Source organism: Conyzicola lurida, from assembly GCF_014204935.1.
GTDB classification, from domain to species: Bacteria; Actinomycetota; Actinomycetes; order Actinomycetales; family Microbacteriaceae; genus Conyzicola; species Conyzicola lurida.
On record NZ_JACHMJ010000001.1, the window covers coordinates 1,772,434 to 1,829,413 of the forward strand.

The 56,980-nt window shown below is 69.1% G+C and carries 53 protein-coding genes and 1 tRNA gene (1 of these 54 cut by a window edge); 9 read left to right on the plus strand and 45 right to left on the minus strand.

Annotated features, from left to right (window positions below; all coding sequences use genetic code 11):
- The 12 genes from HD599_RS08540 to dusB all read right to left on the minus strand — a co-directional run.
- Positions 1–114, minus strand: the 5' end (the start) of a protein-coding gene (locus HD599_RS08540) for a sensor histidine kinase (protein WP_184235990.1). Its footprint begins 1,155 nt before the window's first position; only the first 114 of its 1,269 coding nucleotides appear in the window; the start codon lies at positions 112–114; its stop codon lies beyond the left edge, outside the window.
- Between the two features lie 134 nt (positions 115–248).
- A tRNA-Asn gene (locus HD599_RS08545) sits at positions 249–321 on the minus strand.
- A gap of 113 nt (positions 322–434) precedes the next feature.
- Positions 435–1,406, minus strand: a complete 972-nt coding sequence (locus HD599_RS08550) for a lactonase family protein (protein ID WP_184235993.1) — start codon at positions 1,404–1,406, stop codon at positions 435–437.
- Positions 1,406–2,410 carry a D-isomer specific 2-hydroxyacid dehydrogenase family protein gene (locus HD599_RS08555; RefSeq protein ID WP_184235996.1) on the minus strand — a complete coding sequence of 335 codons (1,005 nt, stop codon included), beginning with the start codon at positions 2,408–2,410 and terminating at the stop codon, positions 1,406–1,408. Before HD599_RS08555 ends, HD599_RS08550 begins: the two co-directional genes overlap by 1 nt.
- On the minus strand, positions 2,407–3,252 hold the full coding sequence (locus tag HD599_RS08560; RefSeq protein WP_221420464.1) for an ATP-binding cassette domain-containing protein: 846 nt from the start codon (positions 3,250–3,252) through the stop codon (positions 2,407–2,409). Before HD599_RS08560 ends, HD599_RS08555 begins: the two co-directional genes overlap by 4 nt.
- 4 nt (positions 3,253–3,256) lie before the next feature.
- The gene (locus tag HD599_RS08565; protein ID WP_184235999.1) at positions 3,257–4,918 is read right to left on the minus strand and encodes a dipeptide ABC transporter ATP-binding protein; all 1,662 of its coding nucleotides are present in this window, start codon (positions 4,916–4,918) and stop codon (positions 3,257–3,259) included.
- A complete protein-coding gene (locus HD599_RS08570; protein WP_184236002.1) occupies positions 4,915–5,949 on the minus strand; it encodes an ABC transporter permease in 1,035 nt (344 codons plus the stop codon). Before HD599_RS08570 ends, HD599_RS08565 begins: the two co-directional genes overlap by 4 nt.
- Positions 5,950–5,951: 2 nt before the next feature.
- Complete coding sequence (locus HD599_RS08575; protein WP_184236005.1) at positions 5,952–7,049, minus strand: ABC transporter permease; 1,098 nt, start codon at positions 7,047–7,049, stop codon at positions 5,952–5,954.
- A 127-nt stretch (positions 7,050–7,176) separates the two neighbouring features.
- Positions 7,177–8,805 (minus strand): ABC transporter substrate-binding protein, encoded by a 1,629-nt coding sequence (locus HD599_RS08580; protein WP_184236008.1) that lies wholly within the window; start codon positions 8,803–8,805, stop codon positions 7,177–7,179.
- Between the two features lie 196 nt (positions 8,806–9,001).
- Positions 9,002–10,846 carry a DNA primase gene (gene dnaG / locus HD599_RS08585; protein ID WP_184236011.1) on the minus strand — a complete coding sequence of 615 codons (1,845 nt, stop codon included), beginning with the start codon at positions 10,844–10,846 and terminating at the stop codon, positions 9,002–9,004.
- A gap of 291 nt (positions 10,847–11,137) precedes the next feature.
- Positions 11,138–12,394, minus strand: a complete 1,257-nt coding sequence (locus tag HD599_RS08590) for a deoxyguanosinetriphosphate triphosphohydrolase (protein ID WP_184236014.1) — start codon at positions 12,392–12,394, stop codon at positions 11,138–11,140.
- Complete coding sequence (gene dusB, locus HD599_RS08595; RefSeq protein ID WP_184236018.1) at positions 12,384–13,541, minus strand: tRNA dihydrouridine synthase DusB; 1,158 nt, start codon at positions 13,539–13,541, stop codon at positions 12,384–12,386. The genes HD599_RS08590 and dusB overlap by 11 nt, the downstream gene beginning before the upstream one ends.
- A 46-nt stretch (positions 13,542–13,587) precedes the next feature.
- Between dusB and HD599_RS08600 the strand changes: the two genes are divergently transcribed.
- Complete coding sequence (locus HD599_RS08600; protein ID WP_184236021.1) at positions 13,588–14,049, plus strand: aminoacyl-tRNA deacylase; 462 nt, start codon at positions 13,588–13,590, stop codon at positions 14,047–14,049.
- Between the two features lie 139 nt (positions 14,050–14,188).
- Here the strand turns inward: HD599_RS08600 and HD599_RS08605 are convergent, their stop codons facing one another.
- From HD599_RS08605 to recO, 12 genes are all read right to left on the minus strand, one after another.
- A complete protein-coding gene (locus HD599_RS08605) occupies positions 14,189–15,661 on the minus strand; it encodes a UDP-glucose dehydrogenase family protein (protein WP_184236024.1) in 1,473 nt (490 codons plus the stop codon).
- 54 nt (positions 15,662–15,715) lie between these two features.
- Positions 15,716–16,783: a right-handed parallel beta-helix repeat-containing protein gene (locus HD599_RS08610; RefSeq protein WP_184236027.1), complete on the minus strand. Its 1,068-nt coding sequence runs from the start codon at positions 16,781–16,783 to the stop codon at positions 15,716–15,718.
- On the minus strand, positions 16,780–18,651 hold the full coding sequence (locus HD599_RS08615) for a right-handed parallel beta-helix repeat-containing protein (protein ID WP_184236030.1): 1,872 nt from the start codon (positions 18,649–18,651) through the stop codon (positions 16,780–16,782). The genes HD599_RS08610 and HD599_RS08615 overlap by 4 nt, the downstream gene beginning before the upstream one ends.
- Positions 18,648–19,958: a glycosyltransferase gene (locus HD599_RS08620; RefSeq protein ID WP_184236033.1), complete on the minus strand. Its 1,311-nt coding sequence runs from the start codon at positions 19,956–19,958 to the stop codon at positions 18,648–18,650. The genes HD599_RS08615 and HD599_RS08620 overlap by 4 nt, the downstream gene beginning before the upstream one ends.
- A 429-nt stretch (positions 19,959–20,387) precedes the next feature.
- On the minus strand, positions 20,388–20,516 hold the full coding sequence (locus tag HD599_RS18190; RefSeq protein ID WP_281381830.1) for a hypothetical protein: 129 nt from the start codon (positions 20,514–20,516) through the stop codon (positions 20,388–20,390).
- Positions 20,513–21,178 (minus strand): DsbA family protein, encoded by a 666-nt coding sequence (locus HD599_RS08625; protein ID WP_184236036.1) that lies wholly within the window; start codon positions 21,176–21,178, stop codon positions 20,513–20,515. The genes HD599_RS18190 and HD599_RS08625 overlap by 4 nt, the downstream gene beginning before the upstream one ends.
- Positions 21,175–22,209 carry a glycyl-tRNA synthetase gene (locus HD599_RS08630; protein ID WP_184236039.1) on the minus strand — a complete coding sequence of 345 codons (1,035 nt, stop codon included), beginning with the start codon at positions 22,207–22,209 and terminating at the stop codon, positions 21,175–21,177. The genes HD599_RS08625 and HD599_RS08630 overlap by 4 nt, the downstream gene beginning before the upstream one ends.
- A gap of 283 nt (positions 22,210–22,492) precedes the next feature.
- A complete protein-coding gene (locus HD599_RS08635) occupies positions 22,493–23,878 on the minus strand; it encodes a glycine--tRNA ligase (RefSeq protein ID WP_184236042.1) in 1,386 nt (461 codons plus the stop codon).
- Positions 23,879–24,401: 523 nt separating this feature from the next.
- Positions 24,402–25,460, minus strand: a complete 1,059-nt coding sequence (locus HD599_RS08640) for a Gfo/Idh/MocA family protein (RefSeq protein WP_184236045.1) — start codon at positions 25,458–25,460, stop codon at positions 24,402–24,404.
- A 45-nt stretch (positions 25,461–25,505) separates the two neighbouring features.
- Positions 25,506–26,042 carry a GNAT family N-acetyltransferase gene (locus HD599_RS08645; RefSeq protein WP_184236047.1) on the minus strand — a complete coding sequence of 179 codons (537 nt, stop codon included), beginning with the start codon at positions 26,040–26,042 and terminating at the stop codon, positions 25,506–25,508.
- An 80-nt stretch (positions 26,043–26,122) separates the two neighbouring features.
- Complete coding sequence (locus HD599_RS08650) at positions 26,123–26,932, minus strand: isoprenyl transferase (RefSeq protein ID WP_246376132.1); 810 nt, start codon at positions 26,930–26,932, stop codon at positions 26,123–26,125.
- Complete coding sequence (gene recO, locus HD599_RS08655) at positions 26,929–27,660, minus strand: DNA repair protein RecO (RefSeq protein WP_184236050.1); 732 nt, start codon at positions 27,658–27,660, stop codon at positions 26,929–26,931. The genes HD599_RS08650 and recO overlap by 4 nt, the downstream gene beginning before the upstream one ends.
- A gap of 71 nt (positions 27,661–27,731) precedes the next feature.
- On the opposite strand from recO, the gene HD599_RS17995 reads away from it, so the two are divergent.
- Both HD599_RS17995 and HD599_RS08665 read left to right on the plus strand, forming a co-directional pair.
- On the plus strand, positions 27,732–28,457 hold the full coding sequence (locus HD599_RS17995) for an SDR family oxidoreductase (protein WP_184236053.1): 726 nt from the start codon (positions 27,732–27,734) through the stop codon (positions 28,455–28,457).
- Between the two features lie 77 nt (positions 28,458–28,534).
- Complete coding sequence (locus HD599_RS08665) at positions 28,535–29,227, plus strand: TRIC cation channel family protein (RefSeq protein WP_184236056.1); 693 nt, start codon at positions 28,535–28,537, stop codon at positions 29,225–29,227.
- A 259-nt stretch (positions 29,228–29,486) separates the two neighbouring features.
- Here HD599_RS08665 and leuA read toward each other — a convergent pair whose 3' ends face one another.
- Positions 29,487–31,253, minus strand: a complete 1,767-nt coding sequence (leuA, locus tag HD599_RS08670; protein ID WP_184236059.1) for a 2-isopropylmalate synthase — start codon at positions 31,251–31,253, stop codon at positions 29,487–29,489.
- Between the two features lie 337 nt (positions 31,254–31,590).
- Between leuA and HD599_RS08675 the strand changes: the two genes are divergently transcribed.
- Positions 31,591–32,553, plus strand: a complete 963-nt coding sequence (locus tag HD599_RS08675) for an ATP-binding cassette domain-containing protein (RefSeq protein ID WP_184236062.1) — start codon at positions 31,591–31,593, stop codon at positions 32,551–32,553.
- Positions 32,553–33,323 (plus strand): ABC transporter permease, encoded by a 771-nt coding sequence (locus tag HD599_RS08680; RefSeq protein ID WP_184236065.1) that lies wholly within the window; start codon positions 32,553–32,555, stop codon positions 33,321–33,323. Before HD599_RS08675 ends, HD599_RS08680 begins: the two co-directional genes overlap by 1 nt.
- Here HD599_RS08680 and HD599_RS08685 read toward each other — a convergent pair.
- From HD599_RS08685 to hrcA, 13 genes are all read right to left on the minus strand, one after another.
- The gene (locus tag HD599_RS08685; RefSeq protein WP_184236068.1) at positions 33,320–36,211 is read right to left on the minus strand and encodes an AAA family ATPase; all 2,892 of its coding nucleotides are present in this window, start codon (positions 36,209–36,211) and stop codon (positions 33,320–33,322) included. The two genes, HD599_RS08680 and HD599_RS08685, sit on opposite strands and share 4 nt — an antisense overlap.
- A gap of 226 nt (positions 36,212–36,437) precedes the next feature.
- A complete protein-coding gene (locus tag HD599_RS08690; RefSeq protein ID WP_184236071.1) occupies positions 36,438–37,841 on the minus strand; it encodes an ABC transporter permease in 1,404 nt (467 codons plus the stop codon).
- Positions 37,838–38,596 carry an ABC transporter ATP-binding protein gene (locus HD599_RS08695; RefSeq protein WP_184236075.1) on the minus strand — a complete coding sequence of 253 codons (759 nt, stop codon included), beginning with the start codon at positions 38,594–38,596 and terminating at the stop codon, positions 37,838–37,840. The genes HD599_RS08690 and HD599_RS08695 overlap by 4 nt, the downstream gene beginning before the upstream one ends.
- A 209-nt stretch (positions 38,597–38,805) precedes the next feature.
- A complete protein-coding gene (locus HD599_RS08700; RefSeq protein ID WP_343061981.1) occupies positions 38,806–39,477 on the minus strand; it encodes a response regulator in 672 nt (223 codons plus the stop codon).
- A complete protein-coding gene (locus HD599_RS08705) occupies positions 39,474–40,664 on the minus strand; it encodes a sensor histidine kinase (RefSeq protein ID WP_184236078.1) in 1,191 nt (396 codons plus the stop codon). Before HD599_RS08705 ends, HD599_RS08700 begins: the two co-directional genes overlap by 4 nt.
- A 103-nt stretch (positions 40,665–40,767) precedes the next feature.
- Entirely contained in the window at positions 40,768–41,694 is a 927-nt protein-coding gene (era, locus tag HD599_RS08710) for a GTPase Era (RefSeq protein ID WP_184236081.1), read from the minus strand.
- Between the two features lies 1 nt (position 41,695).
- Complete coding sequence (locus HD599_RS08715) at positions 41,696–42,991, minus strand: hemolysin family protein (protein ID WP_184240472.1); 1,296 nt, start codon at positions 42,989–42,991, stop codon at positions 41,696–41,698.
- Positions 42,992–42,999: 8 nt separating this feature from the next.
- Entirely contained in the window at positions 43,000–43,461 is a 462-nt protein-coding gene (ybeY, locus tag HD599_RS08720; protein ID WP_184236084.1) for an rRNA maturation RNase YbeY, read from the minus strand.
- A 3-nt stretch (positions 43,462–43,464) separates the two neighbouring features.
- Positions 43,465–44,430, minus strand: coding sequence for a PhoH family protein (locus HD599_RS08725; protein WP_246376569.1), 966 nt, complete (start codon positions 44,428–44,430; stop codon positions 43,465–43,467).
- Between the two features lie 97 nt (positions 44,431–44,527).
- Entirely contained in the window at positions 44,528–44,881 is a 354-nt protein-coding gene (locus HD599_RS08730) for a histidine triad nucleotide-binding protein (protein WP_184236090.1), read from the minus strand.
- A 24-nt stretch (positions 44,882–44,905) separates the two neighbouring features.
- Positions 44,906–45,634, minus strand: coding sequence for a 16S rRNA (uracil(1498)-N(3))-methyltransferase (locus tag HD599_RS08735; RefSeq protein ID WP_184236093.1), 729 nt, complete (start codon positions 45,632–45,634; stop codon positions 44,906–44,908).
- A gap of 5 nt (positions 45,635–45,639) precedes the next feature.
- Positions 45,640–46,758 carry a molecular chaperone DnaJ gene (dnaJ, locus tag HD599_RS08740; RefSeq protein ID WP_184236096.1) on the minus strand — a complete coding sequence of 373 codons (1,119 nt, stop codon included), beginning with the start codon at positions 46,756–46,758 and terminating at the stop codon, positions 45,640–45,642.
- A gap of 49 nt (positions 46,759–46,807) precedes the next feature.
- Complete coding sequence (gene hrcA / locus HD599_RS08745) at positions 46,808–47,839, minus strand: heat-inducible transcriptional repressor HrcA (protein ID WP_184236099.1); 1,032 nt, start codon at positions 47,837–47,839, stop codon at positions 46,808–46,810.
- Positions 47,840–48,004: 165 nt separating this feature from the next.
- On the opposite strand from hrcA, the gene HD599_RS08750 reads away from it, so the two are divergent.
- Positions 48,005–48,394 carry a magnetosome magnetite crystal formation protein family gene (locus tag HD599_RS08750; protein WP_184236102.1) on the plus strand — a complete coding sequence of 130 codons (390 nt, stop codon included), beginning with the start codon at positions 48,005–48,007 and terminating at the stop codon, positions 48,392–48,394.
- Between the two features lie 72 nt (positions 48,395–48,466).
- The gene (locus HD599_RS08755) at positions 48,467–48,850 is read left to right on the plus strand and encodes a DUF4870 domain-containing protein (RefSeq protein WP_184236105.1); all 384 of its coding nucleotides are present in this window, start codon (positions 48,467–48,469) and stop codon (positions 48,848–48,850) included.
- 15 nt (positions 48,851–48,865) lie between these two features.
- Here HD599_RS08755 and hemW read toward each other — a convergent pair whose 3' ends face one another.
- From hemW to HD599_RS08790, 7 genes are read right to left on the minus strand one after another with little or no spacing between them, the layout of a single operon-like run.
- On the minus strand, positions 48,866–50,089 hold the full coding sequence (hemW, locus tag HD599_RS08760) for a radical SAM family heme chaperone HemW (protein ID WP_184236108.1): 1,224 nt from the start codon (positions 50,087–50,089) through the stop codon (positions 48,866–48,868).
- 12 nt (positions 50,090–50,101) lie between these two features.
- The gene (locus tag HD599_RS08765; protein ID WP_184236113.1) at positions 50,102–50,593 is read right to left on the minus strand and encodes a nitroreductase family deazaflavin-dependent oxidoreductase; all 492 of its coding nucleotides are present in this window, start codon (positions 50,591–50,593) and stop codon (positions 50,102–50,104) included.
- Positions 50,594–50,621: 28 nt separating this feature from the next.
- Complete coding sequence (locus HD599_RS18330) at positions 50,622–51,275, minus strand: DUF1990 family protein (protein ID WP_184236116.1); 654 nt, start codon at positions 51,273–51,275, stop codon at positions 50,622–50,624.
- Between the two features lie 8 nt (positions 51,276–51,283).
- Entirely contained in the window at positions 51,284–53,131 is a 1,848-nt protein-coding gene (gene lepA / locus HD599_RS08775) for a translation elongation factor 4 (protein WP_184236119.1), read from the minus strand.
- A gap of 60 nt (positions 53,132–53,191) precedes the next feature.
- The gene (locus HD599_RS08780; protein WP_184236122.1) at positions 53,192–53,482 is read right to left on the minus strand and encodes a DUF4190 domain-containing protein; all 291 of its coding nucleotides are present in this window, start codon (positions 53,480–53,482) and stop codon (positions 53,192–53,194) included.
- A 59-nt stretch (positions 53,483–53,541) separates the two neighbouring features.
- Complete coding sequence (locus HD599_RS08785; protein WP_184236125.1) at positions 53,542–54,471, minus strand: TIGR01777 family oxidoreductase; 930 nt, start codon at positions 54,469–54,471, stop codon at positions 53,542–53,544.
- Positions 54,468–55,625, minus strand: coding sequence for a pyridoxal phosphate-dependent aminotransferase (locus HD599_RS08790; protein WP_184236128.1), 1,158 nt, complete (start codon positions 55,623–55,625; stop codon positions 54,468–54,470). The genes HD599_RS08785 and HD599_RS08790 overlap by 4 nt, the downstream gene beginning before the upstream one ends.
- A 25-nt stretch (positions 55,626–55,650) precedes the next feature.
- On the opposite strand from HD599_RS08790, the gene HD599_RS08795 reads away from it, so the two are divergent.
- Both HD599_RS08795 and rpsT read left to right on the plus strand, forming a co-directional pair.
- Positions 55,651–56,388 (plus strand): alpha/beta fold hydrolase, encoded by a 738-nt coding sequence (locus HD599_RS08795; RefSeq protein WP_184236131.1) that lies wholly within the window; start codon positions 55,651–55,653, stop codon positions 56,386–56,388.
- Positions 56,389–56,562: 174 nt separating this feature from the next.
- Complete coding sequence (rpsT, locus tag HD599_RS08800) at positions 56,563–56,823, plus strand: 30S ribosomal protein S20 (protein WP_184236134.1); 261 nt, start codon at positions 56,563–56,565, stop codon at positions 56,821–56,823.
- Positions 56,824–56,980 lie beyond the last annotated feature (157 nt).

A 56,980-nucleotide genomic window follows, 5' to 3' on the forward strand; every position in this document is an offset into this window, starting at 1 on the left:
CGGCGACCGTCCGCTGAACCGCCCCGACGCGATCTCGGGGTCCCACGGGCCGTGCCAGCGGGCGTCGGCGTTCGCCCGCCACTGTCGGGGGCGGAAACGACCGGGGGTGGGCATAGTGCGAGCTTATTCGCGGCGTCGGCCCGCGGCATCCACTAGGCGGATGCCGGCCGTCTACTCCCCCGGGAGTAGCCCTCGCGGCTTAAATGAAGAAAAGCCATGGAGGGTGGAGCCCCACATGGCTTTTCTAGCTCCCCGACTTGGACTCGAACCAAGAACCTACGCATTAACAGTGCGTTGCTCTGCCAATTGAGCTATCGAGGATTGGCTGAAACAGCTTGGCTACTTTACCAAAGGTTTCGGGCTGTCAAAACCGCGCTGCGCCCCCTGCGCGCCGGTCGACGCCCAAAATCCGCGAGATTCCGCCGATCCACGGTTCAGACCGCCAGCAAAAATATTGGCGACGGCACCTCGATGGGGGGCTCGATCAGCGTCGGAATGCCGTCGTCGCCGAGGCGGAAACTGGCGACCGTGTTCGACCGTTCGTGGGCCACGTGCATCACATCGCCGTCGACCACGTGGTGGCGCGGCCAGTCGCCCTCGGCGCTCACCGAGGTGACGGCGCTGAGCGCGCGTCCGCCGTGCGAGACCCCGAGCACGGCGATGCGGTTGCTACCGCGCAGACCGGCCCAGACGAAGTCGCCCGCGGCGCTCAGGGTGAGGGCGGCGGCGTGGTCGCCGGGGCGCGCGCCGGGAAGCGGCGTCCGGCCGACGAAGGTGAGCTCGTCGTCGAAGACCAGCACCTCGAGGCTGAGTTCGCCGAGCACGTAGAGGTAGCCGCCGGGGCCGCGGAGGAAGTCGCGCGGGCCGGTGCCGGCCGGCAGCTCGATCTCGCCCGTGCGCGTCAGCACGCCGTCGACGAGCGCGTGCAGGTAGAGGCGGTCGGCGCCGAGGTCGGCCGACACGATGGAGCTGTCGTCGAGGGCGACGGTGGCGTGCGCGTGCGAGCCGTCCTGCGCCGGGTGCGGGCCGCTGCCCTGGCCCTCGAGCACCGCGTCGAGGCCGAGCGGGTCGGTCGAGAGCACGCCGAGGTGCCCGTCGACGTAGCAGGAGGTGATCACGGTGTCGCCGTACCGGGCGACGTGGCAGGGCGCGGCTCCGCCGGCCGGGGACTCCCCCGTGGCGTCGAGCGCGAAACCGTCGCCGCGGGTGAACTCGCGGACGGTGCCCGCTGCCTCCTCGACGGCGTACACGCGGTCGCCGTGCGACGCGAGGTAGGCAGGCGAGTCACTGACCGCGGCGAGACCGAGGTACTCGAGCGATCCGTCGTCGAGACGGCCGAGGGCGGCGATGCCGGTGGCGGTGCCGCCCATGTCCGCCGAGTACGCCCCGACGAAGTAGGCGACCATCAGTAGCCGGCCGCGGTGTCGACGACGCCGACGAACCGGCCGTCGCCGAGCAGTGCCGTCACGTTGACTTCGATGCGCCCGGCGAGCAGCGGCGCCGTCATGGCCTTGGTGTCGGCGGAGTGCGAGGTGATGATGCAGCGCGGCTCGGTCCAGAGCGGGTGGCCGTCGGGCAGCGGTTCGGGGTCGGTGACGTCGAGTGCCGCGCCGTCGATTTCTCCGGCCGCGAGTGCCTCCACCAGGGCGTCGGTGTCGATGAGGGCGCCGCGCGCGATATTCACGAGCACGGCGCTGGGCTTCATCGCGGCGAACTCCGCGGCCCCGAGCAGGTGCTTGGTCTCGGTGGTGCTCGCGGCGGCGAGGATGACGACGTCGGCGTGGGGCAGTACCTCGAGCAGTTCGCTCGCGGCCACGGTGCGGTCGGCGCCGGCGAGCGGGGTCGCGGTGCGGCGCACGACGGTGACGGTCGTGTCGAACACCGAGAGCAGGCGCATGATCTCGACGGCGATGCCGCCCGCGCCGACGATCACGACGTTCATGCCGAACAGCGACTGCCCGATCTCCGTCGTCGCCCAGCTCGTGGCGCGCGCCTTCTCGGGCAGGCCGCGCAGCAGCGCCAGCGTCAGCGCGAGTGCGTGCTCGGCGACGGGCTCCGAGTAGGCGCCCTTGGCGCTCGTCCAGAGCGGCAGCGGCCGGTCGGCGTAGCCGGCGAGCAGGCCGGAGAACGCGTCGACACCCGCCCACGGCAGCTGCACCCACTCGATGCCCGGGTGCGAGTCGAGGATGTCGGTGAGTTCGTCGGGCCGGGAGGCGACGAGCCAGACCACACCACGGGTCTCGTCGGAGAGCGGGCCGACGGTGCCGCCGGCGGCGATCACGGCGTCGGCGAACTCCTTCTTGTCGTGCGGCAGGATCGCGACGGGGCCGGCCGTGGGCCGACGGTCGGCCGCCACGGGGACGGCGTCGGAGCCGGCAGGATCACGGTGTTGGCCGGGGGCGCGGGTCATACGGAGATCCTCTTCGTGGGTGCTGTGGGGCGACGGCGCGACCGCGCCAGCCCTTCGACGTAGGGGTGGGCGGGGGCGGCGAGCACCTGGTCGACCTGTCCCTGGCCGACGACGGCGCCGCGGTGCATCACGATGACCTGGTCGGAGATACGGCGTACCTCGTCGAGGTCGCTCGACACCAGCAGCGCCGAGAAGTGCCGCCGCGCCTGCAGCTCGCGGATCACGTCGAGGATGGCCGAACGCACGGTCGGGTCGATGCCCGAGGTCGGGTCGTCGGCGACGAACAGCGCGGGCTCCAGGATGAGCGCCTGCGCCATGGCGACGCGCTGGCGCTGGCCCCGGCTGAGTTCGTGCGGGTAGCGGTTGAGAATGCCGAGCGGAAGGCGCACCGAGTCGATGAGGGTGGCCACGGCCTCGTTCGCCTCGCGCTGATTGAAGCGGCGGTCGCGCTCGAAGATCGGTGCCGCGACGTTCTCGGCGACCGTCAGGCGCCCGGACAGCTGCTCTCCGCCATCCTGCCGCAGATAACCCACGCGGAGCGTCACCAGGTCGCGTTTGCGGTCGGAGATGCCCTTCATCGTGTAACCGAGCACGCGCAGCTTTCCGCCGTGGATCACCGGGTCGTGCGCGTTCCCGGTGTCGGCCGCGCCGGCGACCGCGGCCGCCAACGTGCTCTTGCCCGAGCCGGATTCGCCGACGACCGCGACGATCTCGCCCTGTTCGAGCGAGAACGTCACGCCGTTGACCGCGAGGTCCTGCGCGTCCGGCCGTCGCGACGGGTACCTGATCGACAGGTCGCTCGCGAAGATCACGGGCGGGATCGGAACGGCACTCGTCGTCATGGTCTTACTCGGCCCTCAGCGTTCGCAGCGACTCGCGACGTACGGCCTGCTCGGCCGGGTCGGGCACGGGCAGCGAGGCGAGGAGCCTCTGGGTATACGGATGCCGCGGCTGGCCGAGCACCTGCGAACCGGGACCCTCTTCCACGAGCTCTCCGTGGTACAGCACGGCGATGCGGTCGGCGAGCATGTCGACGACGGCCAGGTCGTGGCTGATGAACAACGCCGCGAACCCGAACTCCTTCTGGATCTCGGCGAACAGCTCGAGCACGCGGGCCTGCACCGACACGTCGAGCGCGCTGGTGGGCTCGTCGGCGATGAGCAGGCTCGGCTCGAGCGCGAGCGCCCGCGCGAGGCTGGCGCGCTGGCGCTGGCCGCCACTCAGTTCGTGCGGGTAGCGGTCGCCGAAGTGTTTCGGCAGCTGCACCGCCTCGAGCAGTTCGTCCACCCGCGTGCGGGCGGCGGCGGCGTCTCCGGCGCGCTTGTGCACGATGAGCGGCTCGGCGACGGCCTGCGCGATGGTGAGCAGCGGGTTGAAGCTCGACGCGGGGTCCTGGAAGACGAATCCGATCTGGCTGCGCACGGGACGGAACGTGCGCTCCTTGATGCCGAGCATCTCGTGGCCGAGCACCTCGAGCGAGCCGCCGGTGATCTTGGTGAGGCCGCCGATGGCGCGGCCGATCGTGGTCTTGCCCGATCCGCTCTCGCCGACGAGGCCGAGCACCTCGCCGGGCGAGATGCTGAAGCTCACGCTGTCGACCGCGCGGAAGCCCGAGCTGCCGAGGCGCCCCGGATACTCGATGACGAGGTCGGTGGCGGTGACGACCGGTGCCCCGAGCGCTTCGGTGCGGGCGTCGGCGCGGGCCTGCGCCCTGGCCGCACCCGATCCGAGGCGCGGCACCGAGCCGAGCAGCTTCTGCGTGTACGGGTTCTTCGGGTTGGAGAACAGCTCGGCGGCCGTCGCCTCCTCGACGATGTCGCCCTGGTACATCACGACGACGCGGTCGGCGAGGTCGGCGACGACGCCCATGTTGTGGGTGATCAGCAGGATGGCGGTGCCGAACTCGTCGCGCACGCGGCGCAGCAGGTCGAGGATCTCGGCCTGCACCGTCACGTCGAGCGCCGTCGTGGGCTCGTCGGCGACGATGAGGCCGGGCTCGAGCACGAGCGCCATCGCGATGACGACGCGCTGCTTCTGCCCGCCCGAGAACTGGTGCGGGTAGTAGTCGACGCGGGTCTCGGGGTCGGGGATTCCGACCTTGCCGAGAATTTCGATCGCTTTCGCCCGCGCCTGCTTCTTGGTGAACTTGCCGTGGGCGCGCAGACCCTCGGCGATCTGCCAGCCGACCGTGTAGACGGGGTTGAGTGCCGTCGAGGGCTCCTGGAAGACCATGGCGACGTCGGTGCCCCGGATGTCGCGCAGCTGCGATTTGCTCAGTGACACGACGTCGTTCGCGCCGAGGAGCACCGCTCCCCGGGCGACGGCCGTCTCGGGCAGGAGGCCGAGGATCGTTTTGGCGGTCACGGTCTTGCCGCTGCCGCTCTCGCCGACGATCGCCACGACCTCGCCGGCCGCGACGGTCAGGCTCACGTCGTTGACCGCGACGACGTCGCCGGCGTCGGTCGCGAAGGTGATCTTCAGTTTGTCGATGTCGAGAACGTTGGTCACGGTCGTACCTCCGGTGTCTTCAGGCCGATGACGTCGTCGAGGCTGTTGCCCGTCGAGACCGCGCTCGCTTCTGCTGTGGCGCTCGGCGCGCCCTTGTCGGCGCGACGGCGGGTGCGCAGTCGCGGGTCGGCGAGGTCGTTGAGGCTCTCTCCGACGAGGGTGATGCCGAGCACGACGAGCACGATGGCGGCGCCGGGGAAGACCGAGGTCCACCAGATTCCACTGGTGACGTCGGAGATCGACGCCTTGAGGTCGTAGCCCCACTCGGCCGCCGACGACGGCTCGATGCCGAAGCCGAGGAAGCCGAGGCCCGCGAGGGTGAGGATCGCCTCCGACGCGTTGAGCGTGAAGATGAGCGGCAGGGTGCGGGTGGCATTGCGGAAGACGTGCCGGAACATGATTCGGGCGGTGCTGGTTCCGATGACCTTCGCCGATTCGACGTAGGCCTCCGCCTTGATCCGCACGGTCTCGGCGCGGATGACGCGCAGGTACTGCGGGATGTAGACGACGGTGATCGAGATCGCCGCCGCGAACACGCCGCTCCAGAGACCGGACTGGCCGCCGCTGATAGCGATGGCCGCGACGATCGCCAGGAGCAGCGTCGGGAAGGCGTAGACGGCGTCGGCGATCACGATGATCACGCGGTCGAGCCAGCCCCCGAGATAGCCCGAGATGAGACCGAGGATGACGCCGATGAAGATCGACAGCAGCACGGCGACGACGATGACGGCGAGAGCGGTCTGCGCGCCCCAGATCACGCGGGAGAGCACGTCGTAGCCGCCGACGGTGGTACCGAGCAGGTGCTTGCCGCCGGGCTCCTGCTGGGCGCCGAAGAGGCCGTCCTCATCGCGCAGCTGCGCGAAACCGTACGGGGCCAGGAACGGCGCGAAGAGCGCGACGAGCAGGAACACACCGGTGATGACGAGGCCGGCGATGAGCATCCCGCGCTGCAGGCCGACGCTCTGGCGCAGCTGGTGTACGACGGGGAGGCGCTTCCAGAGGGAAACGCGGGGGGCGGTGGTATCAGTCATGGTTAGAACCTCACCCTCGGGTCGATGATCGCGGCGACGATGTCGACGATGAAGTTGCTCAGCGCGACCACCACCGCCAGGAGCGCGACGATGCCCTGAACGGCGATGAAGTCGCGGGCGGTCAGGTATTCGGCGAGCTTGAAGCCGAGACCCTTCCACTCGAAGGTGGACTCGGTCAGCACCGCGCCACCGAGGAGCAGGGCGATCTGCAGGCCGATCACCGTGATGATCGGGATGAGGGCGGGCTTGTAGGCGTGGCGGCGCACCAATCGGTACTCCCCCACTCCGCGCGAGCGGGCGGCGTCCACGTAGTCCATCGAGAGGGTGCCGATCACGTTGGTGCGCACGAGGCGCAGGAAGATGCCGGCGGTGAGCAGACCGAGCGCGACGCCCGGGAGCACGGCGTGCTGCAGCACGTCGGCGACGGCCGCGGGGCTGCCGAGCTGGATCGCGTCGACGAGGTAGATGCCCGTCTTGTTGTCGAGGCTGGACATCTCGAGCTCGGTGCGGGTCGACGCGCGGCCGGCCACGGGGAGCACCTTGAGCCAGACCGAGAAGATGAGCTTGAGCAGGAGGCCGGCGAAGAACACCGGCGTCGCGTAGCAGAGGATTGCGAAGACGCGGAGGAACGCGTCGGGGGCCTTGTCGCGGAAGTACGCGGCGACCATGCCGAGCGGGATGCCGACGATGAAGGCGACGATGAGCGCGTAGACGACGAGTTCGAAAGTGGCGACGCCGTAGGTGACGAGCAGCTCGGTCACCGGGCGGCCGTCGGAGATCGCGGTACCGAAGTTGCCGGTGAAGATCTGGCCGAGGTACTCGAAGTACTGCACGATGATCGGGCGGTCGTAGCCGGCCTCGTGGATGCGCTCCTGCAGCTGGGCCGCGGAGAGGCGTCCGCCCAGAGCGGCGGTGATCGGATCGCCGATCGTGCGCAGCAGGAGGAAGACCATCGTGACGAGGATGAATACCGTCGGGATGACGAGGAGGAAGCGGACGACGATGTACCGTCCCAGATTCCCGCCGGGGAACTTGAAGCTCCTTGTGGGAGCTGACGGCGGGCCCTGGCTTGAGGGCGCCGTCTGAATGGTCGTGCTCATTAATAACCTCACGTGGCAGTACCGGTGGGAATCGAAAAGGGGCGACCCGCAAGTAGCGGGTCGCCCCTGATCGCGCTAGAAAGACTCTAGCTGGCTGATCGAATCAGCCATGACTATCCGCGTTCGACTAGCCCTTCACGAGCGAGCCGTAGCGGAACTTGAAGGAGCCGTCGAGCACTGCGCCCGAGACGTCCTTGCCGGTGACCGCGACCTGCGAGCCCTGGAGCAGCGGAACGGTGGACAGGTCGGCGGCGACTGCAGCCTGGATGTCCTCGATCAGTGCCTGGCGGGCTGCGGGGTCTGCCTCCGACGCCTGCGCGACGATCATGTCGTTCACCGCGCTGTTGTCGTAGTGGTTGCCCAGGAAGTTGTCCGTGGAGAAGAACGGCGTGAGGTAGTTGTCAGCGTCCGAGTAGTCGGGGAACCAGCCGAGCTGGTAGGCCGGGTACACGTCAGCGGTGCGGTCCTTGGAGTAGGTGACCCACTCGGTGGACTGCAGGTTGACGGTGAACAGGCCGGACTCTTCGAGCTGGCTCTTCACGAGGGCGTACTCGTCACCGGACGACTCACCGTAGTGGTCGGGGTTGTACTGCAGGTTGAGCGTGACGGGGGTCGCGACGCCTGCCTCGGAGAGGACTGCGGCCGCTGCGTCTGCATCGGGTCCGCCTTCGCCGTCGCCGTACAGGTCCTTGAGGACCGTGGTGGCACCGGTGAGTCCGTCGGGCACGTAGGAGTACAGGGGCAGGTAGGTGCCCTTGTAGACCTGCTCGGAGATCTCTTCACGGTCGACGAGGTCGGCGACAGCCTGGCGCACGGCGAGCGACTTGGCCGGGTCGGCCTCGGGGGTCGTCGCGCCGAAGGGCTGCGTGTCGAAGTTGAAGACGATGTAGCGGATCTCTCCACCCGGGCCGATCTCGACGTTGACGTCGTCGTTCGACTCGAGGTCGGCGATATCGGTCGCGGAGAGGCTGCGGTGCGCGACGTCGATGTTGCCTTCCTGCACGTCGAGCTTGAGGTTGGACGCGTCGGTGTAGTACTTCAGCGAGATGTTCTCGGTCTTCGCCGCACCCAGGTTGCCCTGGTAGTCGGGGTTGGCCTTGAACGAGACGAGGTTGTTGAAGTCGTAGCTCGCGATCGTGTACTGGCCGGCGAATGCCTCGCCGTCGACGATCTCGTCGTCGGGGGTGATCGAGTCGGCCGAGAAGACCTCTTCGTCGACGATGGGTGCGGCCGGGCTGGAGAGGATCTGGCCCCAGGTCTGGTCGTTCGGGTTGGTGAGGGTGAAGACGACGGTGGTGTCGTCGACGGCCTCGACGCTGGCGAGGTTGCCGAGGAGGGTCGAGGGACCGTTCTCGTCGGCGATCGCGAGCTGGCGGTCGAAGGAGAACTTGACGTCGGAGGAGGTCAGGTCGTTGCCGTTGGCGAACGTCAGTCCTTCCTTGAGGACGACCGTGTACTCGGTCTCGCTGGTGAACTCGGCGGACTCGGCGATGTCGGGGGTGACATCCGAGGTGCCCTGCACCGAGTTGACGAGGAACGGGTACACCTGGTTCATGACCGCGAACGAGCCGTTGTCGTAGGAACCGGCGGGGTCGAGGAACGTGACCTTGTCCGTGGTTCCGACGATGAGCGTGCCCGACGAGGTGCCTTCGTCGGCGCCTCCGTCGTTGCTCTGGGCGCATCCCGTGAGCACGAGAGCGAAAGCCGCGGTACCGGCGACGACGCCGAATACTCGCTTGCTGGTTGTGGACGTCATATGCGTCTACCTCTTCCTGTTGATTGCAAGGAACATACTGTGCGTTTTGTCGCGCACGACAACGTCATGCGCCACAGATTGCTGTGGTCTAGTAGTAACACACAAGTAAGCGACGCCCAGCGCTGACGGCGTCCCGGCCGGGGATGTTTACACGAAAGCAACATAGGCCCGTGAAGGGCCTTCAGCTCGTGCGGTCTCAACTGTCGCGAAGAGCTCGCCGCTCGGCCTCGACGCGCACCAGATCGCGCTGGATCTGTCCGTACGCGTCGGCCTCTGCCGCGGCATCCGTTCTCTGCAGGGCACCGAGCAGCTCTTTCTTCTGCCGCAGCAGATCGCGGTCGATCAGGCCGGCGACGACGTCCTTGCAGTACGAGCCGATGACCTCGGGCCGCTCGGGGATGGGCGCGACGCCGAGCTGCTTGACCAGGGTCGCGAAGGGCAGCGGCACCTCGTCGGAGACACGGGCGAGCCAGTCGGGCGCTTCCCAGTGCTCGGCGCTCGTCGCGATCGCGTCGCTGACGACGGCGAGCGTGTTGTCGGTGAACGTGACGTTGGCGCCGCGGCGGATGAAGTCGAGCCCGACGTCGACGGGATACTGCAGCATCGCCATCAGCGCGTCCCGTTCGAGCCGCGTGGTGGGGTCGGTCGGCAGTTGCATGAGCGACAGGCTGTTGTCGAGCGACTGTTCGCCGGCGGCAGGGTCGGTGGATGGCGCGGACCGCGCGGTCTGCACGGCGCGACGCACCTCGTCCATGTCCATGCCGAGCCACTGGGCGGTCTGGCGGACGTAGCCGACCTCGAGCGCTTCGTCGCGGATGCCGGCGACGACCGGGGCCGTGGCACGAAGCGCGGCGACCCGGCCCTCGACCGTACGGAGGTCGTGGGCGTCGAGCACGCGCCGGATCATGAACTCGAACATCGGCTTGCGCGTCGTGACGAGGCGGCGCACCGCGTCGTCGCCGCGCGCGAGGCGCAGGTCGCACGGGTCGAGCCCGTCGGGGGCGACCGCGACGAAGGTCTCGGCCGAGAAGCGCTGCTCCTCGTCGAAGGCGCGGCTCGCGGCCTTCTGGCCGGCAGCGTCGGGGTCGAACGTGAAGATGACCTCGCCGGTGCTGCGCACGTCGCCCGCGACGTCGCCCATCACCCGGCGGATCATCTTGATGTGGTCGATGCCGAAGCTGGTTCCGCAGGTGGCGACGGCGGTGGTCACACCGGCGAGGTGGCACGCCATGACGTCGGTGTAGCCCTCGACCACGACGACCTGCTTGCCGCGGGCGATGTCCTTCTTGGCGAGGTCGAGCCCGTAGAGCACCTGGCTCTTGTGATAGACGGGGGTGTCGGGGGTGTTGAGGTACTTCGGGCCCTTGTCGTCGTCGAGCAGGCGGCGCGCGCCGAATCCGACGGTCTGGCCGGTGGTGTCGCGGATCGGCCAGACGAGCCGGCTGCGGAAGCGGTCGTAGACGTCGCCGCGGTCTCCCCTGCCGAGCAGTCCGGCGATGACGAGCTCGTCCTCGCTGTAGCCGAGCGTCTTGAGGTGCTTGCCGAGGGCGCCGCCGCGGGGCGCGAAACCGATGCCGAAGCGCTCGGCGGCGCTCTGGTCGAAACCGCGTTCGCCCAGGAACCGGCGGCCGGGCTCGGCTTCGTCGCTGCCGAGGCTCGCGACGTAGAAGTCGGACGCGGCCTGATTGGCGCTGAGGATGCGCGCGCGGTTGCCGTGGTCGCTCGCCTGACCGCCGTCTTCGTAGTGGAGCTCGTAGCCGAGTTTGCCGGCGAGCAACTCGACCGCCTCGGAGAAGGAGACGTGGTCCATCTTCTGCAGGAACGAGTAGACGTCGCCGCCCTCGCCGCAGCCGAAGCAGTGGTAGAAACCGACGCCGGGCCGCACGTGGAAGCTGGGGCTGCGCTCCTCGTGGAACGGGCAGAGGCCCTTCATCGAGCCGACCCCGGCGCTCTTCAGCGTCACGTAGTCGCCGACGACGTCGGCCAGATTGGTGCGCGACCGAACTTCGTCGATATCGCTTCGTCGAATCAGGCCTGCCACGCACACGATTCTACGGTCGCGGCGGCTCCCCCGCCGACGCGCGCACGCTGCGGTGGAGAGGAAGGCAAACCCCACCCTGCGAACAACCAGCCGCGCTCCGTTTTCGGAAATTCAGGAAGTCATGGATGGCGCTGCCGGGCGAGCCGCGGAACCCCGCGGGTTCCGCGGCGTCGCGTCGCGGCATCCACCGCACTCTTCCTGAATTTCCGAAGGGGAGGCCGCGCGGGGAGGCCGCGTGTGGCCGTGCTTGAAGCCGCGCGCTGGCGACGCGGGCGGGGCGGGAGCGGCGGCTCAGCCGACCAGTCGGGCGTGCCAGGCCAGCGCGGACTGGTCGGTCAGCGACGCGACCTGGTCGACGATCACGCGTTTGCGCGCGCTGTCGTCGGCGGCGTCACGCCAGTCGGCTGCGAATCCGGCGTCGAGGTTGCGCTCCCCGGTGGCGAGCAGCGCGTCGGCGAGATCGGTCAACGTATCCCGCTGCTCGGCGTAGATCGGCTTTCGCGCGTTCGTCGACATGACGTTGGCGGCGACGATGCCCTTGAGCACCGCGATCTCGGCCTGCGTGTTCTTCGGGATGACGACGTCGGCCCCGAACCGGATGAGCGCGCCCGAGGTGTGCGCCGCGCGGGTGGCGTGCACGGCCTCGTGCGCGAAGCGTCCGATCAGCTGGCTGGTGAGGTTCTTCAGTCGGGCGAGGTCGACGCGCGAGCCGTTCCACGCGCTCAGCCAGTAGTCGAGGCTGTCGAGGCGGTCGAACGCCGCGATCAGCTCGTCGTGGGTGAACTCGCCGCCGATCCAGACGAACATCGACTCGACCAGTTCGTCGTGGTCGACCCGGTCGCCGAGCGCGGGCACGTCGAGGTAGCCGCCGACGACCGCGTCCTCGAAGTCGTGCACCGAGTAGGCGATGTCGTCGGAGAGGTCCATGACCTGCGCCTCGATGCAGCGGCGGCGGTCGGGGGCTCCGTCGCGGAGCCACTCGAACACGGGCGTGTCGTCGTCGTAGAAGCCGAACTTGCTGCGCCCGCTCGGGTCGGGGATGCCCTGCGACGCCGGCCACGGGTATTTCGTGCTCGCGTCGAGGGAGGCGCGGGTGAGGTTGAGGCCGTAGGTCTTGCCGTCACGGCCGAAGACCTTGGGCTCGAGGCGGGTGAGCAGGCGCAGGGTCTGCGCGTTGCCCTCGAAGCCGCCGAAGTCCATCGCCCAGTCGTTGAGCGCTTTCTCGCCGTTGTGGCCGAACGGCGGGTGTCCGATGTCGTGCGCGAGGCAGGCGGTATCGACCACGTCGGGGTCCAGGCCCAGGCTCTCGGCGAGCTCGCGGCCGACCTGCGCGACCTCGAGCGAGTGCGTCAGGCGGTTGCGGGCGAAGTCGAGCCCCTGCGTCGGGCTGAGCACCTGCGTCTTGGCGGCGAGGCGGCGCAACGCACTCGAGTGCAACAGGCGTGCGCGGTCGCGGGCGAAGTCGCTGCGGCGGCTCGAGTGCTCCTCGGGGAGCCAGCGCTCGGCGTCCGCCTCGCTGTACTGCCCGGTATCTCCCCTAGCCACCACTGTTGTGCAATTCGGCCTCGACCAACTCGGTACGGAAGCTCTCGTCGAGCGTCCGGCTGTCGAGCCAGCCGTACGGCAGGCTCGGGTTCTTGGGGCTGCCGGCGCGGCCGCGGGGGCCCTCCGCCTCGCGGCCGGGGTACGGCTGGTCCGCGTCCAGCGTCGCGATGAGATCGTCGATCTCCTGCACGCTCGACGACATGGCGAGCGCGGCGCGCGTCTCGCCGCCGACCGGGTAGCCCTTGAAGTACCAGGCCACGTGCTTGCGCATGTCGCGGCAGGCGCGGGCCTCGTCGCCGTCATAGAACTCGATCAGCAGTTCGGCGTGACGGCGGTAGGCCTGCGCGACCTCGCCCAGCGTGGGCTGTGCCTGCAGTGTCTCACCGCGGAAGGCCGCGGCGAGATCGCCGAACAACCACGGTCGTCCCAGGCAGCCGCGCCCGACGACGACCCCGTCGCATCCCGTCTCATTGACCATTCTGACGGCGTCTTCGGCCGACCAGATATCGCCGTTGCCGAGAACCGGCACGTCGGTGATGGTCTGCTTGAGCTTCGCGATCGCGCTCCAGTCGGCCTGGCCGGAGTAGAAGTCCGCGGCCGTGCGGGCGTGCAGCGCGATGCTCGCGACGCCGGCACCCTGCGCGGCCTTCGCCGCCTCGATGTAGGTGAGGTGCTCGTCGTCGATACCCTTGCGCATTTTGACGGTGAGCGGGATGTCGCCCGCGGCCTTCACCGCACCCTCGACGATGTCGCGGAACAGATCCTGCTTCCAGGGAAGCGCCGCTCCCCCGCCCTTGCGGGTGACCTTCGGCACGGGGCATCCGAAATTCAGGTCGATGTGGTCGGCGCGGTCCTCGGCGACGAGCATCGTGACGGCCTCGGACACGGTCTTCGGGTCGACGCCGTAGAGCTGGATGCTGCGGGTCGTCTCCGACTCGTGGTGCTTGATCAGCCGCATGCTCTCGGGCGTGCGCTCGACGAGGGCGCGGCTGGTGATCATCTCGGAGACGTAGAGGCCGGCGCCGTACTCGCGGCAGAGCCGGCGGAACGCGGTGTTGGTGATGCCGGCCATGGGCGCGAGCACGACCGGTACGTCAAGGGCGATCGGCCCGATCTGTAGGGTAGGAAGTGTGGCTGTCACGGCGGTCATTTGTTCAATTCTTCCACGTTCTTTCACAACGGATACGCGAGGCGCCATGAGTGGTCGAGATCTGGTGCAGGCGGATGCCGCGGCGCGGGGCATTTCCATCGAGTTCGTCGAGCGTCCCGCCGCGGGGTCGCTGGAGGAGGCGGCCGCGCTGATGGGCCTGTCGCCCGCGGGAATCGTGAAGACCCTCGTGGTCAAACGCCACGACGGCACCTATCTGTTCGCGCTAGTCCCGGGCGACCGGCAGATCTCGTGGGGCAAGCTGCGCGGCGTGGTCGGGGTCAACAAGCTGCGGCTGCCCGAGGCGCACCTCGCCCTCGAGGCGACCGGGTTCGAGCGGGGCACGATCACACCGCTCGGCTCGTCGACCGCGTGGCCGGTCTTCGCCGACGAGCGGATCGTCGGACTGCGCATCGCGATGGGTGCCGGGCAGCACGGGATGAGCGCGTTCGTCGACGCCGACGAGCTGATCGCCGGGCTGGGCGCCACGGTCGCGGATATCTCGGACTAGCGCGCCCGCGCCGCGCGGCCTGTTTCGCGCCGTGCAATTTCGGAAATTCAGGAAGTCCTGCTCCGCGCCGGGGCGTCGCCCGCACGATTCCGGGCCGCGCCCGCTGCTGCGCGGCCAGACTTCCTGAATTTCCGATGGGTCAGCGCGGCTGCTGCGGTACCTGCCATACCTGCGCTGCCTGCGATGCCTGCCCTACCTGCGCAGGCTGCAGCTGCTGCGCAGGCTGCGCTACTCGCGCCACCGCCGGCACGGCCGCGGGGTGCGGCCCGGCCGGCAGCCCCAGCGCCCGGTACTCCCACCCGGCGGCGCGGTACCGGTCCGCGTCGAGGGCGTGCCGCCCGTCGACGACGTGCCGCGCCGCCACCAGCTCGCCGAGCGCGGCGGGGTCCGCGTCGCGGAACTCGTCCCACTCGGTCAGCAGCGCGACCACGCTCGCGCCGGTCACCGCCTCCGTGAGCGACGACGCGTAGTCGAGATCGGGGTAGGCGCGGTGTGCGTTCTCGGTCGCCTCCGGGTCGTAGACGCTGACGCTCGCGCCCTCGAGATAGAGCATCCGCGCCACGTCGAGCGCGGGCGCGTCGCGCACGTCGTCGGAGTTCGGCTTGAACGCCGCGCCGAGGGCCGCGACCCGCACGCCCTCGAGCGAGCCGCCCGCGAGTTCCCGCACGAGATCCACCGTGCGCACCCGCCGACGGATATTGATCGCGTCGACCTCCTCGAGGAACGCCACCGCCTGCCCGACCCCGAGCTCCGCCGCCCGGAACGTGAACGCCCGGATGTCCTTCGGCAGACACCCGCCGCCGAACCCGAGTCCCGGCTTGAGGAACCGCGGTCCGATGCGGTCGTCGTACCCGAGGGCCACGGCCAGCTGGTTCACGTCGGCCCCTGTCGCCTCGCACACCTCCGCCATCGCGTTGATGTACGAGATCTTCGTCGCGAGGAACGAGTTCGCGGCGACCTTGACCAGTTCCGCGGTGGCCAGGTCGGAGACGACGAGCGGGGTGTCGTCGTCGAGGATCGGCCGGAACGCCGCCCGCAGCTGCCCCTCCGCCCACTCCGACGAGACCCCGAACACCAGCCGGTCGGGGTGCAGCGTGTCGTCGACGGCGAAACCCTCGCGCAGGAACTCGGGGTTCCACGCCAGCTCGAGTTCGTCCCCGAGCGGCGATACCGCCTGCACCGCGGCCGTGATCCGCGACGCGGTGCCGATCGGGACGGTCGACTTGCCGACGAGCAACGCCTTCCGCGTCATCCGCCTCGCCAACTCGGTGAAAGCGGAATCGACGAAGCGCAGGTCGGCCGCGTTCGACCCGGGCAGCTGCGGGGTGCCGACACAGACGAAGTGGATGTCGCCGAACTCCGCCGCGCGGTCGAAGTCGGTGGTGAACCGCAGCCGCCCCGAGTCGAGCGCCTCGCGCAGCTTCTCGGGCAGCCCCGGCTCGAAGAACGGCGTGCGCCCCTCGGCCAGCGCCTCGATCTTGCCCTCGTCGACGTCGACGCCGAGCACGTCGAATCCGAGCGCCGCCATACACACGGCGTGCGTCGCGCCGAGGTAGCCCGTGCCGATCACGGTCATGCGCGGGTGGTCGACGATGGGTGCGCTGGTGGTCATGGTCATTCCTTCTCTCGGGTGAGCGGGATGCCGCGGCTGAGGCCGCGGCGGCGGTCAGTCCTGGCACTCGACGTTCGTGGTCCCCTCCGCCGCGCCGGTGGCCGTGTTCGAGCACTCGACGACGTTGTCCAGCTCGGGGGTCAGCGAATAGCCGAAGCCCGGACCGTCGACCGCGGCCTCGTTGTCGCGGAACACGTTGCCGGTGCCCCACCCGTCGAGGATCTCGTGCGTCTGGAAGCCGTCCTGCGGCGAGTTCGCGCCGGTGTTGCCCTCGATCAGCCAGTCGTTGCCCTTGACGTCGACCCACGAGTCGGCGCCGGTGATCGCGGACCCGTCGAAGGTGTTGCCACGGACGATCCCGTCGGCGGTGCCCTCCTTGAGGTCGATGCTCTCCGAGGTGGTGTCGGCGATGTCGTTGCCCTCGACCAGGTTGCGGTCGCTCGCGTCGGGTTCGCAGTCGCTGATGTCGCACCAGTTGCTCTCGGCCGTGCCGACGTAGATGCCCTCGCCGAACTTGGCCTTGCGCAGCCCCGTGTCGCGGATCGTGTTGCCGACGACCCGGTTGTCGGTGCTGAAGTCGCGGAGGTGGATCGCCTCGTCGCCGGTCTGCGAGACGTGCAGCCCGCTGATCAGGGTGTTGGTCGTGGCGTCCGCCATGACGCCCTTCTGCCCGTTCTGCACCGAGAACCCGCTGAGCACCCAGTGGTCCACGCCGTCGAGGTGCAGCACGTAGCCCTTGCGCGTGCCTCCCCCGTCGAGCACAGCGTCCTCGGGACCGCAGAGGGTGATCGGCTCGTCGGCGGTGCCGTCGGTCTCCGCGGTGAAGCGGCCGGAGTAGGTTCCGGGCTCCAGCGCGATCACGTCGCCCGGCGCGGCATCCTCGAGGGCCCGCGTCAGTTGCTTTTTCGTCGACACGGTGACCGTCGGCGAATCGCAGTCGCCGTCCACCCGGGAGACCGTCTGGACCGCGTCATCCGGAGTACCGATCGTCGGCCCGGACGCGGGCGACGCGACGACCAGCGCGGTCGTGACTCCCCCGGCCAGGATGAGACCCGCGGCGGCGATCAGCACGCCTTTTCCTGAGTTTCCGAACATGGTCGGCTCACCTCTTCCGAGAGTCATTTCATCGATTCCCTGCTGACGAACCCGCGGGTGAAGGCCGAGATCGGCACGCGGTCAGCGTAGGGGTGGCGGATCGTCGCCGTCGACCGGCTGGCGCGGGTGGCGAGAGCGGTGCCGACCACGACGAGGGCGAGGAGGATCCAGACGATGGTGAGCGGCTGGAACACCGCGTTCACGACGGTCGCGACGGTGATCGCGGGGTGCCAGTCGGCCGTGTCGTTATGGGCGACCGTCCCGCCCTCGGAGTCCTCGGTGAAGATCGGGATGCTGCCGAAGCCGGCGACGACGTTCGCGGTCACCGTCACGTCGCCCGCGTCGCCGACCAGGGTGACGCCGTGGTTGGAGACCCGGGAGACCGTGTTCCGCTCGACCGTCGCTCCCGCGTTGCGCACGTAGACGGCCGTGTCGCCGCCGGCGATGCTGTTGTCGACGACGGATGCCGCTCGGACGCCGTCCCGGATGGCGATCGACTGGCGCACCTGGTCGGTGAGCCTGTTGTCACTGATCGTCACGTCGCTCGCGTCGCCGTCGACGACGATGCCGCCGAGGTTGGCCGCGACCTCGTTGGTGCGGATCGACAGGTCGCTGCCGCCGCTCACCGCGATGCCGTAGCGCCCGTTGTGGCTGAACTCGCCGCGGGCGATCGTGCTGTCGCCGTAGTCGACGACCGCGGTGCCGGTCGCGCTCGGGCCCGCCGCGAGCGGACGGCCGTCGAGCGCGAGGCCGTCGCGCCCGTTGCCGGTGGCGGTGACCGCGGTGAACGCCACGTCGGTGCTCGACCGTGCCGCCCGGAATCCGTCGACGCCGTTGTCGCGGGATTCGGTGCGGACGATCGAGCTGTTCTCGACCGCGCGGTGGAAGACCACGCCGTCGACGAGGCTGTCGCTGATGCTCGAGTCGCGCAGCAGCACCCCGTGCGCGTTGGCGATGAAGACGCCGAACGCGTTGCCGCTGACCCGGAGGTTGTCGAGCCCCGCCGTCACGAGCGCGTCGGGGGTGGGTGAACCGGGCACGACGAGGGGTCCGGGAGGAAGGACCGGGGCACCGGTCGCCGTCGCAGCGGCCGACACGCTGTCGGGCGCGGGGTCGAGCAGCCCGTCGAACGTCGCCGCCTCGTCGGTGCCGGTGAGGGCGAGCCCCCCGGTGTTGCCGCTCCAGAAGCCGAGGTCGGAGACGTCTGCGTGCGAAACGGAAGCCCGGCCGCCGATCACCCGCACGTAGGCGCGGCCGTCGGTGGTCTGCGTATCGGGCGCTCCCGTGCTGCGGCTCCAGCTCGACAGCGAGACGGGCGCGGTCTCGGTGCCGTCGACGACGAGCGAGCCGCCCGAGGTCACTATCGAGACGAAGAAGTCGGTGTCGCTCGCGAGGCGGATGTCGAGGCCGACGCTCCCCTCCTCCGGGGCGAGGGCGAGGGTGGCGCCGCCGAGCACGACGATGTTCTCCGAGAGCAGGAAGAATCCGTCCGGGTCGCGTTGGAACGTGCCCGGGGCAAGGGCGGCGAGCTCCGGGGCGGAATACGGCTGCTCCCGGGGAGTCAGGACGAGCGTGTAGGTCGTCCCCGTCCGGACCCGGTACGGCGGAGTCGCGACGGTCGCGTCCCCGACCGCCGACGCCGAGACCCGGCGCACGTACGACAGCCGCTCCGACTCGGCCTCGACCAAAGCCGCCTCGGCCCGGGAGTCTCCCGGATACGCGCGCCCCGCCGCGACCGTCTCGGCGGCCGCGGTCGACGCGGCCATCGTGTCGGCCGCGTGCTCCCCCAGCAGCGACACCCGCACCACGACGACCGACGCGAGTATGCCGACGAAGAGGCCGAACGCGATCCCGATCACCACCGGCTGCTTCGCCCCGGACTGCCGGCCGCTCATGCCGCCACCTCCCGGGGACCGCCGAGGTCGTCGAGGTCGGATGCCGCGGCCGCCGTATCGACCGGTGCGAGGGTCGCGGCATCCTGCGCGTCGGCCCCCACCTGGTTGTCGTGCCGGGTCAGCCAGCCCTGCTTGTTCATCGTCACGAACGCGTACAGCTTCACGGGCAGCGCGACGAAGATCACGACGAGGGCGACGAGCGGGAGCAGCAGGATGTCGCCCGGGTTGCGGCGCAGATTCGAGATGCCCCGCAGCCCCCGCCCCAGCAGGAGCCACGCCGTCGCCGCCGTGATGCCGACGGCCGTGACATCCAGCCGGTTGAAAATCAGGTAGAACATGCTCAGGCCCATGGTCAGCGGCGTGATCAGGATCTGCAGCACCGTGATCTTCGCCACGAACGGAACCCGCCAGAGCCAGCCCTTCGCGATCGCGGTGAAGTAGCAGCGGTAGGAATTGCGGCTCCAGCGCACGCGCTGCTTGACGAACGCGCTGAACGTCGACGGGAACATCGACAGCGCCTTCGCCGACGACTGGTGCACGGTGCGCCATCCCGACGCCAGCACCAGCCAGGTGAGCCGGCCGTCGTCGCCCGAGATGCAGCGGCGGCCCATGAAGTACTCGTTCTCGAGGTCGTCGAGCACGGGCAGCACGGCGTCGCGGCGGTAGACGGCGGTGCGCCCCGAGATGCACGGCACGGCTCCGGCGCGCCCCATCGCGGGCACGTAGTCGTAGTAGCGCAGGTTCACTAGCCAGTCGGCGATGCGGCGCCAGATGCTCGACCGGCGTTGGTAGACGTTCTGCTGCGTGCTCACCCCTCCGACGCGCGGGTCGGCGAAGGGCTTCTGCGCGTTGCGGAGGAGCCCCGGCGTCCACGACGTGTCCGAGTCGACGAGGAACAGAATGTCGGATGACGCCTCCCGGATGCCCGCCCCGAGCGCCGATCGCTTGCCGGCGTGGTGGAACAGCAGCGGGCGCACCCGGTCGTCCCCGAGCTCGGCGATCCGGTCGTATGTGTCGACGTCGGCGACATCCAGGACGATGATGATCTCGGTCGGGTCCTGCTCACGCCAGGTGTCGAGACAGCGCAGGAGGATCTCGGGGTCCTCGTGGAACGACGGCACGACGACCGACGTCGTGCTGGCGAACCCGCTTTCGATCGGGCCGGCGAGGCGGGACGCGACGAAGCGGTAGAGCCAGAGCGCCCAGACGACGACGCCGGCGATGGCGACGGGCAGATACGGGCGTACCGCCCCGAACAGGTCGCCGAGATCGGCGAGCAGATACTGCAGTTCGTCGCTGAAGGTCATGCCCGGGCCCTCCGCCCTCGTCGCATTCCGGCACCGTGGAGTCGCAACAAGCCGAACCCATGGCGCGCACCGGAGTGCCGCCATAGCCCCGGACATCGGTGGCCGTGAGCCTGCGATAGAACTGCAGAGTCGGCTATGACCTCAACCTAGGCAGGTCGTCGAGGAGGGTTCAAGAGAGCAGAGTGAATATGAATCGTTATTAATGCGAGGGATGACGTGGGGCCGCGTTCTCGCTTGGAAAACGCTGGTCAGCGGGCAAATCCCTCGCCGCGCGCCGATGAGACAGATCTCACGGATGCGGCCTTGCGCGTTGCGGCGCGCGGTGGGACCGCTTCTCGGCGGGCGTCGCGGCTCGCGGGGGCACCGCTTCTCTGCGGGCGTCGCGGCTCCTCACGGCGGGCGCCGCGGCCGCTTACGGCGGGCGCCGCGTTAGACCCGGTCGGAATCCAACTGCCGGTTGACGATGGCCTGCTCGGGGTGCGCGGGGATCTCGCAGACGTCGCCGATGCAGACAGCAGCCTGCGGATCGCCGACGATCTGCAGCGGGAGGGTGCTCACGCGGGCACGTCCTCGGACTCGGAGCGCTCGGCGCGGGCCTGCTCGAGGACGTTGACGAACGCGGCCGCGTCCTGGGCGCCGGACACTCCGTACTTGCCGTCGATCACGAAGAACGGCACGCCCTGGATTCCGTAGGCCTCGGCCTGTGCGACATCCGCCTTGACGTCGGCGACGTAGGTGCCGGCTTCGAGTGCCGCGCGGACCTCGTCGCGGTCGAGCCCGATCTCTGCGGCGAGGTCGGCGAGGTCCTCGATGCGGCCGACGTGGCGGCCGTCGACGAAGTACGCCTTGAGCAGGCGCTCCTTCATGTCGAGCTGGCGGCCCTTCGTCTTCGCGAAGTGCAGCAGCTCGTGCGCCTTGATCGTGTTGGTCTGGTGCACATGGTCGTAGTCGTAGTCGAGGCCGACGCTCTTGGCGATGCCGGTCACGCGGTCGAGCATCATGTCGACCTGGTCGGGCGAGATGCCCTTGCGCTGGCTCAGGAAGTCCTTGGGAGATCCGTCGAAGTCGACCGGGGTGTCAGGGGCGAGCTCGAAGGAGTGGTACTCCACCTCGACGTCGCCGTCGAACTGGGCGGCCCCGTCCTCGAACTTGCGTTTGCCGATGTAGCACCAGGGGCACTGCACGTCGGACCAGATGTCTACCTTGATTGCGTCACTCACTCTGAACCCAACGCCACCGGCCGCGCCGTATTCCCACCTCCCCCCTTTTCGCGCTGTGTTTTCGGAAATTCAGGAGTTCTGTGCCGATGGCCGCGGCGGTGCCCCGGTTTTCCGGGCCTCTTCGGGAGGCGCGGGGGTGTTCTTCCTGAATTTCCGACCTGCGACGTGGATGCTCGGCCGGCGATGGCGGTCTCCACGGCGAGCACGACCTTCGGCCAGTGATGGAACACGGCGCGGGCGCTGGGGCGCAACGCGGTCAGGTTCGCGATCGTGATGTCGAGGTCCTTCATCCGGTCGGGCTCGAACCGGTCCCAATGGAACTCGTCCCCGTCCGTCTCCATGCCCACACTCTCGTCGACGACGAGGTCGATGCGGTCGGCGTCGCCGCGGTGCGCCTGCGAGATCACCGAGTGGCCGAGCAGGCTCAGCCGAGTCCGCGCGAGACTCTCGGGCAGGCTCTCGCACAACGGGTCCACCCACTCGCGGATGAACCTCAGCTCGCGCGGCAGCGCTCTCACGATTTCCGCGAGCCCCGACGTGCTCAACAGCCGCGAGTGCAGTGCCCAGTCGATCGCCGCGACCGCCGTCTCGAACTCCTCGTCCAGCACGACCCGTACGAGGGCATCGCGCAGATCGACGACCGTCGCGGACCCGCGGGCTGCAACGGCGGCTCCGTCCCAGTGCAGCTTGAGATTGGGCGGATGTCGGCCGTGCAACTTGACGTGCCGGTTCCCCGGGGTGCGCAGTCGCGCCGCGTTGTCCCGCAGCGAGACGTGCAGCGGATGCCGCCCCAGCGACCACCCGCCGAGCGCGATCACCGCCGACATTCCGGTGAGCCTGCCGCCGACGCGCACCGCCCGCACCCGGGGGTCGTCGGACGGCAGCGTCGTGTACCAGCCCTGCCGGGCGCGCTCGACCTCTCCCCCGCGCACCGCGAGGGTCAGATCGAGGTCGCGCGCTCCCCGCGCGACGAGTTGCTGCTTCTGGGCCATCCCCCCGAGGGATGCGACGATCGCTGCGATATCGGGCATCGCCCCATGCTGATCGCCGGCGGGGGGCGACCGGGCCGCGGCGCGGCTATCGGTGTGGCGTGCATCCCGCACCGGGCCTGGGGAGGAGCCGCGTCATCCGCCCGCTTCTGAACCCGCCCGCCCCTCAGCCGCCCTGTCGGAAATTCAGGAAGTCTGGCGCACAGCCGCCGCAGCAGACCCGGGTTTCCGCGACCCCGTAAACAGCAAACGCCGCCTCTTCCTGAATTTCCGAAATCTCGGAGGACGAAATCTCGGGGCAGGGAGGGCGGCGATTGCCGTGCGACTACGCGCCGAGCAGCTGCTCCGCGAGGTAGCCGCGCAGGCGGTCGAGCGAGACGCGCTCCTGCGCCATGGAGTCGCGCTCGCGCACGGTCACCGCGTTGTCCTCGAGCGACTCGAAGTCGACAGTGATCGCGAACGGCGTGCCGATCTCGTCCTGGCGGCGGTAGCGGCGGCCGATAGCGCCGGCGTCGTCGAAGTCGACGTTCCAGTACTTGCGCAGGTCGGCGGCGACCGAGCGGGCGAGCGGCGAGAGCTGCTCGTTGCGCGACAGCGGCAGGACGGCGACCTTGACCGGCGCAAGCCGGCGGTCGAGGCGCAGAACGGTGCGCTTGTCGACTCCGCCCTTCGCGTTGGGGGCCTCGTCCTCGGCGTACGCGTCGATGAGGAAGGCCATGAGCGCACGGGTGAGTCCGAACGCGGGCTCGATCACGTACGGGATCCAGCGCTTGTCCTGCGTCTGGTCGAAGTACGACAGGTCGGTGCCGGACGCCTCTGAGTGCGTCTTGAGATCGAAGTCGGTGCGGTTCGCGACGCCCATGAGCTCGCCCCACTCGCTGCCGGCGAAGCGGAAGCGGTACTCGATGTCGACGGTGCGCTTGGAGTAGTGCGACAGCTTCTCCTGCGGGTGCTCGAAGAGGCGCAGGTTCTCGGGGTTGATGCCGAGGTCGGTGTACCAGGCGAGCGAAGCGTCGATCCAGTACTGGTGCCACTCTTCGTCCGTGCCGGGCTCGACGAAGAACTCCATCTCCATCTGCTCGAACTCGCGGGTGCGGAAGATGAAGTTTCCGGGCGTGATCTCGTTGCGGAAGCTCTTGCCGATCTGGCCGATTCCGAACGGGGGCTTCATCCGGGCGCTGCCCATGACGTTCGCGAAGTTGACGAAGATGCCCTGCGCGGTCTCGGGGCGCAGATAGTGCAGACCCTCCTCGTTGTCGACCGGCCCGAGGTAGGTCTTGAGCATGCCCGAGAAGTTCTGCGGTTCGGTCCACGATCCGGGCTGGCCGGTGTCGGGGTCCTTGATGTCGGCGAGACCGTTGACGGGCGGGTGGCCGTGCTTCTCCTCGTAGGCTTCGAGCAGGTGGTCGGCGCGGTAGCGCTTGTGCGTGTGCAGCGACTCGACGAGCGGGTCGGAGAAGACCTCGACGTGGCCGGACGCTTCCCATACCTTGCGGGGAAGGATGACGGCCGAGTCGAGGCCGACGACGTCGTCGCGACCCTGGACGACGGTCTGCCACCACTGCTTCTTGATGTTCTCTTTGAGCGCGACGCCGAGCGGACCGTAGTCCCAGGCGGAGCGCGAACCGCCGTAGATCTCTCCCGACTGGAAGACGAAACCCCGGCGCTTGGCGAGGTTGACGATGGCGTCGAGGGAATTGGCGTTGGCCACAGATAGCTCCAAAATGATCAGCCGTGCTGGATGCGCGGTCGAGGTAGGTATTCAGTTTACGGGTGCGGTCGCCGGGCCGGCCGCGGCCGGGTGGGCGGGCACGGCGGGCTGCGGCCTTGCGCGGCGCGCTTCAGGCGGTGGCCGGATGCCGCGACCGGCGCCCCGCTCAGGCGCGGTTCCCGGGCTGGCGCGGTTCCCGCTCAGGCGCGGCTCTCGGGCCGGAGCGGTTCCCGGGCCGGCGCGACTCTAGGGCTGGCGCGACGCTCGCCCCCGCGCAGCTTTCGGAAATTCAGGAATTCACGACCGTGCCGCGCGCAACACGCCGCCGCATCGTGGTCGTGCCCCGCGTTCTTCCTGAATTTCCGATACGGGGGGTGAAAAAAGACACCGCCCTCGCCTCCGCAGCTTTCGGAAACTCAGGAATTCGCGACCGTGCCGCGCGCAACACGCCGCCACGGAGCGATCGTGCAGCCCGCTCTTCCTGAATTTCCGAAACGGGGGTGCGAAGACACCGCCCTCCCCGTTACAACTGCTGCGCGTTCGCCGCGATCTCGTGCGCGCGCTGGATGATGCGCACGACCTCGAGCGAGTCCCGGGCGTCGACCGGAGACGGGGCGCCGTCGCGGATCGTCGCCGCGACGCCTTCGTAGAACGCCGGGTAGTCGCCGTTCTCGGTCGGGTACGGGGCGAGCCCCTCCGCGGATCCGTCGACGCCGAGCAAACCCCATTCGGACGGCGGCGTGATGCCGTAGCCCTCGGACCCGGGCCAGCGCGACTCCTTGAGGAACGGTTCCTGATTGTCCAGACCGTAGACGCTGTACGCGCTCTTGTTGCCCAGCACCCGGAACCGCGGACCGTTCTGCGCGGCCGCCCGGCTCATCGTCAGGTGCGAGCGCACGCCGCTGGTGTGCAGCAGCGAGATGAACGAGTCGTCGTCGCTGACTCCCCCGCGCACGATCGCGAGTTCGGCCTGCTCGACCGTCGCCGGACCGAACAGCTGTAGCGCCTGGTCGATGAGGTGGCTGCCGAGGTCGAAGGTGATTCCGGCACCCTCCTCGATCGTGGTGGTCTCCTGCCAGAGGCCGGTCTTGGCGCTGCCCCAGCGCTCGAACGTCGACTCGAAGCGGTGCACGTCGCCGAGTGCGCCATCCCGAATCAGCTTTTTGATCGTCAGGAAGTCACCGTCCCAGCGGCGGTTCTGGAAGACGAAGACCGCGTTGCCGGTCTCTTCCGACTTGGCGATGAGCTTCTTCGCGTCGACGACGGACGGCACGAACGGCTTGTCGATGACGATCGCGGCACCGGCCTCGAGGGCGGCGATGCCCTGGGCGAGGTGCACGTGCGGCGGCGACGCGAGGATGACGAGGTCGAGGTCTCCGGCGCGCTCGAGCAGCGCCTCAGGGGTGTCGACGATGGTCGCTCCGGGGTGGGCCTCGCGCGCCTGCGCTTGGCGGTCGACGTTGCCCGTGGCGATCAGGTCGAGCGAGAACGCCGGATTGGTCGCGATGAACGGAGCGTGGAACACCCGGCCGGAAAGCCCGTAGCCGATGATGCCCGTGCGGATTGGTGTGGTGGTTGACATCCGTCCAGACTAGCGAGATCAGACATCGGGATGCCGCGGCCGAGGTCAGCCCGTCGCGGACTCCAGCGCGAACTCAAAGACGAGCGACCAGCCGATGCCCGTGCCCTCGTACGACTTCTCGCGCTCGGGCACGCGCCGGAATCCCGCGCGCTCGTATAACCGCTGCGCGGAGTGGTTGAGGTCCCCGGTGTCGAGCACGACCGACGACGCACCCCAGCGCCGCGCCTCGTCGACGGTCGCGGTGACGAGCAGCTCCCCGACCCCGCGTCCGCGGGCCTCGGGTGCGACCGTGAGCAGACGCAGTTCGGCCTCGTCACCGACCGCGAGGCGGGAGGCCGGGGTGCCCGAGCGCAGCAGGCTCGAGGTGCCGAGGAGAGCCCCGGTCGACGCGTCGACCGCGACCAGCAGCGCGCCCGAGGCGGCGCGGCCCGCGGAGTCGCGCTGCAACGCCCGGCGCGCGGCGGTGACGGGGAGGTGTCCGTACGGCCCGGCCGTGAAGCCGGCGTCGACGAGGTCGGCGACCGCGTCGAATTCGTCGGCCGTCGCGCTCCGCACGATGACGGGGGTCTGCTCTTCGCTCACGTCGCTCCCTCTCCTATCGTCCGACCAGTCTCGCCCCGCGGTCCCGGGGCGGCCGCCGCGTTATGTACTGCGACGTGCCCCTACGCGGTCGGCGCGTCGACGGCCCCGCCGAAGCGGCGGTTGCGGCTCGCGTAGAGCGAGACCGCCTCCCAGAGCTGCTCGCGCCCGAAGTCGGGCCAGAGGGTATCGAGGAACACCATCTCTGCGTACGCGCTCTGCCAGAGCATGAAGTTGCTGGTGCGCTGCTCGCCCGAGCTGCGCACGAACAGGTCGACGTCGGGGAGGTCGGGGGTGTAGAGGTGTTTTTGGATCGACTTCTCGGTGATACCGCTCGGTTTCAGACGGCCGGCCGCGACATCCTCGGCTAACAGCCGCACCGCGTCGGTGATCTCCTGGCGTCCGCCGTAGTTGACGCACATGGTCAGCGTGAGCACGTCGTTTCCCGCGGTCATCTTTTCGGCGAACTGCAGCTCTTTGATCACGGACGCCCACAGCCGCGGCTTGCGGCCGGCCCAGCGCACACGCACACCCCAGTCGTTGAGCTGGTCCCGGCGGCGGTGCAGCACGTCGCGGTTGAACCCCATGAGGAACCGCACCTCGTCGGGGCTGCGCTTCCAGTTCTCGGTGGAGAAGGCGTACACGCTCAGATGCTTGATACCGAGTTGGATGGCGCCGGCGACGACGTCGAGCAGGCTGGCCTCGCCTGCCTTGTGCCCCTCGATGCGGGTGAGGCCTTTGCCATTGGCCCAGCGGCCGTTGCCGTCCATCACGATGGCGACGTGCTCGGGCACGGCTCGCTTGTCCATCACAGGCGGGTAGACGCCGGTCCAGTCCACCGGTTTGAAATCCACGGCGTCCGGATGCGTCATTCCGGGTTTGATGAATCTCATGCGGTGGACCTATCGACGTGTTGGAGCGAACGCAGAGTGCGTTCGAGGTGGAACTGGGTGTACGCGGCGACCACGCCGCTCGCCTGGCTCCGATGGCGCTCGTCCGACGTCTCGACCGCCTCCCAGTCGCCGGTGAGCAGTGCCGACAGCAGCTCGAGGGTCTTGATCTCGAGACGGGGCGAGCCCGGAGGCGCCACCTCGTCGGCGACCACGCCGCCGAGTTGGGCGACGAAGACGGTGTGCGGGCCGGGTGCGCCCGTGACGGCGCAGTCGAGGAAGCTCGGCGCCCAGCCGGCGATCGACAGCGAGCGGAGGAGGTAGCTGTCGAGAGTGACGCTGGAGCCGTGTTCGCGGCGGGCGAGCGACCGCAGCGCGCCGACGAGCAGCAGGTACTGCTGCAGCGATCCGTCGTCGTCGGTGATCTTGTCGGCCGTCTCGACCATGACGCTCGCCGCGGTGTAACTGCCGTAGTCGGCGGTGATCTCGGCGCCGTACGAGCCGAGCGACTCCGCCTGCGTGATGATGTCGAGGGTGCGACCCTCGAACAGTTGCACATCGGCGACCATGAACGGTTCGAGACGCGCGCCGAACTTGCTCGCGGTGCGCCGGACGCCCTTGGCGACGGCCCGGATCTTGCCGTGCTGCCTGCTCAGCATCGTGACGATACGATCGGCCTCACCCAGCTTGTGGGTGCGCAGCACGACGGCTTCATCACGGTAAAGGGGCACTTACCTATTATCCGCTCTGCGACGACAATGGAGGCTGGACGACAGGCTGACGGACAAGGAACCTAGAACACATGGTCACTCTCGTTACCGGCGGAACCGGCACCCTCGGTCGTGAGCTCGTTCCGCTACTACGGTCGCGTGACGTCGAGACGGCCGTGCTGAGCCGGAGCGAGCACCCGGAGTTCCGCACCGGCGACCTCGCTGCCGGCTCCGGGATCTCCGCCGCGCTCGACGGCGTCGACACCGTCGTGCACCTCGCCGCGGGCAAGAACCAGGAGACAGAGGCCCGCACGCTTCTCGCGGCGTGCGAGGCGGCGGGGGTCGGGCACATCGTGTTCATCTCGATCGCAGGCATCGACGACATCCCCTTCCCGTACTACCGGGCGAAGCTGGCGGCGGAGAAGGCGCTGCTCGCGGGCTCGGTGCCGGTGTCCGTGCTGCGGACGACCCAGTTCCACTCCTTCGCCGCCGCACCGTTCCTCGCGCAGAAGCGTCTGCCCGTGCTGCTCTCGCCCCGGCTCAGTATCCAACCGATCGACACGCGCGTCGTCGCCGAGCAGCTCGCCGATCTCGCGGGCGGGGACCCGCGTGGCCGGGTGCCCGACCTCGGCGGGCCCGAGGTCCTGACCGGCGACGACCTCGCCCGTGCCGTGTCGACGAGATACGGATGGCGCAAGCCGATCCTCCCCGTCGCCATACCGGGGCGCACGTGGGCGGCCTTCGCTGCCGGGCATCACCTCGTGCCGCAGAACCGGTCGGGCGGGCGTACCTTCGCCGAGTATCTCGCCGCGCAGTAGTCACGCGCTCGCCACGGCGTCGATATCTCGGCGTCCCTCAGCAAGCGGCCGCGCTCGGCACACGGGACAATGGACGAGTGAACACAGCCGCCTTCTTCATCCCCGCCTGGGCGGACATCCTCGCCATCGGCATCGGCAGCCTGCAGGGGGCGCTGTTCGCGGCACAGTTCCGCGACCGCCGGCTCGACCTGCTCGGTGTCGCGGTGATCGGTATCGCGACCGGCTTCGGCGGCGGAATCCTGCGCGACGTGCTGCTCAACCAGCTTCCCGCCGCGATGCAGAGCAACTGGTATCTGCCCACCGCGGTCATCGCGGCACTCGTCGGCATGTTCCTCGAGCGCATCTTCAGCCGCCTGTCGAAGGTCATCACTGTGCTGGACGCGCTGACCATCGGACTGTTCGGGGCCATCGGAACCACGAAGGCGCTCGCGGTCGGCGTGCCTCCGGTGCCCGCCGTGTTCCTCGGCGCGGTCTCCGCGGTCGGAGGGTCGATCCTGCGCGACCTCCTGCTCAACCTGCCGATCGCGATCATGCAGGTCGGCTCGCTCTACGCGATCGCGGCGCTGGCCGGCACGTCGAGCATCGTGGTGAGCATCGCGTTCGGGGTCAACGTGACGATCGCCGCGGTCGTCGGCGTCGTGGTCACGTTCGGCGTGCGCATCCTCGCCGTGCTGTTCAACTGGAGCCTGCCCGAGCAGCGCCGCCTCGAGAAGATCCCGACGCTGCGCCGGTTCCGCAACTTCCGCAACTTCCGTCCGGGTCGTCGCTGAGCGCCGGCCGCCGCTGATCTCGCGTCGCCGCTGAGCTGTAGGCGGATACCCCGGTCGCGCCACCCGTGCGATCCGTGCGCGAACCCGGGCTCCGTCATCCCGCCACCCCTCTTCACCACCACCGCGCGATTCGGAAATTCAGGAAGTCTGCACACAAAAGCCCCGCGCCGCCCCGGGTTTTCGCGGGGGCAGCGTGGGGCGATTGCGTTTCTTCCTGAACTTCCGAAACTGCGCGGCGAGACGCCGGGGAACGCGCTCGTTAGACCGCGGCGAGCTCGCGGTCGTCGGTCGTGGCGCGCACCGCGCGGTTGACCGCGGAGACCACGGCCTTGAGCGAGGCGGTCGAGATGTCCGCGTCGATGCCGACGCCCCAGAGGCGGGTTCCGTTCACGTTGAGCTCGACGTAGGCCGCGGCGTAGGCGTCGCCACCCGCGCTGAGAGCGTGCTCGACGTAGTCGAAGAGCTTCACGTCGATGCCCTGTTCGGCCATGATGTTGAGGAACGCGGCGATCGGGCCGTTGCCGGTGGCATCCGCGTTGATCACGTCGTCGCCGACTCGCAGCACGGTCTGGAGCGACACTTCGCCGCCCAGATCGCTCGCGGTCTGCGTGCGGTTGAGCTCGAAGCGTCCCCACTTGTCCTCGGGGCGGGTGACCGGCGCGGGCAGGTACTCGTCCTGGAAGATCGCCCAGATCTGGTCGCTCGTGACCTCTCCGCCCTCGGCGTCGGTCTTCGCCTGCACGACGCCCGAGAACTCGATCTGCAGCTTGCGCGGCAGGTCGAGCGCGTGGTCGGTCTTCAGCAGGTAGGCGACGCCGCCCTTGCCGGACTGCGAGTTCACCCGGATGACGGCCTCGTAGCTGCGGCCGAGGTCTTTGGGGTCGATCGGCAGGTACGGCACGGCCCAGACGAGGTCGTCGACCGTGACGCCCTGCGCGACGGCGTCGACGGCCATGGCCTCGAAGCCCTTCTTGATGGCGTCCTGGTGCGAGCCGCTGAACGCGGTGTAGACGAGGTCGCCCGCCCACGGGCTGCGTTCGGGCACGGGCAGCTGGTTGCAGTACTCGGCGGTGCGCTTGACCTCGTCGAGGTCGCTGAAGTCGATCTGCGGGTCGATGCCCTGCGTGAACAGGTTGATGCCCAGCGCGACGAGGTCGACGTTGCCGGTGCGCTCTCCGTTACCGAACAGGCAGCCCTCGATGCGGTCCGCGCCGGCCATGTAGCCGAGCTCGGCCGCGGCGATGCCGGTGCCCCGGTCGTTGTGCGGGTGCAGGCTGAGGATCACGCTGTCGCGGCGGGCGAAATTGCGCGACATCCACTCGATGGAATCGGCGTAGACGTTCGGCGTCGCCATCTCGACGGTCGCGGGCAGGTTGATGATGACGGGGCGCTCGGGAGTTCCGCCCAGGGCGTCGACCATCTGGTTGGAGATGTCGAGCGCGAAGTCGAGCTCGGTCCCCGTGTAGCTCTCGGGCGAGTACTCGTAGTGCACGTCGACCTCGGGCACGGTGGCCTCGGCCAGGCGGCAGAGGCGGGCTCCCTCGAGCGCGATGTCGATGATGCCCTGCTTGTCGGTGCGGAACACGACCTCGCGCTGCAGCACGCTCGTCGAGTTGTAGAGGTGCACGATGGCCTGCTTGGCCCCGGCGATCGACTCGTAGGTGCGGTTGATCAGGCCCTCGCGCGCCTGGGTCAGCACCTGGATGGTGACGTCGTCGGGGATCAGGTTCTCTTCGATGAGGCTGCGGACGAAGTCGAAGTCGGTCTGCGAGGCCGACGGGAAACCGACCTCGATCTCCTTGTAGCCCATCTTGACGAGCAGGTCGAACATGATGCGCTTGCGTTCGGGGCTCATCGGGTCGATGAGGGCCTGGTTGCCGTCGCGCAGGTCGACGGCGCACCAGCGGGGCGCCTCGGTGATGCGCTTCGACGGCCAGGTGCGGTCGGGGAGGTCCACGGCCAGCTGCTCGTGGTACGGGCGGTACTTGTGGATCGGCATGCCGGAGGGCTGCTGCGTGTTCTTCATGGTCTCTGGTTCTCTTCGCTTTCGTTAGTGGTCAGCCGACAACAAACACCGCGACGAGTGAGGCCTTGGGTTAGGACTCGTCGCGGCAGCTAAGGAGAAGCAGACCGAACAACACCATTTCAGGGTAACACCGTCGTGCGGCGCCTGTCGCCTCGGAAATTCAGGAAGTCTGCACGCCGGCCGCGGTACGGGCGCCGAGAACTCGCCGACCTGCGGGGCGATGGATGGCGGACTTCCTGAATTTCCGAAACGGGGGTGCGCGCCAGCGCGTGACAGTGCGTGACAGCGTCCCGACAGCGGTCCGCTCGCACACTGGTCGGGACACGAAGGAGAAGCCATGACACTGGCGATCGAGGCCCACGGCCTCACCAAGCGGTACGGGTCCACCCAGGCTCTTGCCGGCATCGACCTCGAGGTGGAGGAGGGGCGCGTTCTCGGCGTTCTCGGGCCGAACGGCGCGGGAAAAACCACGGCGGTCCGCATCCTCGCCACCCTGCTCACCCCTGACTCGGGCACGGCGCGGGTCGCCGGCCACGACATCGTCACGGATGCGTCCGCGGTGCGCCGTTCGATCGGACTCACCGGACAGTACGCGAGCGTCGACGAGGATCTCACCGGCCTCGAGAACCTCGTGATGATCGGCCGGCTGCTCGACCTCTCCACCCGCGCCGCCAAGGCACGGGCCGACGAACTGCTCGCCGAATTCGACCTCACCGACGCGTCCAAGCGTCTGGCGAAGACCTACTCGGGCGGCATGCGGCGCCGCCTCGACCTCGCCGCGTCGCTCATCGGCCGACCGAGCGTCGTCTACCTCGACGAACCGACCACGGGCCTCGACCCGGGCAAGCGCGACGACGTCTGGGACATGGTGCGCGCGCTCGTCGCCAAGGGCACGACGGTGCTGCTCACCACCCAGTACCTCGAAGAGGCCGACGCGCTAGCCAACGAGATCACCGTGATCGACCACGGACGCATCATCGCCCACGACACCCCGCAGGCGCTTAAACGCCAGCTCGGAGGCCAGACCCTCGAGGTGCGGCCGGTGGATCCGCACGACCTCCCCCGGGTGCGCACCCTGCTCGCCCGGGTCGGAACCCGCGAACCCGAGCAGCCGGCGCCCGACCTGCTGTCCGTCCCCGTGTCCGACGACACCGCCCTCGCCCGGGTCGTCGGCGAGCTCGCCGCGGACGGCATCGCCGTCAGCGAACTCTCGCTGCGCCTGCCCAGCCTCGACGAGGTCTTTTACTCGCTCACCGGCCAGACCCAGTCGGCCGACACTCTGGAAGGAGCTGCGCTCTGATGATCCGCGACTCGCTCATCCTCGCCCAGCGCTCCATCACCAAGATGGTGCGCAACCCCGAACAGTTCATCGACGTGACGGTGCAGCCGATCATCATGACGGTGCTCTTCGTCTACATCTTCGGCGGCGCCGTCGCCGGAGACACGGCCGACTACCTGCCGTTCGTCCTGCCCGGCATCATCGTGCAGACGATCATGTTCACCTCGCTGACGATCGGCGTGAATCTCAACACCGACATCCAGAAGGGCGTGTTCGACCGATTCCGGTCGCTGCCGATCGCCCGCTCCGCTCCCCTGCTCGGCGCCGTGAGCGGCGACATCGTGCGGCACCTCATCGCCATCACGGTGACGCTCGCGTTCGGTGCGATCATCGGCTTCCGCTTCGGAACAGACGTCGGATCGGTCATCGCCGGCGTGCTGCTGATGATCCTGTTCGCCGTCAGCCTGTGCTGGGTCTCCGTGCTCATCGGCATGCTCGCCCGCAGCTCGGGAGCCGTGCAAGGACTCTCGTTCCTCATCGTGTTCCCGCTGACCTTCGGCTCGTCGACCTTCGTGCCCGCGTCGACCCTTCCGGACTGGCTGCAGGGCTGGGTCGCGATCAACCCGGTGACCCACGTCATCGAGATGATGCGCGGTCTGCTCTCGGGGCCGACCTTTATGGCGGCCGGTACGACGATCGGCGGCGAGATCGTCTGGGTGCTGGCCTCGTGCGTGGTGCTGGTCGCGGTGTTCTTCCCGCTCGCCACGTGGGCGTACCGCAAGAAAATCTAGACGGTCAGTCGCGAGAGCGACTCCAGTGCGGCAGAGCGGGTCGGGGCGGATGCCGCGGCCCGCTCGATCCCGTGCGCCCGGGCCGCCGCCTCGATCGCGATCACCTGCGGGGCGGTCGCGTCGTGGATCCCCACGATCGCTGTCGCGAGGTCGAGAGCCCGCACCGCCCCGGGGATGTCCCCGCGACTCACGGCCAGCGTGCCGAATCCCAGCGCGACACTCGCGATGACGGGGTGGTCGTGCGTGGCGAGGGCGGCGTCGGCCGCGGCGCGAAGAGCGGTCGCCGCGGCATCCACATCGCCCTTCTGGCTTGCCGAGTCGCCACGGGCGACGCCGATCATCGCGACCAGCTGCCCGGGCATTCGCGGCCACGACGAGGCGAGCTCCTCGACCCGGTCGAGCCGGGCGTCCGCCGCGTCGACGTCGCCGACGTGGAGATCGACGGTCGCCGACATCATGAGCGCCTGCAGGATCGTGCGCGCGTTGCCGCCCGCCTCGGCCGAGGCCAGTAGTGCGGCGGTGCGGGAGCGGGCCTCGTCGTGCCGGCGCATCCGGAGCAGGAGCGAGACGGAGAGACTCATCTGCTGGGCGAGGTCCCACTCCGTCGTGATCGGGCGCATGTGGTCGGTCGACGACGTGGCGGTCGCGAGTGCCTCGTCGAGCCTGCCGTGCAGGGTCAGCCATTCCGAGCGCATCTGCTCGGCGAGGGCGAGTCCCCAGAGGTCGCCGATCTCGGTGAAGCGCGCGACGGCGAGCTCGGACTCGGTGCCGAGCGCCTCGACGTCTCCCCGGTTCTGAGCGATCGCGGCGGCGAGCACGTGGAGGAGCGCGCACGGCCAGGCGCCCAGACCGAGATCCTCGCCCCAGGGGACCCGGACGTCGGACATCGCGCGCGGATCGGCTCCCACCTCCGCAAACGCCGAGAGCAGAACCGGCAGCACCTGGAGCAGGTCGTTGTCGCCGTCCGTCGCCGGGCCGACCGCGTCGAGCATCTGTGCGACGAGGTCCGGGGACTCCGACCGCGGGTCGAAGTCGTCGGCGTCCGCGGTGCCGCCGCCACCGAAAGCACGGGCGACGGGTGCGAGCGCACGGAGGAGTCGCGCGTCGTCTCCGTCGAGCCCCTCGGCGAGAGGGATCGCCGCCGCGAACCAGAGTCGGGTGTCGTCCTGCCGGTCGCGGATCGTCCAGTACCACCCGCACGCGGCGCAGAGCGCGACGGCCTCCCCCGCCATACCGGTGCCCGTGGCGTAGCGCAGGGCCGCCGCGATGTTGTCGTCCTCGGAGTCGAACCAGCCGATGGCGTCGTAGATGCCCGGACCACGCAGCAGGCGGTCGGTCTCGCCGGCCCGCTCGACGAGGTAGAGCACCTGGTCGCGGCGCGCGTCGGCGAGTTCTCCCCGCTCGGCGAGCTTGTCGATGCCGAACTCGCGGATCGTCTCGAGTGCCCGGTACCGGCCGCGCGAACGCCCGAGCAACGATTTGTCGACGAGAGAGTCGAAGACGGATGCCGCGGGCAGGCCCATCGCCCGGGCAAGACGCCGCGCGTCCGCCACGTCGATCCCGGCCGGGAACACCGCGAGGTGAGCGAGCGCACGCTGCTCGTCGGGCGTCAGCAGGCTCCAGCTCCAGTCGATCATGGCGCGCAGTGTCTGGTGCCGCGGGAGGGCCGTGCGGAACCCGCCGGTCAGCAACGTGAACCGGTCGTCGAGTCCCTCGAGCACCTCGGCGACGGACATCGTGCGCAACCGGGCCGCGGCGAGCTCGAGGGCGAGCGGGAGGCCGTCCAGGCGCGCGCAGACGCGCGCGACGGCCTCGAGGTCTGCGGGGTCGAGCGGCTCCCCGCTCGCCGCCGCCGCGCGCTGGCGGAAGAGCTCGATCGCCGGGAATAGCTCCAGCGGGCCCGCGCTGCCGGCCGAGAGCTCGGCCTCCGTCGGGTGGCCGAGCGAGCCGAGGTTCACGAACGCCTCGCCGGGCACGCCGAGCGGTTCGCGGCTCGTGGCGAGGATACGCAGCGACGGGAGCGCCGAGAGCAGGTCGCCGGCCGTGCGAGCGGCCGCGTCGATGACGTGCTCGCAGTTGTCGAGCACGAGCAGCACCTCCCGGCCCGCGAGGGCGGCGAGCACGCGCTCGCGCGCTCCCGTCGGTTCGGCGGGAGCGTCGGCCGTGCGGAGCTCGCGACCGGTCGCCCCGAGAATGGCCGAGAGCACTTCGTCGGACCCGACCGGTGCGAGCTCGACGAGAATCGCCCCGGGGTGCGACGCCGCCGCGGCCAGCGCGAGACGCGTCTTGCCCGCGCCGCCCGGACCGACGACGGTCACCAGACGGTTGGCCGAGAGCTGGGCGGCGACGGCCGCCAGCTCCCTCTCCCGGCCGACGAGCTCGGTGAGCGGAGTCGGAAGCCCGTTCCTGACCGGGGCGGCGGGAACGGTGTTTCCCCCGAGACTGAGCGCCGTCGCGCGGTCGGCGCGCAGGTCTCGCTCGAACCAGTCGAAGTTCGCGGACGGCACCCACGGTTCCCCCGCCCAGCCCGCAAGAGCCCGGGATGCGAGTTCGCCGCTGCCGCTAGCCGCTGCCTCGGCGACCAGGTCGGAGAAGACGAGCGCGTCGACGTCCGTGCGCGCGATGGCGAGGCGGTAGCCGCCGACCGTCGACTCGATGGTGCCCGGCGGGAGTTGCGACCGCAGCCGGGAGACGATCGACTGCAGTGCCGCGCGGGTGTTCTCCGGGGCATCCGACGACCAGACATCCTCGGCGATGGCGCGGTAGCTGACGGCGGTGCCGGCGTCGACCGCGAGGCGGAAGAGCACGGCGAGCTGCATCGACCCCGAGACGGCGATCGGCTCGTCGTCGTGCTCGATGCGGAGACCGCCCAGAAGACCTATGCGCACGCGTCAACTCTAAGCCGCGTCGCGGGCGGGGCTGCGCGGTCGCCGCGGTCGCCTCGGTCGCCACCGCCGTCGCCCCTGCCCCGTCGCCCCTGCCCCGTCGGAAATTCAGGAAGTCTGTACGGCAGCCGCGGTGCGGGTGCCGAGAACTCGCCGATCTGCGGGGCGATGGATGGCGGACTTCCTGAATTTCCGAAACGGGGCGGCCGGGCGCGGCTCGGCCGCGCCCCTACTCCAGCGCCAGCGCGGCCACCGGCGTCACGCGGGTGGCGCGACGCGACGGCCCGACCGACGCCGCGACAGTGAGCACCGCGGCGAGCACGACTGTCCCGACGAGGAACGGCAGCGGCAGCCCGGGCACGACGAATCCGGGGCTCCCGTTCACGCTGCCGAACATCGACTGCGCGCCCGCCCAGCCGTAGCAGAACCCGAGCACGAGGCCGACGAGGACCGAGGCTGCGGTGAGTTGGGCGCTCTCCGCGGTGATCATCCCCCGGACCTGCCGCCCGGTGAACCCGAGCGCGCGCAGCAGCCCGAGCTCGCGCGTGCGCTGCATGACGCTGAGCGACAGGTTGTTCACCATGCCCACGGCCGCGATGACGGCGCTGAACCCCATCAGGATCGAGAACACGGCCAGCGTCACGGCGAACGCCTCGTCGATGCCCTGGTAGTACTCCGGGTTCTCCCGCTGCGCGGCGGAGATGATGTTCTGGTACCCCTGCATCGCCACCGCGAACATCGTCACCAGCGTGATGCCGATGACCAGACCGATCGTCGTACGCGAGGACCGTTCCGGGTACCGCACCGCGTTTTCCGCGGCGAGCCGGGCCGGCGCGCTGGAGCCGAGCAGACGACCGACGAACCGCAGGGCGACGGGCATCACCAGGTGCGCGCCGACCACGAGCCCGGTGAACGAGAGCAGCCCGCCGACGATCCCGACGAGCACGGCGAGGGGTGTGACCAGTCCGATCAGGACAGAGACGACGAGGATGACGGTGCCGGCGACGAACAGCCCGACAGCGACCGCGTTGCGGGCTTTCGACGCGGAGACCTCCGCCGCGCTCTGCTCGTGCGCCGCGCCCGTGGCCTGCATCGGCGAGACGACGAGCACCCGGCGCGACCCGACCCACGAGGCGATCCAGGTCGTGAGTACGACGGCGACGACGGGAAGCACGAGCACGGGCGACAGGTACGAGTAGGCGACGCCGGCGGGCATGAACCCCGTGGACGTGCCGACGGCGACGGTCGCGACGGTGACCGCGCTACCGACGAGGAACCCGGCCGCGGCACCGACCAGCCCGACGACGAGCCCCTCCCGCGCGACCGCGCGACGCTGCGTGCGCGCGCTCGAGCCGATCAGCCGCAGCAGCGCGATCGTGCGCGTGCGGCCCGCGATGATCGTCGAGAAGGTGTTCGCGGTGACGATCGCCCCGACGTAGACCGCGATCACGATGAAGACGACCGCGACGATCCCGAGGAAGAACGCGACGGTGTCGCTCTCCCCCGTCACGCTGTCGGCGGCGAGGATCTGGCTGATCACGCCGACGAACTGCAGCACGGAGACACCGAACGCCGCGCTGAGGGCGGCGACGAGCACGCTCGGGCCGTGTTCCCCCGCGCTGAGCCGCATCATGCCGCACGCTCCATGCCGAGCATCAGGCCCGAGATCTCCTCGGCGGTCGACTTTCCGAGGTCGCGCACGACCACGCCGTCGGCGAGGAACAGAATGCGGTCGGCATAGCTCGCCGCGATCGGGTCGTGCGTCACCATCGCGATGCTCTGTCCGTACTCGCGGCTCGCGGTCGCCAGCAGCGCGAGCACCTCGCGGCTGGTGCGCGAGTCGAGGTTGCCGGTCGGCTCGTCGGCGAACACCAGGTCGGGACGGGTGGCGAGCGCGCGGGCGATGGCGACGCGCTGCTGCTGCCCGCCTGAGAGCTCGTGCGGGCGGTGGCGCAGTCGCGCGCCGAGCCCGAGCGATTCGACGAGCTGGTCGATCCACTCGCGCTCCGCCGCCGACGGGCGTCGGCCGTCGAGTTCGAACGGGAGCACGATGTTGCCCTCGATGTCGAGCGTCGGGACGAGGTTGAACGACTGGAAGACGAACCCGACCCGACGCCGGCGCAGGGTGGTCAACGCGTCATCCGCCAGACTCGTGATCTCGGTGTCGCCGAGCCAGACGCGGCCCGTCGTGACGGAGTCGAGACCGGCCATGATGTGCATGAGGGTCGATTTGCCGGAGCCGCTCGGCCCCATGATCGCGGTGAATTCGCCGCGGCGGATCCCGATCGTGACGTCGCGCAGCGCGGCCACGCTGTTCGAGGCGGTTCCGTACGATTTGCCGAGCGATTCGACGCGGGCGACGAGGTCGCTGTGTTCCTGAATTTCCATACTCCAACGCTAGAAGCGGGGCGGATGACGCGAATCAGGCGCGGGGATGGAAGCCGTACATCGCGGGAATGACGCTCACTACCTCGGTCGCAGGCTCCCTCGGCGCTGGGGTCGCGAAATCGCTGGCGCGATTTCCATTGCCCCACGCGCAAGCTCGACCCGCTGAGGCGCGGTCACCCCGCGGAGGGCTCGGTCACCCCGCGGAGGGCTCAGTCCGTCAGCCGGTTCTCGTAGGCGAACACCACGAGCTGCACGCGGTCGCGCAGCCCCAGCTTGCCCAGCACGCGCGAGATGTGCGTCTTGACCGTCGCCTCGCTGAGGAACTCCGTCGACGCGATCTCGGCGTTGCTCAGGCCGCGGGCGGCGAGAACGAAGATGTCCTTCTCGCGGGCCGTGAGGGTGTCGAACTCCTCGGGCACGACGGTGTTCGACGGCGAGCTCGAGTCGAAGTTCTCGAATAGTTCCTTGGTGGCGGAGGCCGCGATCACCGAGGTGCCGGCGTGCACAGTGCGGATCGCCGCGAGGAGGAACTCGGGGTCGGTGTCCTTGAGCAGGAAGCCGCTCGCTCCCCCGCGGATGGCGCGCATCGCCGCCTCGTCCAGATCGAAGGTGGTGAGCACGATGATGCGCGGCGGGGTTCCGCCCCGGGCATCGGCGGCCGCGAGGATGGCCCGTGTCGATTCGATCCCGTCCATGACGGGCATGCGGATGTCCATGAGGATCACGTCGGGCAGCGTTTCCGCCGCCATCTCGATCCCCTCGACACCGTTGCCGGCCTGGCCGACGAACTCGAGGTCGGGCTGCGACGACACCAGCATGCGGATTCCGGTGCGGAACAGCGCCTGGTCGTCGACGAGGCCGACGCGGATGCGCGCGGTCACCGGGCGCCCATCGAGATCGCGGTCGGCAGCGACAGCGACACGACGAAGCGGCCGTCGGCGGGTGCGGCCGTGAGGGTGCCGCCGACGAGGGAGGCGCGCTCGGTCATGCCGGCGAGTCCGTGGCCGATGTAGAGCTCTGCGGTGGTGGTGGGCACTGTGGTTCCGTTCGTGATGGAGATGTCGATGCTCGAGGGCATCCAGTCGAAACGGATCACGACGGTCGCCGTGCGGTCGCCGTGGCGGAGGGCGTTGGTGACGGCCTCCTGCACGATCCGGTAGATCGAGAGCTCCTGCGCCGTGCCGAGCGGGCGCGGCTGGCCGAACTGGATGAATTCGATGCCGAGCCCCGAGGCGCGGAACTGGTCGAGCAGGCGGTCGAGGTCGGCGAGCACCGGCTGGGGGCCGTCGCCCTGGCTGTGCCGCAGCTGGCCGAGCAGCAGGCGCACGTCGCCGAGCGCGTCGCGGGCCGTGGTCGAGATCGCGAGCAGCGCCTCGTCGACGGCCTCGGGGTCGACCGCGCGGGCGTACCGGGCACCGTCTGCCTGCGCGATGACGACGGCGAGCGAGTGCGCCACCACGTCGTGCATGTCGCGGGCGATGCGGTTGCGTTCCTGCTCGACGATCACGTCGCGTTCTGCCCGCTCGCGGGCGATGCGGCTCTCCCGGGTGCGCAGCATCGAGCGCACGAGTAGGCCGGCGAGCCACGGCAGGCCCAGCACGAAGAGCATCGCGAAGAAGATGAGCGCGAACTGCAGGAAGACGCCGGGCAGGTCGCTGAACCCGAAGATCGACTCGGAGACGCCCTGCGCTGCGCCGCGCAGGGCGAGGTACACCGCGACGACGAACGATCCCACGCCCACCGAGACCAGGCCGAGGGTGCGCACGACAGGCCCGCCGTAGGCCGACGTGGTGAACAGAACGAGGCAGGTGGCGACGTTGTAGACGCTGGGCTCGACCATGAGCACCATCTGCACGATGGAGAACAGCCAGGCGATTCCGAGGGCGATCCCCGGGCTGAACCGGCGTGCCGCCACGGCCACCGCGTAGCCGCCGACGACGATGACGAAACCCAGCCCGCCGAAGGCCAGACCGTAGGTGTAGCCGAACAGCTCGAGCGAGATCACGAAGTACAGCGCGGCGAGACCGACGTCTACCGCGTACTGGTACTTCTGCAAGGAGCGGAACATGTTTACACGTTAAGCGGAATAGCCGGTGCCGACGAGCGAAACAGCGCGAGATCCCCCGCGAGCGACGTCAATATCATCCGCAAGGTTGACCCGGGAGCGGGGTCTAAAACCCGAGGCGTCCGAGCTGTTTGGCGTTGCGCTGCCAGTCCTTGGCGACCTTGACCCGCAGCGAGAGGTACACCTGCTTGCCCACGAGCTTCTCGATCTCGTGCCGGGCGCGGGCTCCGACATCCTGAAGCCTTTCGCCCTGGTGGCCGATGATGATGCCCTTCTGGCTGTCACGCTCGACGAAGACGTTCGCGTAGATCTCGACGAGGTCTTTGTCGTCGCGCTCGACGATGTCGTCGACGGTGACCGCGATCGAGTGCGGCAGTTCGTCCATGACGCCCTCGAGGGTGGCCTCGCGGATGAGCTCCGAGATGCGCGATTCGAGCCCCTCGTCGGTGACGGTGCCGGCCGGGTACAGCGCGGACGACAGCGGCATGAGCTTGATCAGCTGTGTGGTGAGGGTGTCGAGCTGGATACGGCTGGTCGAGGAGATCGGGATGATCGCCTCCCAGTCGTCGCGCAGCTCGGAGATCGCGAGCAGCTGCTCGGCGACGGCGGGGCGGGAGGCGGCGTCGATCTTGGTGACGATCGCCACCTTCTTCGCGCGCGGGAAGGAGTCGAGCTGCTCGCTGATGAAGCGGTCGCCGGGGCCGATCTTCTCGTTGGCCGGCAGGCAGAGGCCCACGACGTCGACGTCGCCGAGCGTGGTCTGCACGATCGAGTTGAGGCGTTCGCCGAGCAGGGTGCGCGGGCGGTGCATACCGGGGGTGTCGACGAGCACGAGCTGGCCGGTCTTCTGGTGCACGACGCCCCGGATGGCGCGGCGGGTGGTCTGCGGCTTGGAGCTGGTGATCGCGACCTTCTCGCCGACGAGCGCGTTGGTGAGCGTGGACTTGCCCACGTTGGGGCGGCCCACGAAGGAGACGAAGCCCGCGCGGAAGTCGGGGGCCTGGTCGAACTCTGAGCCTGAGGGGGTGTCCACGTTAATCGCTTTCTGTCGTGCTGTCGGCGGTGGCGGCCTCGAGGGCCGCCTGGTCGCGCTCGACCAGCACGGTGGAGACGCGGCGGCGTCGACCCTCGGTGCGGTCGGCGGTGAGGACGAGGCCGGACACGGTTGCGCTCGACCCCTTCACGGGAAGCCTACCGAGTGTCTTGGTGAGCAGGCCGCCGACGGAGTCGACGTCGTCGTCGTCGAGCTCCATGTCGAACAGGTCGCCGAGCTCGTCCGTGGGCAGGCGCGCGCTCACGCGGTAGACGCCGTCGCCGAGGTCTTCGATCTCGGGCGCCTCGTGGTCGTACTCGTCGGAGATGTCGCCGACGAGTTCCTCGATGAGGTCCTCGAGCGTCACGAGCCCGGCGATTCCGCCGTACTCGTCGACGATCATCGCGAGGTGGTTGGCCTCGAGCTGCATGTTGCGCAGCAGGCTGTCGGCCTTCTGCGACTCGGGCGCGAAGAGCACGGGGCGGGCGAGCTCGAGCACGGTCATCGTCTCGGCGCCGACCGGCTGCTCGTAGTTGATGCGGGCGATGTCGCGCAGGTGCAGGATGCCGAGCACGTCGTCGACGTTCTCGCCGATGACGGGCATCCGGGAGACGCCGCGGCTGAGGAAGATCGCCATCGCGGTGCCGATCGCCTCGTCGCCCTCGACGGTGATCATGTCGGTGCGCGGGATCATCACCTCGCGCACGACGGTGTCGCTGAACTCGAAGATCGAGTGGATGAGCTCGCGGTCGACCTCCTCGAGCACGTCGAGCTCGGTGGCCTCGTCGACCATGCTGAGCAGCTGTTCTTCGCTCGAGAACGTGACGGACTTGGGCCGGCCCGGGGTCACCCGGTTGCCGATGGCCACGAGGGCGTTGGCGACGGGACCGAGAAAGAGACGGATGCCGCGGATGAGTCCCGCGCTGAACCGCAGGGTGCCGCGGGGGTGCGCCCGGCCCACGCTGCGGGGGCTCGAGCCCACGAGCACGAACGACACCGCGGTCATCAGCAGCGCCGACCAGAGCAGCGCGAGCCACCACTGCTCGATCGCGTAGGCGAACGACAGCGAGACGAGGACGGCCGCGGTCGTCTCGGCCACGACGCGCATGAAGTTGAGCGCGTTGGTGTGGGCCCCGATGTCGTCGGAGATCGCGAGCAACGCCTTGCGCCACCGGCTCGTCGACGCGATGTCGACGATGTCGGTGCGGCTGAGCACGCTGAGCGCCGCGTCGGCGGCCGCGAGCAGCCCGCCGAACAGCACGAGCAGCACCGCGACGCTGACGAAGATCGGGATCATCACGGGCGTTACCGGCGGCGTTCGGCGAGCGAGAAGCCGACGAGGATGTCGCGCTGCAGGCCGAACATCTCCTTCTCCTCGTCGGGCTCCGCGTGGTCGAAGCCGAGCAGGTGGAGGAGGCCGTGCGTGGTGAGCATCAGCATCTCCTCGATCGGCGTGTGCCCGGCGGTCTCGGCCTGCTCGATCGCGACCTGGGGGCAGAGCACGATGTCGCCGAGGAGGCCCGCGGGGGTGATCGAGTCCTCGGTACCGGGGCGCAGCTCGTCCATCGGGAAGCTGAGCACGTCGGTGGGGCCCGGTTCGTCCATCCACTGCACGTGCAGCTGCTCCATGGCGGCCTCGTCCACGAGGATGATCGACAGTTCGGCGTCGCGGTGCACGTGCAGCTCGTCGAGCGCGTACGTGACGAGACGCTGCAGCACGGTTTCGTCGACGGCGATCGTCGACTCGTTGTTCACTTCGATAGACATGGCTCAGCGCTTTCGGTTCTGGCGTTCGTAGTCCGAGCGCTGGCGCTCGGCGTCGAACTTGGTATAGGCGTCGACGATCTGGCCGACGAGGTTGTGGCGCACGACGTCGGCGCTCGTGAGCTGGGCGAACACGATGTCGTCCATGTCGTCGAGCACGTGCGTGACGAGCTGCAGGCCGCTCGCGCCCATCGGCAGGTCGACCTGGGTGATGTCGCCCGTGACGACCATCTTCGAGCCGAAGCCGAGGCGGGTGAGGAACATCTTCATCTGCTCGGGCGTGGTGTTCTGCGCCTCGTCGAGGATGATGAACGCGTTGTTGAGCGTGCGGCCGCGCATGTAGGCGAGCGGTGCCACCTCGATGGTGCCGGCGGCCAGCAGCTTCGGGACCAGTTCCGGGTCCATCATCTCGTTGAGCGCGTCGTAGAGCGGGCGGAGGTAGGGGTCGATCTTGTCGTTGAGGCTGCCCGGCAGGAAGCCGAGCCGCTCCCCCGCCTCGACCGCGGGACGGGTCAGGATGATGCGCTCGACCTCTTTGCGCTGGAGCGCCTGCACGGCCTTGGCCATCGCGAGGTACGTCTTGCCGGTTCCCGCCGGGCCGATGCCGAACACGATGGTGTTCTGGTCGATCGCGCTGACGTACTCTTTCTGGCCGCTCGTCTTGGGCCGCACGGTCGTGCCGCGGCTGGAGACGATCGGTTCGCTGAGCAGGGTGGACGGGCTGCCCGTCTTCTCGCGCAGAATACGGGCGGACTGGGTGACCTCTGTGTCGCCGAGATCGACGCCGTTGCGAATCATCTGGATGAGCTCCTCGACCAGCAGGAGTGCTGGGTGCAGTTGATCGGAACTGTCCTCGACGTCGGGGTCGACGGACAGGGTGATGCGGTTGCCGCGGACGTGCACGCTGACGAGCGGGAACTGGCGCTCGATGGTGTGCAGAAGCCGGTCCTGCGGTCCGAGGAGCCGCACCATGGCGACCCCGTCGACCTCGAGATCGACCCGGTGGAACGTGGGTTCCGGGACGGTGCTGGCGTTGATCGGCCTGTCGCTGCTCATCGGCCTGTTACTGCTAGTCGGCAAGGGTTCCTTCCGGGAGTTGCCCGCCCAGCACGTGTGCGTGGACGTGGAATACGGTCTGGCCGGCGCTTTCGCCGGTGTTGAAGACGAGTCGGTACTCGCCGTCGGAGCGTTCGGCGGCGAGCTGGTCGGCAACCGCCACCATCTCGGCGAGGAGTGCCGGGTCCGCCTTCGCGAGTTCGCCGACGGAGCGGTACTCGCCCGTCTTCGGGATCACGAGCAGGTGCACGGGCGCCTGCGGGGCGATGTCGGTGATCGCGAACACGGATTCGCTCTCGTAGACGATGTCCGCGGGAATCTCGCGCGCGAGGATTCGGCTGAAGATCGACGGCTCGGAAGTAGACATAGCCACCAGCTTAATCGCTGGCGGTCACCACCGGCCGAGTTTCGCGTTCAGCACAGCGATCGCCGCCGGGCCCGCGGTGGAGGTGCGCAGCACGGTGTCGCCGAGGCGCACCAGGGTGGCCCCCGCCGCGGTGAGCGCCTCGAGTTCGTGCGGCGCGATGCCGCCCTCCGGCCCGACGACGAGCACGATGTCGCGGTCGTCGGGTTCGAGCGCGCTCAGGGCGAGCTCCGCCGTCGGCTCGAGCACGAGCATCCGCACCTCGGACGACAGCCGCACGAGCTGGTTCGTGCTGACCAGGTCGAGCACGTCGGGCAGCCAGGCACGGATCGACTGCTTGGTCGCCTCGCGCACGATCGCGGTCCAGCGGTCGTGGCCCTTGGCGACCTTCGCACCCTCCCAGCGGGAGATCGACCGGGCGGCCGTCCACGGGATGACGCCGTCGATGCCCAGCTCGGTGGCCGCCTGCACCGCGAGCTCGTCGCGGTCGCCCTTGGCCAGTGCCTGGGCGAGGAAGATCGCCGGCTCGGTGCGGGGCACGTCGGTGACCTCGACGGCCTCGATCGTGAGGTCGGTGTGCTCGGCGGTGACCACGGTGCCGGTCACGACGAGCCCGCGGCCGTTGCCGATCGACACCGTCTCGCCGACCGCGAGACGGCTGACGGTGACCGCGTGCCGCGCTTCCGCACCCTCGACCGACACCCGTGACCCGACCTCGGCGGTCGAGACGAGCTCGTTCAGGTAGAAGTGCGCCATGGGTGTCAGACGTTCAGGAAGCGGTCGCGCAGCTTGGCGAACAGTCCCTGCTGGAACGACGCGAGGTGCGGCGCCTTGGCCTTGTGGCTGCCGGCGAACTGGCGGATGAGCTCCTGCTCCTTGCCGTTGAGCTTCGTCGGCGTCACGACCTGCACGCCGATCTTGAGGTCGCCACGGCCGCCGCCGCGGAGCTTGCTGACTCCGCGGTCTTTGATCGTGAGGATGTCGGCGCTCTGCGTTCCCGGCTTGAGGTCGAGCTCGAGCTCGCCGTCGAGGGCGTCGACGCGGACGCGGGTGCCGAGCACGGCATCCGCCATGCTCACCTCGAGGGTGGCCATCAGGTCGTCGCCGTTGCGGCTGTAGACCTCGTGGTGCTTGACCTTGATCTCGAGGTACAGGTCGCCGTTGGCCCCGCCGGCGGGACCGACCTCACCCTGGTTCGGCAGCTGCAGGCGCAGTCCGGTGTCGACTCCCGCGGGGATGTCGACGGTCATCTTGCGCGTGGCGCGCACGCGGCCCTGGCCGGCGCAGGTGGGGCACGGGTTCGGGATGACGGTGCCGTAGCCGCGGCAGGTGCCACAGGGGCTCGACGTCATGATGTTGCCGAGCAGGCTGCGGACGGCGCGCTGGATCTGGCCGGACCCGTGGCAGATATCGCAGACGACGGCGCGGGTTCCGGGGGCGCAGCAGCTGCCCTCGCAGGTGTCGCAGAGGATCGCGGTGTTCACCTCGAGGTCGCGCTTGGTGCCGAAGATGACCTCGTCGAGGTCGACCTCCACGCGCAGGAGGGCGTCGCCGCCGCGTTCCTTGCGCGACCGGGGTGCCGCTCCGCTTCCGCCGCCGCCGGGGGCTCCGCCGCCGAAGAAGGTCTCGAAGATGTCGCTGAATCCGCCGAAACCCTGGGCGCCGCCGAACTGGCCGCTGCCCTGGTTGTCGTATTCCTGCCGCTGGCGCGCGTCGCTCAGCACGTCGTAGGCGTGCGTGACCTGCTTGAACCGGTCGGACGCGCTCGGCTCGGGGTTCACGTCGGGGTGGAACTCTCGGGCCAGCTTGCGGTAGGCCTTCTTGATCTCTTCGGGAGACGCCGACTTGTCGACGCCGAGTACTTCATAGTGGTCAGCCACAGTTACTTGTCAATCCTCACGCTGGTGGTGGTCACGGCGGTGTCGATGGTCATCGGTCTCCATCGTCGCCGAGCAGTCTGGTCAGGTAGCGGGCGACTGCTCGCACCGCTGCCATGTTGTTGGAATAGTCCATGCGGGTCGGGCCGAGCACGCCTAGCCGGGCGAGTGCGCCACCCGAGGACGTGTAGCCGCTCGAAAGCACCGAGGTCTCGCCGAGTCCGAACTCGGCGTTCTCGCGCCCGATGGTGACGGCGACGCCGTGGTGGTCGCCGTCGACCTCGCCGAAGAGCTTGAGCAGGGTGACCTGTTCTTCGATCGCCTCGAGCACCGGGAAGATGCTGCCGTTGAAGTCCTCTTCCGTGCGCACGAGGTTCGCGGTGCCGGCCATCACCAGTCGTTCCTGGCGACGCTCGGTGGCCTGTTCGACGATCGAGGCGGCGATCTGCGTGACGAGGTCGCGGCGGTCGGCGGGATAGCTCGCGCCGATGTGGGCGAGCGAGCCGGCGACCTCGGCGAGAGCGAGTCCGCCGAGGCGCGCGTTGAGGGTGCTGCGGAGCTCGGCGAGGAAGAGTTCGTCGATGTCTCCGGCGGTGTCGACGAGGCGTTGCTCGACCCGGCCGGTGTCGGTGATGAACACGGTCATCAGGCGGCGCGGAGCGAGAGGCACGATCTCGACGTGACGGACGCGCGATCGGGAGAGAGTGGGGTACTGCACGAGGGCGACCTGGTGGGTGAGCTGCGAGAGCAGGCGCACGGTGCGCGACAGCACGTCGTCGAGGTCGACCGATTGGCCGAGGAAGGTCTCGATGGCCTGACGCTGCGCCGAGCTGAGCGGTCTCAGGTCGGCCAACTGGTCGACGAAGACGCGGTAGCCCTTATCGGTCGGGACGCGGCCGGAGGAGGTGTGCGGTGCGACGATGAGCTCTTCTTCTTCGAGCAGGGCCATGTCGTTGCGGATGGTCGCCGCGGAGACCCCGAAGGAGTGCCGTTCGACGATCGACTTCGACCCCACCGGCTCACGGGAGGCCACGTAGTCCTGCACGATGACACGGAGGACCTCGAGACTGCGATCCGACACCATGTCGCACCCTCCCTTCGCCCGTTGGCACTCGAACTGCCTGACTGCCAATTGTACCGCGCTGCGCCGAGTGGGAGGGATTGCACGCACCGGACGGAGGCAGTACCGTGTGGAAGCACTTCGAGACCACCCCCGAACGGGGGTCAGGCGAAAGGCACACCCCCCGCAGTGACAGACTCCGTATCCTCCCGCGCCCGCGCGCTCCGCGACGACCGCGCGTGGGCGAGCCTCGCCCATCTCGGCGGTGTGCTCGGCCCGATTCCGGCCCTGATCGTCTTCGTCGTCACCCGGCAGCGCGCGGGGGTGGCGCGGAAGGAATCGAAGGAAGCCCTCAACTGGCAGATCACCGCGGCGATCGGATACGTCTCGCTGCTGGTCGTCGCGGGCGTGCTGTCGCTGGCGATGTCGCTCGTGTCGCTGGGTCCGGCCGCGTCGCTCACCCTGGTGCTCCCCGCCGCGCTGTACGCGCTGAACGTCGTGCTCTCGCTCACCGCGAGCTCGCGGGTCAACGCGGGCGGGGAGTACCGCTATCCGGTGTCGGTGCGCTTCCTGCGCTGACGTCCTCGACGAAAAGTCAGCGCTGCGAAAATAATCGCGACAATCACTGAGCTTCCCTGCTTTAATGAGCGCATGACAGACGCGCCCCCGCCCTCAGACAACTATCAGCCGACCACGCCGCAGCCGCTCAGCCCGAGCGACGAGCGACTGTGGGCCACCCTCATCCACGTGGGAGGGATCTTGTTCTACTTCGTCCCGGCCCTCGTCGGGTACCTCGTCCTCAAGGACCGCGGCCCCTTCATCCGGGCGCACACCCTCACCGCGCTCAACTTCCAGCTCTCGATGTTGATCTACTGGGTGGCAGCGACCGTGCTCGCCGCCATCACCCTCGGCATCCTGTCGATCCTCTACCTGGCGATCTTCGTCGTCGTCGTGGTTTTCAGCATCATCGCCGCCGTCGCCGCCAACAAGGGCGAGACCTACAAGTACCCGCTGACGATCCAGTTCATCAAGTAGCACCCGCTCCCGCGTTTACTCCAGCAGGCGTCGTACGACGGCGTCGGCCAGCAGCCGCCCTCGCAGGGTCAGTTCCACTGATCCGCGCAGGGCGGCTGCCGCGTTAACGAGTTCGTCGGCGATCAGGCCGGCGACGGCGGTGCGGCCCGACGGCTCAAGTTCGTCGATGCGCAGGCCCTCACGGATGCGGGTGAGCAGCAGCACGCGCTCCACTCGTCGCGTCTCGGCGTCGAGCGTCTCACGCCCGGCCGCGGGCGAGAGGCCCGCGAGGATGCGGTCGGCGTACGCCGACGGGTGCTTCACGTTCCACCAGCGCACTCCCCCGACATGGCTGTGCGAACCGGGGCCGATGCCCCACCAGTCGTGGCCCTGCCAGTACGACAGGTTGTGCCGCGAGCGGTGGGCGGAGTCGCGCGACCAGTTGCTCACCTCGTACCAGTCGTACCCGGCAGCGGCGAGCTTGGCGTCGAGCAGCTCGTACATGTCGGCCTGCAGGTCGTCGTCGGGCCGCGCCACCTCGCCGCGGCGGATCTGCCGGGCGAGCTTCGTGCCGTCCTCGATGATGAGCGCGTAGGCGGAGATGTGGTCGGGATTCTCGGCGAGCACCGCGTCGATCGAGGCTTCCCAGTCGAGGAGCGACTCCCCCGGCGTGCCGTAGATGAGATCGAGGCTGACCTGCAGTCCGGCCTCTCGCGCCCAGGCGACGACGAGCGGGATACGCTTCGGGTCGTGGGTGCGCTCGAGGGTCGCGAGCACGTGCGGCACGGCCGACTGCATGCCGAACGAGACACGGGTGAAGCCGGCTGCCTTCAGCGCGAACAGATAGTCGCGGTCGACGGAGTCGGGGTTGGCCTCGGTGGTGACCTCGGCGCCGGGCTCGAGACCCCAGCCGTCGATGACCGAGGCGAGCATGGCGGCCAGGTCGGTGACCGGCAGCAGCGTGGGGGTTCCCCCGCCGAAGAAGACGGTCGAGACGCGGCGCTCGGGCAGCCCCGATTCGCGCAGCACCCGCCCGGCGAGGGCGACCTCTTCGATCGCCTGGCCCGCGTAGTCGCTGCGCTTGGCACCGCGCAGCTCTTCCGACGTGTAGGTGTTGAAGTCGCAGTACCCGCAGCGCACCCGGCAGAACGGCACGTGCACGTAGATCCCCAGGTGACGGCTCGCCGCGGCATCCATCACGGAAGACGGCAGGAGGCCGTCGGCGGGTGCCGGGTCGGCGAGGGGAAGGGCGCTGGGCATTGTCTGATTCTCTCAGACCGGCCCGGGTGCCGCCTGACGTCGGTCGAGGGCGAAGATCCGGATGTCGCGGCGAGCCGTCTTCTCGTAGTCGCGGTATCGCGGCCACTGCCGCTCGAGCACCGGCCAGACGTCCTCGGCCTGCCGCGGGTCGAGCAGCGTGGCCCGCACCGGCACCGTCTCGCGCCGGTAGTGCACCTCGGCGAGCGGGTTCGCGATGAGGTTCGCGGTCCACGCGGGGTGCCGCGGCAGCCCGAAGTTGCTGCCGGCGACGTACCAGCCGCCGTCCGGGCGGGGGAAGCACATGAGCGGGGTCTCGCGCCGCAGCCCGGTCTTCGCCCCGGTCGTGAACAGCGTGAGCGACGGGATCATCGGGGCGCTGAGCTTGAGCCGCCCGCCCGAGACGCGGAACAGGAACCGGTCGAACGGGGTGATCAGCGGGCGCAGCACGTGCCGCACGGGGCTGCGCATGAGGGCGGCGGTGACGGCGCGGATGCTGCGGTGCATGCCCCGAGTGTGGCAGGCGGGGCGGGTGCTACTCGAGCGGCCCGCCGAGGGCACGCAGGTAGCGGCGCGTGTAGAACCACTGCGTGGCCCGCAGCACGGGCGCGACCAGCCACCAGTACCAGGCGGCGGGACGGGAGAACGCGCGGATGACCATCCAGACGGCGCCGTCCTCGGTCTGCTCGACGAGGAACGCCTCTTCGCCGTCTTCGGGGTGACCGGGCAGGGTGCCGTAGGCGAAGCCGCGGCGGCTCGGCTCGTCGACGACGTAGACGACGCGGGCCGGCGCCTTCACCCAGACCGGCCAGAACCGGATCGAGAGCAGAACGGTGTCGCCCGGGGCGATGAGCGCGGTGCCGTCGGGGGCGAAGACCGTCTCGCCGGTCGCCGAGGTGTGCGAGGGCACGACCGGCTCCCCCGCGGCGTCGAACGTGACAGGCGTGTAGGTCAGTTCGCTGACGTAGTCGGGCGTGTGCCCGGTCTCGACGCGGAACCCGCTGTTCTTCTGCACCACCCAGCTGAGCACCGCGGCGGAGGCCCAGGCGAACCGCTCGTCGCCGTGCCCGATGCGGGCGCGGCGCTCGATCGGCCGGTATCCGGCGGGCGGGTACTGCAGCAGGTCGGGTGCCTGGGTGGCTCCCACGGCGCCGTAGCTGACCGGGCGGGCCCAGAGGTCGGCGTTCACGCCGGTCCTTACTTCTTCTTCGCTTCCGTGTCGCCCGTGAGCGCGGCGACGAACGCCTCTTGGGGAACCTCGACGCGGCCGACCATCTTCATGCGCTTCTTGCCCTCCTTCTGCTTCTCGAGGAGCTTGCGCTTGCGGGTGATGTCACCGCCGTAGCACTTGGCGAGCACGTCCTTGCGGATCGCGCTGATGGACTCGCGGGCGATGATGCGCGCGCCGATCGCGGCCTGGATCGGCACCTCGAACTGCTGACGCGGGATGAGCTTCTTGAGGCGCTCGGTCATCAGAACGCCGTAGGCGTAGGCCTTGTCGCGGTGCACGATGGCGCTGAACGCGTCGACGGCCTCGCCCTGCAGCAGGATGTCGACCTTGACGAGGTCTGCGTCCTGCTCGCCGATGGGCTCGTAGTCGAGGCTCGCGTAGCCGGCGGTCTTGCTCTTCAGCTGGTCGAAGAAGTCGAAGACGATCTCGCCGAGGGGCATCGTGTAGTGCAGTTCGACGCGGTCTTCGCCGACGTACTCCATGCCCTGCATCGTGCCGCGGCGGCCCTGGCAGAGTTCCATGACCGTGCCGACGTAGTCCTTGGGCAGCAGGATCGACGCCTTGACGATCGGTTCGCTCACCGACGCGATCTTTCCGCCGGGGAACTCGCTCGGGTTGGTCACGGTGACGGTCTTCTTGTCGTCGGTCGTGACCTCGTAGATGACGGATGGCGCGGTGGCGATGAGATCGATACCGAACTCGCGTTCCAGACGCTCCGTGATGATCTCGAGGTGCAGCAGGCCGAGGAATCCGCAGCGGAAACCGAAGCCGAGGGCCACGGAGGTCTCGGGCTCGTAGACGAGCGCGGCGTCGGAGAGCTTGAGCTTGTCGAGCGCCTCGCGCAGGAGCGGGTAGTCGGAACCGTCGATCGGGTAGAGGCCCGAGAACACCATCGGGATCGGCTCGGAGTAGCCCTTGAGGGCGATCTCGGCCGGCTTCGCGTGGCTCGTGACGGTGTCGCCGACCTTGGAGAGGCGCACGTCCTTGACGCCGGTGATGAGGTAGCCCACCTCGCCGACGCCGAGGCCCTTGGTCGGAGTCGGCTCGGGAGCGCTGACGCCGATCTCGAGCACCTCGTGGGCGCTCTTGGTGCTCATCATCATGATCTTCTCGCGCGGGTTGATCTTCCCGTCGATCATCCGCACGTACGTGATCACGCCGCGGTACGCGTCGTAGACCGAGTCGAAGATCATCGCGCGGGCCGGTGCGTCCGCGTCCCCGACGGGTGCGGGGATCAGGCGGGTCGCGGCATCCAGCAGTTCGGGCACTCCCACGCCCGTCTTGCCCGAGACGAGCAGGATGTCTTCGGGCTTGCAGCCGATGAGGCCGACGATCTCCTTGATGTACTTCTCGGGGTCGGCCGCGGGGAGGTCGATCTTGTTGAGCACGGGGATGATCGTGAGGTCGTTCTCGAGGGCGAGGTAGAGGTTCGCGAGCGTCTGCGCCTCGATGCCCTGCGCGGCGTCGACGAGGAGGATCGCGCCCTCGCAGGCGGCGAGCGAGCGCGATACCTCGTAGGTGAAGTCGACGTGCCCGGGGGTGTCGATCATGTTGAGCGCGTAGGTCTGGCCGTCGAGCTCCCACGGCATACGCACGGCCTGGCTCTTGATCGTGATTCCGCGCTCGCGCTCGATGTCCATGCGGTCGAGGTACTGGGCGCGCATGTCGCGGTCGCTCACCACACCGGTGATCTGGAGCATGCGGTCGGCAAGGGTCGACTTGCCGTGGTCGATGTGGGCGATGATGCAGAAGTTGCGGATGAACGCCGGATCGGTGGAGGAAGGCTCGAGGGCCGTGAGTGCGCGGGGAGACATTTGTGCCTATTCTCCCACGAGTCGCGCGCGGGGCGCGCGCTGACCGTCGTCAGCGCGGTGTCAGAAGAGTCCGACGAGCAGCCACGGTCCGGCGAACACGATGCCGACCACGGCCGTGACGAACCAGCCGAACGCCATCACGGCGCCGAGTACGATGCCCCAGACCGCGAAGGCGTGGCCCTCGGGTTCGCGGCGGTAGGCGAGGACACCGACCACGATCGCGGCGATCGGGACGAGGAAGGTGAGCCCGAGCAGCACCGAGGCGATGCCGAGGATCAGGGCGACCACGCTGAGGTTGCGGGTCGCGGCGGGAGCGGTGGGAACCGCTGTGGTGGGAAGCGTCTGGGTCATGGTCCAAGGCTAGAAGCGACGAATCCCCGGTTCCATCGGGGTAACCCCCGGTTTGTGGCTCAGGGTACCCGCGGGGCCTCTGCCGCCGTGCCGGTGATGGCGCGCACGGCACCCTCGAGCTCGGGGTGCTCGAACTCGAAGCCCTCGGCCTCCAGCGTCGTCGGCAGCACCCATCGGCTCTTGAGCAGCAGCTCGGTCTCGGTGTGGATCGCGAACGAGCCGAGCTCGAGCATCCACCGGGTGAGCGGGAGCCCGAACGGCACGCCGAGCACGCGTCGCAGCGTGCCCATGAGTTCGCGGTTCGTGACCGGCCGCGGGGCCGCCACGTTGACGGGGCCGTCGATCGCGGCATCCGTCTGGATGAACCGGATCGCACGGTAGACGTCGTCGATGTGGACCCAGGAGAACATCTGGCGGGCGCCCGCTGTCTTGCCGCCGACGTGCGGCCCGCCGAGACCGATTCGGGTGAGGGAGAGCAGCGGTGACAGGGCGGACCCGTCGCCGAGCACGATCGCCATGCGCAGCGCGACCTGACGCACACCGTCGCGGGAGTGGGCGAAGAACTCGCGCTCCCAGGCGGTGGCGACGTTGACCGAGAAGCCGTTGCCGATCTGGCCGTCGGCGTCGGTCATCGGGCGGTCGTCGGCGTGCCGGTAGATCGTGGCGGTGCTGGAGTTGAGCCAGAGCGCGGGCGGGTTCGGCACGGTCTCGACGGCGCGGCCGAGCTCGCCCGTGGTGAGCAGGCGCGAGCTGAAGATCGCCGCGCGGTTCTTGTCGCTGTACCGCGTGTTCACGCTCTTGCCGGCGAGGTTGAGCAGCAGGTCGGCGCCGTCGATCGCCGCCTCGAGTGCGGCGGTATCGCCCCAGACGACGTCGGCGCCGCTGCGGCCGACCGTGACGACGGTGTCGCCGTCCTCCCGGAAGCGGCGGGCGAAGTACCGCCCCATAAACCCGCTCGCGCCGGCGATGACGATGCGCTGGCCGCTCACACTCCTGCCGGGATCCGCGAGAGGCCGGCGATGAGGTTCTCCTCGGAGTTGGCGAGGCAGACGCGGATCCAGCCCTCGCCGGAGCGTCCGAACGCACTGCCCGGGGCGACGGCCACGCGCTGCTCGAGCAGGAGGGTCTCGGCCCAGGCCGCGACATCCCCCGCACTGGCATGGCTCACGTCGATCCAGAGGTAGAAGGCCCCTGTCGGGGGCAGATAGCGGATGCCGCGGCTGTCGAGATACCCGGTGGCGGCGACCAGATTGGCCCGGTAGTGGGCCTTGGCGGCGGCGACGTGCTCGTGGTCTCCGGTGATCGCGGCGACGGCGGCGTACTGTGCCGGGCTGTTGACGCAGCTGATGGTCGCCTCCTGCACGGTGCGCATCGTGGCGGCGAGCCCGGGCGGCGTGACGAGGTAGCCGACCCGGATGCCGGTCATCGCGTAGGTCTTGGAGAGGGAGAAGGCGGAGAACACCCGACTGCGCTCGCCGTTTTCGGCGGTCTCGAGGCTGGCGATGCTCACGTGCTTCTCGCCGTAGGTGAAGTACTCGTAGACCTCGTCGCTGATGATCCAGAGGTCGTGGCGGCGGGCGAAGTCGAGCAGCTCCCGCAGCACCTCTTCGGGGAAGATCGCGCCCAGCGGGTTGGACGGCGAATTGACGATGAGTACGCGGGTGCGGTCGGTGACGAGGCGTTCGAGCTCGGCGATGTCGGGCAGGAACCCGCGTTCGGGCAGCAGCGAATAGGGCACGGGGTGGGCGTCGAGCATGCGCACGCCCATGGTGAAGGTCGTGTAGCCGGGATCGGGGATGAGCGCTTCGTCGCCGGCCGCGAGCGTCAGCGTCATGGCCTGGTAGAGCGCCTGCGTCGCGCCGACCGTCACCCAGACTCGTTCGACGTCGACGTGCACGCCGTTCTCGCGGGCCAGTTTGTCGACGATCGCGGCGCGCAACGGGGCGATGCCGCCGTTCGGCGTGTAGTCGGTCTCGTCGGCGTCCCAGGCGCGCTTGGCTGCCTCGGCGATGTGCGGGGCGACCGGCACGTCGGGTTCGCCGATCACGAGGGAGATGACGTCGTCGAGCTTCGTCGAGATCTCGAAGATGTGGCGGATGCCGGATCCGGGGACCGACTCGATGTGCTGGGCAAGATGCGGCATACCCTCAGGCTATTACGCTGAGGCCATGCCCGGTTCCGCCCCGATCTCGACAGTGGTGCTCGTCCACGGGCTGCGCACGTCGTCGTCGATGTGGCGGCACCAGGTCCTCGCCCTCTCCGCGCTGGGCTACACGGTGATCACGCCCGACCTGCCCGGGCACGGGTCGCGCATGCACGAGCGATTCACTCTCGCGGGCGGCGTCGAGACGATCGACCGCGCCGTGGCTGCGGCCCCCGGGCCGGTGTTCCTCTGCGGATTCTCGCTCGGCGGCTATCTCGCCGCGCACTGGGCTGCAGCGGAACCCCGCGACGTGACCGGCATCCTCGCGGCGAGCTGCGGCACCCAGCCGTCGCGCGTCATCCTCGATGCCTGGCGGGTCGGGGCGGCGGCGATCCACCTGCTGCCCGACCGCGGGCTCGGGCTCAATAACGCCGTCGTGCGCGCCGTCATCCGCGACCCGGAATACGCCGACGATGTCATCGCCGGCGGCGTCGCCCTCGAGGTCATGCAGGACGTGCTGCGCGAACTCCGAGGCATCAGGATGGCGCACTCGCTGTCGCGCATCGAGCAGCCGATCTGGCTGGTGAACGGCACTCTCGACCACATCCGGCTGCAGGAGCGCAGCTTCCTCGCCGCCACCCGACACGGCACGCTCGTGCGGATCCCGGGCGCGAGCCACATGGTGAGCGTCGCCCGGCCTGTCGAATTCACCCGGGTGCTGGTCGACGCGATAAACTCGTCCCGCCCGGCCGACGGTCTCTGATTGCCGGAACGGGCTGGCAACTGGTAATGTTGCCTGTTGGCTTCCGTGCAACCCTCTATTGCATATTCGCGGCCGGGAAATTCTTTTCCTCGGCCGCTTCGCGCGACGCGTCTCGCCAGACGGTCGTGCAGTGATTCTTACAAACGTCAGCTCTACAACAAGAAGGTAAATTCAGTGGCAAACATCAAGTCGCAGATCAAGCGCATCGGAACCAACAAGAAGTCGCAGGACCGCAACAAGGCCGTCAAGAGCGAGGTCAAGACCGCTATCCGCTCCGTGCGCGCAGCGATCACCGCGGGCGACAAGGAACTCGCCGTCGCGACCCTGCTCGTCGCAGCCAAGAAGCTCGACAAGGCAGCCAGCAAGGGCGTCATCCACAAGAACCAGGCCGCCAACAAGAAGTCGGCGATCGCCAAGCAGGTTGCAGCGCTCTAAGCGTTACCACTCTTCGAAAGCCCCTCCCGCTCCGGCGGGAGGGGCTTTTCGCATGCCGAGGCGGATCGAGCCCGTCGAAATCGCTCCCGCCGGCGGATCGAGCCTGTCGAAATCCTGTTTCGCTGGGCGCACCTCGCCCGCTCAACAGGACGAAACG

Excerpts from the sequence above, each read along its gene's own strand:
- HD599_RS08550 (WP_184235993.1), bottom strand. The coding sequence starts at position 1,406 with ATGGTCGCCTACTTCGTCGGGGCGTACTCGGCGGACATGGGCGGCACC.
- HD599_RS08555 (WP_184235996.1), bottom strand. The coding sequence starts at position 2,410 with ATGACCCGCGCCCCCGGCCAACACCGTGATCCTGCCGGCTCCGACGCC.
- HD599_RS08560 (WP_221420464.1), bottom strand. The coding sequence starts at position 3,252 with ATGACGACGAGTGCCGTTCCGATCCCGCCCGTGATCTTCGCGAGCGAC.
- HD599_RS08570 (WP_184236002.1), bottom strand. The coding sequence starts at position 5,949 with ATGACTGATACCACCGCCCCCCGCGTTTCCCTCTGGAAGCGCCTCCCC.
- HD599_RS08575 (WP_184236005.1), bottom strand. The coding sequence starts at position 7,049 with ATGAGCACGACCATTCAGACGGCGCCCTCAAGCCAGGGCCCGCCGTCA.
- HD599_RS08580 (WP_184236008.1), bottom strand. The coding sequence starts at position 8,805 with ATGACGTCCACAACCAGCAAGCGAGTATTCGGCGTCGTCGCCGGTACC.
- dusB (WP_184236018.1), bottom strand. The coding sequence starts at position 13,541 with ATGACCGCCGTGACAGCCACACTTCCTACCCTACAGATCGGGCCGATC.
- HD599_RS08600 (WP_184236021.1), top strand. The coding sequence starts at position 13,588 with ATGAGTGGTCGAGATCTGGTGCAGGCGGATGCCGCGGCGCGGGGCATT.
- HD599_RS08605 (WP_184236024.1), bottom strand. The coding sequence starts at position 15,661 with ATGACCACCAGCGCACCCATCGTCGACCACCCGCGCATGACCGTGATC.
- HD599_RS08610 (WP_184236027.1), bottom strand. The coding sequence starts at position 16,783 with ATGACTCTCGGAAGAGGTGAGCCGACCATGTTCGGAAACTCAGGAAAA.
- HD599_RS08615 (WP_184236030.1), bottom strand. The coding sequence starts at position 18,651 with ATGAGCGGCCGGCAGTCCGGGGCGAAGCAGCCGGTGGTGATCGGGATC.
- HD599_RS08620 (WP_184236033.1), bottom strand. The coding sequence starts at position 19,958 with ATGACCTTCAGCGACGAACTGCAGTATCTGCTCGCCGATCTCGGCGAC.
- HD599_RS08630 (WP_184236039.1), bottom strand. The coding sequence starts at position 22,209 with ATGCCCGATATCGCAGCGATCGTCGCATCCCTCGGGGGGATGGCCCAG.
- HD599_RS08640 (WP_184236045.1), bottom strand. The coding sequence starts at position 25,460 with ATGTCAACCACCACACCAATCCGCACGGGCATCATCGGCTACGGGCTT.
- HD599_RS08650 (WP_246376132.1), bottom strand. The coding sequence starts at position 26,932 with ATGAGATTCATCAAACCCGGAATGACGCATCCGGACGCCGTGGATTTC.
- HD599_RS17995 (WP_184236053.1), top strand. The coding sequence starts at position 27,732 with ATGGTCACTCTCGTTACCGGCGGAACCGGCACCCTCGGTCGTGAGCTC.
- leuA (WP_184236059.1), bottom strand. The coding sequence starts at position 31,253 with ATGAAGAACACGCAGCAGCCCTCCGGCATGCCGATCCACAAGTACCGC.
- HD599_RS08675 (WP_184236062.1), top strand. The coding sequence starts at position 31,591 with ATGACACTGGCGATCGAGGCCCACGGCCTCACCAAGCGGTACGGGTCC.
- HD599_RS08680 (WP_184236065.1), top strand. The coding sequence starts at position 32,553 with ATGATCCGCGACTCGCTCATCCTCGCCCAGCGCTCCATCACCAAGATG.
- HD599_RS08690 (WP_184236071.1), bottom strand. The coding sequence starts at position 37,841 with ATGATGCGGCTCAGCGCGGGGGAACACGGCCCGAGCGTGCTCGTCGCC.
- HD599_RS08695 (WP_184236075.1), bottom strand. The coding sequence starts at position 38,596 with ATGGAAATTCAGGAACACAGCGACCTCGTCGCCCGCGTCGAATCGCTC.
- HD599_RS08705 (WP_184236078.1), bottom strand. The coding sequence starts at position 40,664 with ATGTTCCGCTCCTTGCAGAAGTACCAGTACGCGGTAGACGTCGGTCTC.
- HD599_RS08715 (WP_184240472.1), bottom strand. The coding sequence starts at position 42,991 with ATGATCCCGATCTTCGTCAGCGTCGCGGTGCTGCTCGTGCTGTTCGGC.
- ybeY (WP_184236084.1), bottom strand. The coding sequence starts at position 43,461 with ATGTCTATCGAAGTGAACAACGAGTCGACGATCGCCGTCGACGAAACC.
- HD599_RS08725 (WP_246376569.1), bottom strand. The coding sequence starts at position 44,430 with ATGGTGCGGCTCCTCGGACCGCAGGACCGGCTTCTGCACACCATCGAG.
- HD599_RS08730 (WP_184236090.1), bottom strand. The coding sequence starts at position 44,881 with ATGTCTACTTCCGAGCCGTCGATCTTCAGCCGAATCCTCGCGCGCGAG.
- HD599_RS08735 (WP_184236093.1), bottom strand. The coding sequence starts at position 45,634 with ATGGCGCACTTCTACCTGAACGAGCTCGTCTCGACCGCCGAGGTCGGG.
- hrcA (WP_184236099.1), bottom strand. The coding sequence starts at position 47,839 with ATGGTGTCGGATCGCAGTCTCGAGGTCCTCCGTGTCATCGTGCAGGAC.
- HD599_RS08755 (WP_184236105.1), top strand. The coding sequence starts at position 48,467 with ATGACAGACGCGCCCCCGCCCTCAGACAACTATCAGCCGACCACGCCG.
- hemW (WP_184236108.1), bottom strand. The coding sequence starts at position 50,089 with ATGCCCAGCGCCCTTCCCCTCGCCGACCCGGCACCCGCCGACGGCCTC.
- HD599_RS08765 (WP_184236113.1), bottom strand. The coding sequence starts at position 50,593 with ATGCACCGCAGCATCCGCGCCGTCACCGCCGCCCTCATGCGCAGCCCC.
- lepA (WP_184236119.1), bottom strand. The coding sequence starts at position 53,131 with ATGTCTCCCCGCGCACTCACGGCCCTCGAGCCTTCCTCCACCGATCCG.
- HD599_RS08780 (WP_184236122.1), bottom strand. The coding sequence starts at position 53,482 with ATGACCCAGACGCTTCCCACCACAGCGGTTCCCACCGCTCCCGCCGCG.
- HD599_RS08790 (WP_184236128.1), bottom strand. The coding sequence starts at position 55,625 with ATGCCGCATCTTGCCCAGCACATCGAGTCGGTCCCCGGATCCGGCATC.
- HD599_RS08795 (WP_184236131.1), top strand. The coding sequence starts at position 55,651 with ATGCCCGGTTCCGCCCCGATCTCGACAGTGGTGCTCGTCCACGGGCTG.